The 57671-nt window shown below is 36.4% G+C and carries 39 protein-coding genes (2 of these 39 cut by a window edge); 21 read left to right on the top strand and 18 right to left on the bottom strand.

Annotation, left to right across the window (positions count from 1 at the left end):
* The 14 genes from A8L32_RS10955 to A8L32_RS10890 all read left to right on the top strand — a co-directional run.
* Window positions 1-683: the 3' portion of an SUMF1/EgtB/PvdO family nonheme iron enzyme gene (locus tag A8L32_RS10955; RefSeq protein WP_075590563.1), read on the top strand. 847 nt of this gene lie to the left of the window's left edge; the window shows 683 of its 1530 coding nt (coding positions 848-1530); the start codon falls outside the window, past its left edge; the stop codon is at window positions 681-683.
* A 74-nt stretch (window positions 684-757) separates the two neighbouring features.
* Window positions 758-2098 carry a Gfo/Idh/MocA family protein gene (locus A8L32_RS10950; RefSeq protein WP_075590562.1) on the top strand — a complete coding sequence of 447 codons (1341 nt, stop codon included), beginning with the start codon at window positions 758-760 and terminating at the stop codon, window positions 2096-2098.
* 123 nt (window positions 2099-2221) lie between these two features.
* Window positions 2222-3574 (top strand): Gfo/Idh/MocA family protein, encoded by a 1353-nt coding sequence (locus A8L32_RS10945; RefSeq protein WP_075590561.1) that lies wholly within the window; start codon window positions 2222-2224, stop codon window positions 3572-3574.
* 37 nt (window positions 3575-3611) lie between these two features.
* Window positions 3612-4823 (top strand): ThuA domain-containing protein, encoded by a 1212-nt coding sequence (locus A8L32_RS10940; RefSeq protein ID WP_075590560.1) that lies wholly within the window; start codon window positions 3612-3614, stop codon window positions 4821-4823.
* Between the two features lie 90 nt (window positions 4824-4913).
* A complete protein-coding gene (locus A8L32_RS10935; protein WP_075590559.1) occupies window positions 4914-5735 on the top strand; it encodes a sugar phosphate isomerase/epimerase family protein in 822 nt (273 codons plus the stop codon).
* Between the two features lie 2 nt (window positions 5736-5737).
* Entirely contained in the window at window positions 5738-6493 is a 756-nt protein-coding gene (locus A8L32_RS10930; RefSeq protein WP_075590558.1) for a 3-keto-disaccharide hydrolase, read from the top strand.
* 50 nt (window positions 6494-6543) lie between these two features.
* Window positions 6544-7950: a Gfo/Idh/MocA family oxidoreductase gene (locus A8L32_RS10925; RefSeq protein ID WP_075590557.1), complete on the top strand. Its 1407-nt coding sequence runs from the start codon at window positions 6544-6546 to the stop codon at window positions 7948-7950.
* A gap of 256 nt (window positions 7951-8206) precedes the next feature.
* Entirely contained in the window at window positions 8207-9208 is a 1002-nt protein-coding gene (locus A8L32_RS10920) for a sugar phosphate isomerase/epimerase family protein (protein ID WP_075590556.1), read from the top strand.
* Between the two features lie 78 nt (window positions 9209-9286).
* Window positions 9287-10621 carry an MFS transporter gene (locus A8L32_RS10915; protein ID WP_075590555.1) on the top strand — a complete coding sequence of 445 codons (1335 nt, stop codon included), beginning with the start codon at window positions 9287-9289 and terminating at the stop codon, window positions 10619-10621.
* A gap of 177 nt (window positions 10622-10798) precedes the next feature.
* Window positions 10799-12226: a sulfatase family protein gene (locus A8L32_RS10910; protein WP_083631273.1), complete on the top strand. Its 1428-nt coding sequence runs from the start codon at window positions 10799-10801 to the stop codon at window positions 12224-12226.
* An 86-nt stretch (window positions 12227-12312) separates the two neighbouring features.
* Window positions 12313-13443 (top strand): Gfo/Idh/MocA family protein, encoded by a 1131-nt coding sequence (locus tag A8L32_RS10905; protein ID WP_075590554.1) that lies wholly within the window; start codon window positions 12313-12315, stop codon window positions 13441-13443.
* A gap of 78 nt (window positions 13444-13521) precedes the next feature.
* On the top strand, window positions 13522-14439 hold the full coding sequence (locus A8L32_RS10900) for a glycosyltransferase family 2 protein (protein ID WP_075590553.1): 918 nt from the start codon (window positions 13522-13524) through the stop codon (window positions 14437-14439).
* A 6-nt stretch (window positions 14440-14445) separates the two neighbouring features.
* The gene (locus A8L32_RS10895) at window positions 14446-16458 is read left to right on the top strand and encodes a tetratricopeptide repeat protein (protein ID WP_075590552.1); all 2013 of its coding nucleotides are present in this window, start codon (window positions 14446-14448) and stop codon (window positions 16456-16458) included.
* A gap of 25 nt (window positions 16459-16483) precedes the next feature.
* On the top strand, window positions 16484-16729 hold the full coding sequence (locus A8L32_RS10890) for an LPXTG cell wall anchor domain-containing protein (RefSeq protein WP_075590551.1): 246 nt from the start codon (window positions 16484-16486) through the stop codon (window positions 16727-16729).
* 380 nt (window positions 16730-17109) lie between these two features.
* Here the strand turns inward: A8L32_RS10890 and A8L32_RS10885 are convergent, their stop codons facing one another.
* The 14 genes from A8L32_RS10885 to A8L32_RS10820 all read right to left on the bottom strand — a co-directional run bounded on the left by A8L32_RS10885 (window position 17110) and on the right by A8L32_RS10820 (window position 41739).
* Window positions 17110-18612, bottom strand: coding sequence for a methyl-accepting chemotaxis protein (locus A8L32_RS10885; protein WP_075590550.1), 1503 nt, complete (start codon window positions 18610-18612; stop codon window positions 17110-17112).
* A gap of 90 nt (window positions 18613-18702) precedes the next feature.
* Window positions 18703-19128 carry a hypothetical protein gene (locus A8L32_RS10880; protein WP_075590549.1) on the bottom strand — a complete coding sequence of 142 codons (426 nt, stop codon included), beginning with the start codon at window positions 19126-19128 and terminating at the stop codon, window positions 18703-18705.
* 50 nt (window positions 19129-19178) lie between these two features.
* Window positions 19179-20264, bottom strand: coding sequence for a hypothetical protein (locus A8L32_RS10875; RefSeq protein WP_075590548.1), 1086 nt, complete (start codon window positions 20262-20264; stop codon window positions 19179-19181).
* Window positions 20265-20293: 29 nt separating this feature from the next.
* Window positions 20294-20695 (bottom strand): response regulator, encoded by a 402-nt coding sequence (locus A8L32_RS10870; RefSeq protein ID WP_075590547.1) that lies wholly within the window; start codon window positions 20693-20695, stop codon window positions 20294-20296.
* Window positions 20696-20979: 284 nt separating this feature from the next.
* A complete protein-coding gene (locus A8L32_RS10865) occupies window positions 20980-21615 on the bottom strand; it encodes a response regulator (protein WP_075590546.1) in 636 nt (211 codons plus the stop codon).
* The gene (locus A8L32_RS10860) at window positions 21612-23660 is read right to left on the bottom strand and encodes a PAS domain-containing sensor histidine kinase (RefSeq protein ID WP_075590545.1); all 2049 of its coding nucleotides are present in this window, start codon (window positions 23658-23660) and stop codon (window positions 21612-21614) included. Before A8L32_RS10860 ends, A8L32_RS10865 begins: the two co-directional genes overlap by 4 nt.
* Window positions 23661-23995: 335 nt before the next feature.
* A complete protein-coding gene (locus tag A8L32_RS10855; protein ID WP_143525073.1) occupies window positions 23996-25642 on the bottom strand; it encodes a hypothetical protein in 1647 nt (548 codons plus the stop codon).
* 87 nt (window positions 25643-25729) lie between these two features.
* Complete coding sequence (locus A8L32_RS10850; protein ID WP_075590543.1) at window positions 25730-27493, bottom strand: RagB/SusD family nutrient uptake outer membrane protein; 1764 nt, start codon at window positions 27491-27493, stop codon at window positions 25730-25732.
* Between the two features lie 20 nt (window positions 27494-27513).
* A complete protein-coding gene (locus tag A8L32_RS10845) occupies window positions 27514-30588 on the bottom strand; it encodes a SusC/RagA family TonB-linked outer membrane protein (protein WP_158027227.1) in 3075 nt (1024 codons plus the stop codon).
* Between the two features lie 333 nt (window positions 30589-30921).
* The gene (locus tag A8L32_RS10840) at window positions 30922-32502 is read right to left on the bottom strand and encodes a sulfatase family protein (protein ID WP_075590542.1); all 1581 of its coding nucleotides are present in this window, start codon (window positions 32500-32502) and stop codon (window positions 30922-30924) included.
* A gap of 139 nt (window positions 32503-32641) precedes the next feature.
* Entirely contained in the window at window positions 32642-36799 is a 4158-nt protein-coding gene (locus A8L32_RS10835; protein WP_075590541.1) for a hybrid sensor histidine kinase/response regulator transcription factor, read from the bottom strand.
* A gap of 471 nt (window positions 36800-37270) precedes the next feature.
* The gene (locus tag A8L32_RS10830; RefSeq protein WP_075590540.1) at window positions 37271-37972 is read right to left on the bottom strand and encodes a T9SS type A sorting domain-containing protein; all 702 of its coding nucleotides are present in this window, start codon (window positions 37970-37972) and stop codon (window positions 37271-37273) included.
* Window positions 37973-38164: 192 nt separating this feature from the next.
* Window positions 38165-40090 (bottom strand): FAD-dependent oxidoreductase, encoded by a 1926-nt coding sequence (locus A8L32_RS10825; protein WP_075590539.1) that lies wholly within the window; start codon window positions 40088-40090, stop codon window positions 38165-38167.
* A 32-nt stretch (window positions 40091-40122) separates the two neighbouring features.
* On the bottom strand, window positions 40123-41739 hold the full coding sequence (locus tag A8L32_RS10820) for a sulfatase (protein ID WP_075590538.1): 1617 nt from the start codon (window positions 41737-41739) through the stop codon (window positions 40123-40125).
* Window positions 41740-41941: 202 nt separating this feature from the next.
* Between A8L32_RS10820 and A8L32_RS10815 the strand changes: the two genes are divergently transcribed.
* Both A8L32_RS10815 and A8L32_RS10810 read left to right on the top strand, forming a co-directional pair.
* Entirely contained in the window at window positions 41942-43564 is a 1623-nt protein-coding gene (locus A8L32_RS10815) for a hypothetical protein (RefSeq protein ID WP_143525072.1), read from the top strand.
* Window positions 43565-43662: 98 nt separating this feature from the next.
* The gene (locus tag A8L32_RS10810) at window positions 43663-44262 is read left to right on the top strand and encodes a hypothetical protein (RefSeq protein WP_075590536.1); all 600 of its coding nucleotides are present in this window, start codon (window positions 43663-43665) and stop codon (window positions 44260-44262) included.
* Between the two features lie 237 nt (window positions 44263-44499).
* Here A8L32_RS10810 and A8L32_RS10805 read toward each other — a convergent pair whose 3' ends face one another.
* The 3 genes from A8L32_RS10805 to A8L32_RS10795 all read right to left on the bottom strand — a co-directional run bounded on the left by A8L32_RS10805 (window position 44500) and on the right by A8L32_RS10795 (window position 51028).
* Window positions 44500-45945 carry a hypothetical protein gene (locus tag A8L32_RS10805; RefSeq protein WP_075590535.1) on the bottom strand — a complete coding sequence of 482 codons (1446 nt, stop codon included), beginning with the start codon at window positions 45943-45945 and terminating at the stop codon, window positions 44500-44502.
* Between the two features lie 35 nt (window positions 45946-45980).
* On the bottom strand, window positions 45981-47693 hold the full coding sequence (locus A8L32_RS10800; RefSeq protein ID WP_075590534.1) for a RagB/SusD family nutrient uptake outer membrane protein: 1713 nt from the start codon (window positions 47691-47693) through the stop codon (window positions 45981-45983).
* Window positions 47694-47800: 107 nt separating this feature from the next.
* Complete coding sequence (locus A8L32_RS10795; RefSeq protein ID WP_075590533.1) at window positions 47801-51028, bottom strand: SusC/RagA family TonB-linked outer membrane protein; 3228 nt, start codon at window positions 51026-51028, stop codon at window positions 47801-47803.
* A gap of 649 nt (window positions 51029-51677) precedes the next feature.
* Here A8L32_RS10795 and A8L32_RS10790 point away from each other — a divergent pair.
* From A8L32_RS10790 to A8L32_RS10780, 3 genes are all read left to right on the top strand, one after another.
* Window positions 51678-52232: a hypothetical protein gene (locus tag A8L32_RS10790; protein WP_075590532.1), complete on the top strand. Its 555-nt coding sequence runs from the start codon at window positions 51678-51680 to the stop codon at window positions 52230-52232.
* A 158-nt stretch (window positions 52233-52390) separates the two neighbouring features.
* Entirely contained in the window at window positions 52391-52906 is a 516-nt protein-coding gene (locus A8L32_RS10785; protein WP_075590531.1) for a hypothetical protein, read from the top strand.
* Window positions 52907-53617: 711 nt separating this feature from the next.
* On the top strand, window positions 53618-54358 hold the full coding sequence (locus A8L32_RS10780) for a DUF6261 family protein (protein WP_075590530.1): 741 nt from the start codon (window positions 53618-53620) through the stop codon (window positions 54356-54358).
* Window positions 54359-54838: 480 nt separating this feature from the next.
* Here A8L32_RS10780 and A8L32_RS10775 read toward each other — a convergent pair whose 3' ends face one another.
* Window positions 54839-55486 carry a hypothetical protein gene (locus A8L32_RS10775; protein WP_075590529.1) on the bottom strand — a complete coding sequence of 216 codons (648 nt, stop codon included), beginning with the start codon at window positions 55484-55486 and terminating at the stop codon, window positions 54839-54841.
* A 553-nt stretch (window positions 55487-56039) separates the two neighbouring features.
* Here A8L32_RS10775 and A8L32_RS10770 point away from each other — a divergent pair.
* Complete coding sequence (locus A8L32_RS10770) at window positions 56040-57242, top strand: saccharopine dehydrogenase family protein (protein ID WP_075590528.1); 1203 nt, start codon at window positions 56040-56042, stop codon at window positions 57240-57242.
* On the top strand, window positions 57221-57671 hold the start of the coding sequence (nspC, locus tag A8L32_RS10765) for a carboxynorspermidine decarboxylase (protein ID WP_075590527.1). 719 nt of this gene lie beyond the right edge of the window; the window shows 451 of its 1170 coding nt (coding positions 1-451); it begins with the start codon at window positions 57221-57223; its stop codon lies off the right edge, out of view. The genes A8L32_RS10770 and nspC overlap by 22 nt, the downstream gene beginning before the upstream one ends.

Genomic DNA, 57671 nt, shown 5'->3' with positions numbered 1-57671 from the left:
AAGTGAAAGATGATTCTGAAGTAGATGCTATTTCAGGAGCAACTCCACCATGGGGAGCACCTGACCAAGGATGGGGGAAAGGACAACGTCCTGCCATTACTATGAGCCACCATGCGGCAGTAACTTATTGTAGATGGCTATCGCAAGTAACAGGTAAAAAATATCGTTTACCCACCGAAGCTGAGTGGGAATATGCTGCACGTGCAGGAAGCCAAAGTGCGTACTTCTTTGAAGGTGAGCCTTCCGATTACTCTAAAAAAGGAACCTGGAATAAGATATTTGGCGTTGATACCGCGACCATTGCATCGTACGTTATATATGATGCTAACAGCCAAGGGAAAACGCATGAGCCTAGCTTGGTTATGGCCAATCCATTCGGTCTTAAAAATATGTTAGGTAATGTATATGAATTCTGTTCTGATTATTACCATCCACAAGCTTATGCACAATATAAAAACGAAGTAGTGGTGGATCCCAAAGGCCCTGCTAAAGGTAGAGAACACGTGGTACGTGGTGGTTCTTTTAAATCAGATGCCAGTGATGTTAGAAGTGCCGCTCGTAGAACTACAGAAACTAAAAAATGGCTGCAAACAGACCCGCAAATGCCTAAAAGTATTTGGTGGTATTCTGACTGTATAGATGTTGGTTTTCGCGTAGTTTGTGAAGTGGAAATAGAGCAATAAAGTGAACAGTAAACAGAAAATTAACCTCATTGCACAGTTATATCGTGTGATAACAATACAGAAAAGTCAGTACCATGAAAAATAAAGAGTCAAGAAGAAGTTTTCTTAAAAAATCAACCGCAGCAACTGCTGTTAGTGCCATCGGATTATCATCTATTCTATCATCGTGTAGCAGCGGTAAAACAAATGCAGAATTAGGCTTACCTCCTTTGTTGGATCGTGCGCCTAATGGTAAAAAACTAAAAGCAGGTTTAGTAGGTTGTGGACATAGAGGAACAGGTGCTTTACTTAACTTTTTAAGTACAGGCCCCGGCGTAGAAGTAGGTGCTTTAGCAGATGTTTTCCCAGATAAGGTTGAAGCTTGTAGAGACAGACTCAAAAAATACAAATTAGAAGTTCCTGAAGAAAACTGTTTTGTTGGTTTAGATGCTTACGAAAAGCTGATTAAATCAGATGTTGATGTGGTTTTATTGGTAACTCCACCTCACTTCCGTCCGCAACATTTTAAAACAGCTGTAGAACACAACAAACATGTGTTTATGGAAAAACCAGTAGCTGTTGATCCGGTTGGAATTAGATCGGTGATTGCTACCAGTAAAAAGGCCAAAGTAAAAGGTTTAAATGTGGTAACCGGTACGCAACGTCGTCATCAAAGAGATTATATTGAAACGTACAAACAAGTAACCAATGGCGCTATTGGAGAAATAGTAGGTGCCAAAGCATTCTGGAACCAAGAACACGTTTGGTTTAGAAGAAGACAAGAGGGTTGGACAGATATGGAATATATGTTACGTAACTGGAACAATTTCTGTTGGTTATGTGGTGACCATATTCTGGATACACACATCCACAATATTGATATCATTAACTGGTTTACCGGAAAATATCCTAAAAGTGCAGTAGGTTATGGCGGCAGACACCGAAGAGTAACAGGAGACCAATACGATTTCTTTAGTATCGATTTTGATTACGGAAATGGTTTATTCTCACACAGTATGAGTCGCCAAATTGATAACTGTGCCAACGGAACGGGTGAGGTTATAGTAGGGACAAAAGGATATACCAACTGTAAAAACACCATTTATAATTTAGACGGTACAGTAAAATGGAAGTATGATTACCCTAAAGATAAAGATGGAAAATCAACCAATGTGGTCAAAATTCCTCCTTATATTCAAGAACACATTCACTTGGTAACAGCCATCAGAACAAATCAGTATGTAAATGAAGCTGAGCGAACTGCTTTATCTAACTTAACGGCTATCATGGGGCGCGAGTCTGCATACACGGGTAAAAAAATTACCTGGGAGGAAATCATGAAGTCAGACATGAGGTTAGGTCCTAAAGAATATCACATGGGTAATGTGGATATGGAATTCCCAATACCTGTTCCAGGATCCGCCATAAAATCATAAATAGTTTGTGTATTAGTTGTCATGTGGGAATGGATAAATCAGTGTGGATATTGAGTCCATTCCCCATTAACACGAAAACAAAATCTTACAATAAAAAATCACCCTTATAATCAGAAATCTACAATGGTAAAAAAATCACAAAGTCGAAGAAGTTTTCTTAAAAAGAGTGCTGCTACCGTAATTGGAGCAACTATCTTCCCTAGTATTGTTCCTGCGTCTGCATTGGGCAGAGGTGGTTTTGTAGCGCCTAGTGATCGCCTTGAGATGGCCTTAATTGGCTGTGGCGGCATGGGTAGAGCTAACATGAAAAACCTTTTAAAGCTAAAAAACAAACAAGTTGAATTGGTTGGATTGTGTGATGTTGATATCAAACAGTTAGCAACAGCTCAAAAATTAATTACTGATATAAGAGGCAAATCTGACGCACGAGAATACGGTGATTTTAGAGATTTACTTGAAACTGAAAAATTGGATGCAGCCATTTTAGCTTTACCCGATCATTGGCATTCTATTATGGCAACAAATGTGGCTAATAAAGGCATACATATTTATGGCGAAAAACCTTTAGCACGAAGTATTAAAGAAGGTAGAGCTATTGTAGATGCCGTTAATGCGAACAAAGTAACATGGCAAACAGGTAGTTGGCAACGATCAGTCTCAAATTTCCATAGAGCTGCAGAGTTAGTGCGCAATGGTGTAATCGGTAAAGTAACGCACGTGGAGGTTGGCTTGCCTGATGGTAGAAAACCGATTGGTACACCTGCTGTTCAAACACCACCAGAGGGTGTTAATTGGGATATGTGGCTTGGGCCAGCACCAAAAGTACCGTTTAGAGGTGTAATGCACTTTCATTGGAGATGGATCATGGACTATTCGGGGGGACAGTTAACTGATTGGGCTGGCCACCATGTAGATATTGCCCATTGGGGTTTAGGTTATGATGACAAACAACCTATTGAGGTTGAAGGTAAAGGTGTTTATCCCGTTGAAGGTATTTATGATGTTCCTGTAGCTTACGATTTTACCTGTAAGTACGACACTGGTGTAACCGTTCGCGTGGCTAATGCTAGTGCTTATCCGGATAGAAAAGGACAAGGTACTGACGTAAATCGAAAAAGATGGGGAATGGGAACCGTATGGTATGGCGAAAAAGGATGGATTCATGTTAATAGAAATGGTTTTTGGGCGAGCGAACAGAGCATTTTAGATACTCCTGATGCTGAAATCAAAAATCCAATTTACAAAAGTGATAGTCATTGGGCCAACTTTGTAGATTGTATTAAATCAGGCAAAGAAACCATTACTCCGGCACATGTAGCTCACAATTCTATTTCGGTTGGTTTACTAGGTGAGATAGCCATGCTTACCAATGAAAAACTGAAATGGGATGGTTCTAATGAGGTATTTACCAACAGCGAAAGAGCAAACCGACTTTTAAGTCGTCCATTCCGTGCTCCTTGGCAGTTGCCACAGTAAATCAAAGTCTATAATCAATTATTGAAAAATTCGCAAAATGAAAAAAATACATATATACCCACTCCTGCTAGTTCTTACTCTTATATTAGCATCTTGTGGAACAAAAAAGTACGATGCCTTAATTGTTACGGGTCAAAGTAATAATTCGCATAATTGGAAAGCTTCCCATACGACAGTCAAGCAAATCATTGAAAACACAGATCTGTTTACGGTGGATGTAGCTATCAGCCCAGAGCAAGGTGGAGACATGTCTACCTTTTCTCCAAATTTTAAATCATACGATGTAGTTATTGTCGATTATGATGGAGATTCGTGGTCGGATGAAACAAAGGCTAACTTCGAGTCTTACGTTAAAAACGGTGGTGGCGTAGTTGTTTTCCATGGTGCCAATAACAGTTTTCCTGAATGGAAAGAATTTAATAAAATGACTGCCCTTGGTGGTTGGAAAGGAAGAACGGAAAAGGATGGTCCTTATGTGTACTGGAGTAATGACAAAATTATTAAAGACACCAAGCCAGGCAAAGGCGGATCGCACGGAAAGAAAAATGCGTTTGTGATAGATACACGCCAAGCTGAGCATCCTATTATGCAAGGATTGCCATTAAAAAGCATGCATACTACCGATGAATTATATGGTAAATTAAGGGGCCCTGCTGAAAATATGACCGTTTTAGCAACCGCCTATTCTAATCCTAAAACCAATGGAACAGGAAAACATGAACCAGTTTTATTTACCATTGATTACGGTAAGGGAAGAATCTTTCATAATGTGTTAGGACACGTGGATAAAAGCGAAGATATGATTGCTTATAAAAGTGCATATTTCATTTACACCATGCAAAGAGGTACCGAATGGGCTGCAACAGGTAAGGTAACGCAAGTAGTTCCTGAGGATTTACCTAACTTATCTACCCCGCTTGTTTTACCTGCTTATAAACAATTTACCCTTGAAGGACTATTTAAGAATGCTCGTAAATACAAAGTAGGTCAATCAAAAAAGTATTTAAACTTAATTTCTCAGCGCATTAAAAACCATAGCTCAAATGCCGAATACATGGCAAACATTGAGGGTAAAATGATTCAACTACTTAGCGCTGATGATTGCACTGCTGATGCAAAAAATTATATCTGTCGCGAAATTAGCTGGATGGGTTCTGATAAAGCCTTGGCTGTTTTAAAAACGCTTTCTTCTCAAGAAGAAACAAGTGAAATGGCTAAATATGCCATTGATCGATTAACGCAAAAATAAATATTGATAATACATCCATGAAAAAATCTCTCCCTTCGGAGATTGATTATATCTTGGGAGTTAGGTGCAACCAAATAAAAATATAAACGCATGAAACGAATACTATTAGTTATGATGATTATTTCATCGGGCATATTAGCAAATACTGCACAAGCTGGCAATTGGGAAATAGCTGCTCAAGCATGGACCTTTCATAAGTTTACATTGACCGAAACATTGGAGAAAATGGAACAACTTGACATTAGATATATTGAGTTATTTCCCAAGCAAAAATTCTCTCCTACCGATGATAGAACAACTCACTTTAGCATGTCGGAAGAGCAACGTGAGTACTTAAAAACGCTGCTTAAAAAGCACAAAATTAAAGTAACAAGTTACGGTGTTATTTCTCCTCAAAAGGAAGAAGAATGGAAACAGCTTTTTGAGTTTGCCAAAGCCATGGGGATAAAAACTATTGTTTCGGAACCAAAGCAGGAGTTACTTCCAATGATTGATAAATTATGTGTTAAGTACAAAATTAGAGTAGCTCTTCATAATCATCCAGACCCAACCAGATACTGGGATCCTGAAATTGTTTTAAAAGCACTGGAAGGGAGAAGCGAATATATGGGAGCATGTACTGATGTTGGTCATTGGACTCGTTCTGGTTTGGATGCCACTGAATGCTTAAAAAAACTAGAGGGTAAAATCTTCGAAATTCATATGAAAGATGTGAATAAAACCACCACAGAAGGTCATGCAGTTGTTTGGGGCGAAGGAGTGATTGATTGGACTAAAGTATTTGGTGAATTAAAACGCCAAAACTTCAAAGGAAAGTTTGTAATTGAACATGAGTACAACTGGACAAAACCTGTTCCTGATTTAAAAAAGAATCTTGAATTTTTCTCAACAGCAACTAAAGCTATCAAATAATAATGAAAAATATAATTAAAACAACTGCCATTATATTGTGTTTTATCGCGCAAAGTATACAGGCACAAGATAATAAGATTGACCCTAAAAAAACCGAGGATTGGGGACGAAAACCAGCCGAAGTAATTCCTGGTAAAAATAATGCTGCTCCTTCTGATGCCTTGGTATTATTCAATGGTAAAAATCTGGATAATTGGGTAAAAGCAGGAACCACAGAACCTGCCGGCTGGAAGGTAAAAGGAAAAACTGTAACAGTAGTGCCTAAAGCGGGAGCTATTGAAACGAAGCAGCATTTTGGCGATTGCCAATTACACATTGAATGGAGATCTCCAAAACAAGATGTAAAAGCTGGTAAAAAGGGACAAGGCAACGGTAACAGTGGCATCTTTTTAATGGGTAGATACGAGGTTCAAGTATTGAATTCATATAATAATGAAACGTATTACAATGGCATGGCTTCCAGTATTTACAAGCAACATATTCCATTGGTAAACCCAGCTGTTGCTGCTGGAAAATGGCAAAGCTATGACATCATCTTTACAGCACCTAGATTCAACGCCGACAAATCATTAAAGTCTCCTGCATATGCCACCGTTATTTTCAACGGAGTTATTGTTCAAAACCATGTTGAGATACAAGGCCCAACGGTATATAGAGGGAAACCGTCTTATTCGTTCCATGAAGCTAAGGCACCTATTAAATTACAGGATCATAGTAATGAAGTAAGCTACAGAAACATCTGGATTAGAGAACTATAAAAACACGATCTCTTTAGTATTAAAATTACATTTATCTACACATAACAAGAATGAAAAATATATCACGAAGAAATTTTTTACGCACCTCTGGAGCTATTGCGGCTGGAGCTGTTGTTTTGCCCAACTTAGTCAGTTGTAAAACAAACATAGACATTGTTAACCTCGCCGTTATTGGTGTAGGAGGAAGAGGCTTTGCAAACTGGCAAGGGCTAATCACCGAATCTTACAATAAAGAGACAAAAGAAAGAGTGCTCAACCCTAAGGTAAGAATAGTTGCTTTATGCGATGTTGATGAAAACATATTAGCTAAGGCGAGCAAAAGTTTCCCTGATGCTCCTACTTATACCGATTTTAGAGTTATGTTGAATGCCATGCATAAAGACATTGATGCTGTGGTAGTTTCTACACCTGATCACACTCACTTTGCAGCATGTATGGCTTCTATGGAATTAGGTAAGCACATATATGTTGAGAAACCAATGGCGCATAACATATGGCAACTTAGAACTTTAGCTAAAGCAGCTAAGCACTATGGTGTTGTAAATATTCTGGGTAACCAAGGACATGCATCTGATGGAATTAGAAATGTAAAAGAATGGTACGATTCAGGAATTTTAGGTGAGGTAAAAGAAGTGCACGCCTGGTTTAATGGACCTGATTTTAAGGGAAGATACTTTTCAAAACCAGACCAATATCCACCCCAAGCACAAGCTGTACCTGAAGGTTTAGATTGGGATTTATGGTTAGGACCGGCGCAAAACAGACCGTTTAATGAATGCTATGTACCACGTAGATGGAGAAGTTGGTACGAATTGGGTAATGCAGAATTAGGTGATTGGTGCTGCCATACCTTGGATGCACCATACTGGTCTCTTGATCTAGGCTCACCACAAGTAGTAAGCCCATTACATTCTGTTAGAAACACAGGTATGCCTGATAAAATAGTAACGGATTCATCGGTATTGAAGTTTGAATTCGGAAAAAGAGGCAACAAAGCACCGGTTAATTTATTCTGGTACGAAGGTGGAAAAAAACCTGAAAACAGACCTGAATGGTTAACACCAAAACTTGGAGGTAACGGTATGGTAATGGTAGGAGAAAAAATGTCGGTAATGACAGGTGGTAGACCTAACGATGCCCGATTGATTATGCCTAAAGAAGAATGGAAAGCATTCAAGGCAAAAGGCTGGGAGCAAACCATTCCTCGTGTACCGGAACAAAACCAATACAAAGAATTTATTAATGCCATTAGAGGTACTGGACCAATGCCAGGCTCAACCTTTGAGTATGGTGCTGGATTAACAGAAATGGCCCTAGTAGGTGTTATGGCACAACGTTTTGACACACGTATTGAGTTTGATGCTGCCAACATGAAAGTTACCAATCATCCTGAATTAAATACCTATATTAAGGAGCCCGTTAGAAAAGGGTGGTCATATGGTGAAAACCTTTGGTAGATATAGTACTAAGTTAGCAGCATGCAGTAATGTACATGTTGCTTAATGTTGGAGTAAAAAAACGATATAAGGCCAAAAGCCTTTTAACAATAGCCTCAGACATCGCCTTAGGTAAAAAACAAAAATAAAAGGCGCAACAACTTTACACGGATAATGTGTAAAGTTGTTTTGCGCCAAACCCATAAACATATTAAATTAATAACAACACGAATGTAAAGAGTCTTGCGACTTGATACTTGTGTCTAATAAAAAATCTATGAGCAGAAAAGTCACCTTATTTACTGGTCAATGGGCCGATCTTGATTTTGAAACCATCTGTAAAAAAGCCAAAAGTTTTGGTTACGATGGTCTAGAGCTTGCATGCTGGGGAGATCATTTTGAAGTAGACAAAGCAGACCAAGCTTATTGCGATGCTAAATTGGCCACGCTAAAAAAATACGATTTAGAAGTATATGCTATCTCAACACACTTGGTAGGTCAAGCTGTTTGCGATAGAATTGATGAACGACATAAAGCTATATTGCCTGCGTACATTTGGGGCGATGGCGAACCTGAAGGTGTGCGTCAAAGAGCAGCCGAAGAAGTGATTAAAACAGCCGAAGCCGCAAAACGATTAGGTGTTAAAATTGTGAATGGTTTCACCGGGAGTTCTATCTGGCATATGTTATACTCCTTCCCTCCCGCTTCGCAAGAAATGATTGAGGCTGGCTTTAAAGACTTTGCCGATAGATGGACACCTATTATGGATGCATTCCAAAAGTTAGATATTAAATTTGGTTTAGAGGTTCATCCTACAGAAATAGCTTTTGATATAGCTTCTGCAGAACGCGCACTTGAAGCAATTAACTACCATCCTTGTTTTGGATTCAATTACGACCCAAGTCACCTGGGTTATCAAGGTGTTGACTATGTGAAATTCATCGATAAGTTCGCCAAGCAGATTGTACATGTACATATGAAAGATGCTGGTTGGAGCGATGTACCTGTTGAAGCAGGTGTATTTGGTGGTCATACTGATTTTGGTGATGCTCGCCGTTTCTGGGATTTTAGAAGCATGGGAAGAGGAAATATCAACTTCGAGAAAATCATTCGCTCTTTAAACCGCATGGGATATAACGGACCACTTTCTGTTGAGTGGGAAGATGGAGCCATGGACAGAGAGCAAGGAGCTATAGAATCATGTGCTTTTGTAAAGCAAGTAGATTTCACTCCTTCTAACTTGGCATTTGATGCTGCCTTTGATAAAGAAAATCAATAATACAAATCCTTAAATACAAGTGGGTATATAAAAGTATCCACTTTCATCTTTGAAAAAATAAATTTTAATCTACACAAAATGGAAAAAAACTATAACAAATTCAGATTATTTGTAGGTAGTTGCTTGGCTTTGCTAGTTACCTCACTCACCTTTGCCATGCGTGCAAAAATTGAAGAAGTTTTTGGACCTGTTAGCGATGGTGGTATTTTTGGTTTAAGCAAAGAAGCTATTGGCTGGGCTTTTGGTCCTGCTTTTTGGGGATTTACAGTTGCTATGGTAGCTGGTGGATTCTTAATAGACATTGTAAAAACAAAGTCGGTTGTTTGGGCTGCTTTTTTCTTACACCTTATTGGTGCAGTGGCCTTTATCATGGCTAAGGACAAAGAGACTTTATTTTTAGCTAATATTTTTATTGGATTAGGAAATGGATGTGTTGAGGCTGCCTTTAACCCACTAATTGCGACTATCTATAAAGACAATAAAACCACCATGCTTAACCGTTTTCATGTTTGGTTTCCTGGAGGAATTGTGTTGGGTAGTTTATTAGCCTATTTAATGATGGATACCATGGGAATCAATTGGCAAATTTACATTGGTATCTTATTTATTCCATTGGCTATTTATGGTTTCTTATTTATGGGTCAAAAAATTCCAGAAACGGAACGTGTTTCGAGCGGAATTACTTATAAAGGAATGCTAGATGCTACTGGTGCTCCCGTTACCTTAATTGCTTCTATGACACTGATGTTATTGTTGGCTATTAATGTAGTTAAATTTCCAGAAGGCTGGATGTATTTAGCTGTAATTGGAGCAGTCGTTGTAGTTTCTGCAGTAGAAGCACTACTCATTCGTAAAACAAGTATGATATTTCCTATCATGTTTACCTTTATGTTATTAACAGCCTCTACCGAGTTAGTTACAACGCAATGGGTAAATGCATTGTTATCGCAAGCTGGAGTTAGTCCAATGTTAATGCTGGCTCTAATTACAGGAATTATGGCCGTAGGTCGTTTCTTTGCAGGAGGTTTGGTTCATCGTTTAAACCCTGTTGGAGTACTTTTACTATCCTCCGTTTTTTCAGCACTAGGAATATATGCCTTAAGTATGGTGAATGCGCCAGCAATGGTAATTGTTTCATCGGTAATATTTGCTGTTGGGGTAACTTATTTTTGGCCTACTATGTTAGGTTTTGTAGCTGAATACATCCCTAAAAGTGGAGCCCTAGGTTTATCTCTTTTAGGCGGTGCAGGAATGGTTTCGGTAGCTATGTTCTTACCTGTTATGGGTCGTATTATGGAAGAAAACAACGAACAAGTTGCACTGCAAAGTATTGGTGCCTTACCTGTGATATTAATTATTGGCTTTGCCATTCTTTATTCTGTTTACAGAAAAAGGAAACCTGAAAGTTTGTAATTAATAGTTAGCAGAAAGCAGTTTACTGTAATCAGCAGAAAATAGGCTGAAAGCCTGAAATATAATAACCTAGGGCAACGCCCTAGGCATAATTAACAATCAAACCGACGCATCACACAATTACTTTGTATGCTAATTTATTTGCGTCGGAAATTGTAAAAAGCTAAAAATTATCGAATGACATTATTTAATTTCAGATATTTTATTGCTATTCTATTTTTTTGCTTGGCAACTACCGAAATCGGGCTTGCTAAATCAAAAGTCAATCAAAAACCCAATGTAATTATCATTTTTACAGATGACCTGGGGTACGGAGATGTTGGGTGCTATGGCGCCCAAGGTTTTCAAACACCTGCTATTGATAAAATGGCTGATCAGGGTATGAAATTCACTGATTTTACAGTAGGTCACTGTATTTGTACACCTTCAAGAGCTTCAATATTAACAGGTCGTCATCCCGAAAGGTGGGGTTATAAAGGAGGTGTATATTTTCCTAAGGATAATGATGGCATGCCAAGCAGTGAAATAACCATTGCCGAAGTTTTAAAAGAACAAGGATATAACACTGGTATAATTGGCAAATGGCATCTGGGTCATAAAAAAGAATTCTTGCCACTTAATCAGGGTTTTGATTTCTACTTCGGAATCCCATACAGTAATGATATGTGGCAGGATGGCAGAGAAGCTGTTTCTAACAACATCATATTTAACGAAGGGATGACTATAACGGACTATAAAAGCTACCAAGGCGTTAACGATAAAGAGATTATTAATAAGTACAGAAACAAGGTGCCTTTAATGCGTGGAAATGATATTATTGAATGGCCTGTTGACCAAAGAACCATCACTAAACGTTATACAGAGGAAGCTCAACAATTCATAAAATCGAATACTGATAAGCCATTTTTTCTGTATCTGGCGCATTCAATGCCGCATATTCCTTTATATGTTTCTGAAAAATTTAAGAACAAAACCAAGAGAGGCCTATATGGTGATGTGATTGAAGAAATTGATTGGTCCGTTGGTGAAGTTATCAAAACACTTAAAGAAAGTGGTTTGGATGAAAATACTTTGGTGATTTTCACATCGGATAACGGCCCTTGGTTAAGCAAAAAACAAAATGGTGGCTCCGCTGGAGAATTAAGAGGTGGAAAATTCACCACGTATGAAGGAGGTCAGCGTGTACCTTGTGTAATGTGGTGGCCACAAACTATTCCTGCTGGAAAAGTTTGCCAACAGCATATATCTGCTTTCGACTTATTACCTACCATTGCAGAATTAAGTGATGCTGCACTTCCTGAACATCAATTGGATGGAATTGATGTAGGAAACATTATTAAAGGAAAAACACAAAAATCGCCCAAACGTGACTTTTATATTTACGGATTTGGTGATGCCATTAGAATAGGCGACTGGAAATACAGAAAAAGTGATGTTGCTGCAATTCCTAAATGGAAAGAAGAAAAAACTATTGAAGTACAGTTATTCAACTTAAAAGAAGACCCAAACGAAAAAAATAATCTAGCTAAGCAATATCCTGAAAAGGTAACAGAAATGGCTAAACGATTAGAAATTGAGTATGGAAAAATAGTAAAGAGTAATTAATTAAAAATCGTCAAAGATCATTTGTCATTGACTTTTGATCATTACATAAAAATGATCTTTTTACTTTAATCGAAAAACTAAATAAAATGCAAAAAATAAAATTAGGAATGATAGGTGGTGGTATCGGGGCCTTTATTGGCGATACCCATAGAAGAGCTGCCCGCATCAGCAATCAGTTTGAGTTGGTGGGTGGTGTTTTTGATGTAGATTTTGAAAAGGCAAAAGAATTTGCAGACCAACAAGCCATTTCTTTAGATCGTACGTATCCTGATATTGATACGATGATTGAAAAAGAAAAGGCTCTTCCTGAAGCAGAGCGAATTCAAGTTGTCTCCATCGTAACACCAAACTTTTTACACTATCCTTTTGCGAAACAATTACTTGAAAATGGTTTTCACGTGGTTTGTGAAAAACCAATGACCATGAGCGTTGAAGAAGCAGAAGACTTAAAAAAAGTGGTTGAAAAATCAGGACTAACTTTTGTTTTAACACACACCTATACTGGTTACCCAATGGTTCGCCAAATGCGCGAGTTTATTAAAGAAGGTAAGCTGGGACAAATTCAACGTGTAGATGCACAATACTATCAGGGATGGGTAAATGGCATAATGCACAGCGAAGATGATAGCTTAGGTGTTTGGCGCTTTGATCCTAAAGTAGCCGGAATGTCGAGCTGTATGGGAGATATTGGCGTACATGCATTTAATCTCATTGAATACACAACAGGCAAAAAGGTAACAAAAGTATTGGCCGATCTTAATAACGTAGTTGAGAAAGCTAAACTTGACTTAGACGGAACAGTAATGCTACGTTTTGATGAGCCATTTTTAGGTTTGGTACGCTCTAGTCAAATGGCTACTGGCGAAGAAAATAACATCAACATTGCGGTATATGGTTCTAAGGGATGTTTAAAGTGGAATCAGGAAGATCCAAATTATCTGCACTTTATTCCTGCAGATCAACCTCGTGTTGTTTACAAACCTGGTAACCCTTATAACACAGCATTTGCTGAAAACAGTCACACCATGCCATTTGGTCACCCCGAAGGTATTTACGAAGCATTTGCCAACTTGTATGCTGGTGCTGCTAAATCTATTCGCGGTGAAGAGCTACAAGATGGCGAATTTACCAATGTAGATGATGGTGTAAGAGGAATGAAGTTTATTACTCAGGTTGTTGCTTCTAATAAAGATGGCAATGTTTGGAAAGAATTATAATTAAGTTTTAGTTGTTTATGGGGAAGTCGCTAGGTTGTTGGCTTTTGCTGCACCTAGCGACTTTATAAAAAGTATAGAATGATTTCATTGGTAATTCCAATATTTAACGAAGAATCTTTGATAGCTGAACTGGTGGAGCGTAGCATTGCTTCACTTGAAAAAACGCATCAAGATTTTGAAATATTATTTATTGACGATGGTTCAACAGATAATAGCATGGAATTACTGCGCCAAGCTCAAAGAGCTGACGAGAGAATAAAAATCATTGCCTTATCCCGAAACTTTGGACACCAAGCGGCATACACAGCTGGCATTGATTATGCTCAAGGAGACTATTTAGTATTAATGGATGGTGACCTGCAAGACCCGCCAGAGTTGATTCCTGAAATGTTGGATATTTTATCTAAAGATGAATTTGATGTAGTTAACGGATACCGTAAGGCGAATACTTCTACAAAATCAAAGAACCTTTTCTCTAAAATATTTCATAAAGTATTTAATCGCATATCCGATTTGGATGATGTAGAGCACATCGGAAATTTTTCGATGATGAACAGCAGTGCCATAAAAGCATTAAGGTCATTAAAGGAAAAAACAAGGTATTTACCAGGATTACGTCATTTCATAGGCTTCAGAAAAACCACGCTTCATTACGAACGTGAAGAACGCGAATCAGGCAATTCGATGAGTACGCGAAAGTTGATTAGTCTGGCTTTCGATGCGATTTTTTCTTTCTCAAAACTACCTATCAAATTTTGTTTATTCATGGGGATAATAGGCATATGCACTTCATTTTTGGCTGGCGTATACATTATCCTATCTAAAACATTAAATTTATCACCCATAGGTTGGTCATCTACACTAACCAGCATATTCTTTTTAGGCTCCATACAGCTTGTTTTTTTAGGTATCCTGGGTGAATATGTTTTTCGTATTTATCGTGAATCTCAAAACCGTCCCATCTATTTTGTGCGGGAATTTTATTCTAAAAAATAAGTTGAAATGAAGGGATTGATAGATAAGTATATATTATTTTTTCTGATGGCATGTTTGTTAATCATCATGCCTATTTTAAGTCTTGACGCGGGAATTTCGGGAGATGAAGAAGTTCATTACAAACAAGCTGAAATGGTGATTGATTATTTTAGCAGCTTTGGAAAGGACCGTTCTGCCATCAACACCCCTGTTACTAATCTAAAATATTACGGACAATCCTTCGATAATATAACAACCCTACTAGCTAAAATCCTTAACATTAAAGATATTTATACCTTTCGCCATATATGTAATTCTATTATAGGTTGGTTGTGTATTCTTTTTTCAGCATTAATTGCCATTCGCTTAAGCGGATATAAAACGGCTATTTTTGTCGTTGTTATTTTGGCCGCATCACCACGTTTTATCGGACACTCGCTCAATAATTTAAAGGACATTCCTTTTGCGTTAGGCTACATTGCATCCATTTATTACATGCTTAATGTATTGGATGATATTAAAAAGATAAAAAATAGAGATGCCATTGATTTAACCTTATCTATGGCATTTATACTAAGTATCAGACCAGGTGGACTTTTAGTTTTCTGTTATTTTGGTTTATTCTCACTCATTGCGTTTATATATAATTACAAGCAAATCACTACGAATCAGTTTTGGAAGATTACACTTAAGTTACTTCTTATATTATTTGGTGCTTATTTTATTGGATTACTATTTTGGCCATACGCATTAGAAAATCCAATTGTAAATCCGATTAAATCGCTAATAATCATGTCGGATTACCCAGTTATACTTCGCCAATTGTTCGAAGGTAAAGTATACTGGTCGGACCAATTGCCTTGGTATTATCTGATAAAATATGTGCTTATTTCAATACCTCTGGTGGTTATTCCATTAAGCCTTATCTATGTTTCTTATTTTATCAAGAACGTAAAAAAAGGTCATCATATAGTAGCACAAAGCCTCCTACTATTTTCGGTGGTTTTTCCGTTTGTCTACACCATTGTTTTTGGCTCAAATGTATATGGAGCATGGCGTCATTTACTTTTTACTTATCTGCCATTGGTGGTTATAGCATCTAGCGGACTAAGCAGAATTATTGCCATTATTAAATATCCTAAGCTTAAAGTAGCCATGCTTGGTGTTTTCATTTTAACTCTGCTACCTTCGTTTAACTATATCATTAAAAACCCAAGCTTATCCTACACCTATTTTAATCGTTTGGCAGGTAATGCAGAAAAAGTAGGACAAAACTACGAGCTTGATTATTATTATCACAGTGTACGAGAAGCTTCATTATGGTTGACCGATCATTTAAAAGAGGATAAAAGTGATCAAATAAAAATAGCATCAAATTACGGAATTGGTGATTATTTTAAGCTTTCAGATAAAAACATAAACTATAAATATACACCCTATTACGAGCGAGGCAATAGAGATTGGGATTACGGTATTTTTTATAGAACAACCATAGCACCTAGTCAAACGAGTGAAAAACTATGGCCGCCTGTAGGTACTTTAAAATGTATATATGCAGGAGAAACACCGGTTTGTGTTATTGTAAAGCGACAAACCAAAACCGATTATTTCGGAAAACTGGCTTACGAAAAAGGAGAATACAATAAGGCTATTGACCTGCTAAATGAAGCTACTCAATTAGACCCTGTTAATGAAATAGCTTGGATTAATTTAGGAAAATCCCACTTAAGACTCAACCAATTACAAAGCGCAAAAAAGGCTTTTAAGCAATGCCTTAAAATAATTCCTGATTATGAGCCTAGCATCTATTATCTTGCCGAAGTTGAGAACCAATTAGGCAATACTGATAAAAGCAGGGTGTATTATCAGAAAATAATTAATAATAACAATAAGAGTTTTAAAACGTATTTAGCTTACGCCAAACTCGAAAAGGATTTAAACAAAGATGAGCATGCCGTTGAGTTATTAGATATGTGTTTAAAAATAAATCCGACCTACAAACCTGCCATTTTATTAAAGGAAGAAATCCATAAAAAATAAATATTTACAATTAAAGATTACGATTATGAAAAAGTTAGTTTTAAGATTATTATTAGTGAGTTTTTTAGCAACAAGCATAAGTGCGTTTGCACAAGATCATGATGCAGTTACTGATTCATTATCTATTGATGATATGGCTCCTGTATTATATGACGAAGATGCTTACGAAGAAGAAGAGCAAAGCTCAAACGGAGTAGTTATTGCCATTGTTATTGGGGTGGTTGTTGTAGCAGGAATTGGCGTTGTTGTGGCTAAAAAGAAAAAGAAATAAGTTAGTTCTTTTTTAAATACAACAAAGCCGCACCAAAATTATTAGGTGCGGCTTTGTTTGTTTATATCCTTGTCTATCAACATTACAAATAAAATTTCACTAAGCCTCCTGCACCGTGCAGGACAATTTATTGAATTCCTGAAAGCTTCCTGCACCGTGCAGGACGATTTTTCGAACAGCTGAAACCTCCCTGCACCATGCAGGACGTTTTTTTAAACAGCTGAAACCTCCCTGCACGGTGCAGGACGGTTTGTTGGATTTTCTAGAGCTCCATGCAGAGTGCAGGGCGATGTGATTGTATATTTTTTTGTTGCTGCCCTCTGCATGGAGCCAAAAATTATAAATTACTATTTCTATTGTTGTGTAAACAAAATTGAGATCTACCCTTTTAGTTTAAAGTAACCAATTAAACCGGTTAGCTTATCTGCTTGCTGCGTTAAGCCCGCTGCTGCTGATGCCATTTCTTCGGAGACAACTGCATTTTGCTGCGCAATTTGGTTTAATTGCTGAACACTCTCGTTCACTTGCCCTACCCCATTCTTTTGTTCTACACTTGCCGTTGAAATCTCATGAATCCACTCCGAAGTCTTTTCAATTTCTGGAATCACATTTAAGGTCATTTCATTCGAGTTCTTGGTATTATCCACACTTAACTGTGCAAAACCAACAATCTCATCAGCAGCATTTTTACTTCTTTCAGCCAGCTTCCTTACTTCTGCCGCCACAACAGAAAAACCACGTCCGTGCTCACCTGCTCGGGCTGCCTCTACAGCTGCATTTAACGCCAAAATATTAGTTTGAAATGCAATATCGGTAATGATATGAATTTTATCTGCAATAGAAGTTACAGAATCTAAGCTTTCAACTGCAGCATCACTAATGGACTGCATATGCTCTACAGAAGACGAAGCTACTTTTTCGGTTTTTATAGAATAATCCGCTGTTGAATCAATATTCGCTGATATCTCTTCCATGGTTGATGAAATTTCTTCAACAGAAGCTGCTTGTTCGTTAGATCCTCCAGCTATTTGCTCCGACGTTTGACTTAAGTGAGAACTGATACTTCCTATTTGGTTAGCTTCTTTTTTAACACCACTAATTACTTCTGTTAATTTGGTAACCAAAGTATTTAACGCACGGGAAATATTACCAATTTCATCCTTTCCTTCCAAATAACGTTCCTCAATGATAATATTTAGATTCCCCTGCGATAATAAATCAATATTTTTAGTCGTACTTTTTAAAGCATTTACAATAATCTTAGATAAGAAAAATGAGATGGTAATAAATACACCCAAACAAATAAACAAAACCACTTGAATTAAAAGTGCTAACCTTTTAGATTGATCGGTTGCATTTTCAAAGGCCTCATCCATTTTAAATTTAGCATTTTCCGACACTTCATTTAACAGCCTTTTTAAAGTGGTTAATTCCGTAATCATGGCTTGCATATTATTACTCACTTCGTCTGAAAACTCCTCATTAATCATGCTAGTAGAGGTAGAAACTGCCAATGGATAGTATTTATTAAAAACAATAATGGTACTATCTATTTTTGTTACATCTGCATTCCCCAATAACGTTTTTGCGCTATCAGCAATATGCTTAAACTCCTCTGCCATAGCTTGAGTTGCATCAATTAAATCAATATCCTGCGCAGCTACTCCATCCTGAAATCCCTTCTGCAATCCAGTTTGAATTATTTTCAGGCTTTGACTAAGCTCGCTGTAAGGAATATATCCTTCTTTAATTGAATCTAATTGTTCCTTACTATTACTATTACTTCGTTGAGTGAGCAAAAAAATTGCAGCTACAACAATAATAAATAATGCAGGAAACATTAAGATCTTAGTTCTTATCTTTAGATTATGTAATACTTTCATCGGTTTAAATTTACTTTCATTTAAAAGAAACTTGCCTGTTTAATGATCCTTCTGCTTGAGAAGTATTACAATCGGCTAGTTCATATTCTTTTAGTCGCTAATTTTAATTTCTTTTACGCCTTGTATATTAGCTCCTGCTGAAACATACCCCACTGCTCCTGGATTAGCTTTAACGTAATCAATAACTTCCTTATCACTCCCTTTTTCTGCTGGTGCTGTTGCAACTCCAGAGAAGATGGCTTGCTGCCAGTAACTACGTATCGATGACACTTTCTTTTTGTGTACTTTTACAGTAAATGCCTCTCTAACCGGAGAACTAGTTTTCTGATCAACAGGTTTTACTGTAGTACCATTCGACCACTTTTTCTTTTTCTTAAGTAAATAAGATGATAAATCTTTGCTAGATATAGTAGTGGTGTTGTTTGCATTGTTTACAACTACTTTAAACGATTGAGCTACGGCTCCTGACATCGTAAAAAGAGAAAATATGATGGCTATTAATATTTTATTTTTCATGATTCTAAATTTTAATGATTAGTAGTTTAAGTGTATCCTATGTTTATTAACTAGAATGAATAAATAAAGGATAACACTACTCCATCAATATCCTGAACCTCATGAGCGTAATGGATATATTCTAATTTGAACCCTGTTTCGAACATTGGTTGATAAAGTAATCCTCCTGTGTAACGTTGAAACTCGATGTCATTTGTTGTTTGATCTTCATATCTCACAAATGGAGTTACTTTACCTAATGCCTGACTAAGCTGAATAAACGATCCTTTAAGATCAATATCAGTGCCTCCCACATTAAAATCTGAATTCCAGACTTCCCCTATTAGTTGAGTATTGTTAAGCTTTAGTTTAAAGTTAACACCATAAGTAAATTTTTTAGCCTCTTCATTTTGAACAATATCATAAGCTGGTACATATAATTGCATTGTTTCATCTTTCGGTTTAAAAGCACTAAACCCAACATGAGCAATATCTGTATATGATAGCCCTACACTACCTCCAGCCGCAACATTATAAGTGTTATTATAAGATTGATCAATAGTATAAGGACTATTAATTAATTGTTTATAATAAGCAACCTCGTCACCAAAAAAGCCAACAGCTCCAGTTTTCATCCAAGTTGTATTTCTGTATCCCCCAGCAAATACATCATAGCTTACTTTAAAATCCTCCCCTGCAGAACCATTTATAGAAAGTGCATCCATCGTTAATGGAAAGAACTCATGATTTGAGACTAATACAGGCAAAGTTGCACTGGTATTTACAGGTGCGTAGTAGTAAGTATTCATAGGACTTAGAGGTGTTAAAAAGCGCCCTACTTTAAAATTTACATTATCAGAAGCCTTATATTCCAAGTTGGCTTCATTTAACATTTGATTAAACGAGAAATCTGGTCTGTATACAAATACAGCTTTAAATGTAAGATTTTCGGTTGGTTGATAGCTTGTTAGAATTCCTGCTTCGGACAGCGCAACTCCATACTCATTTTGGTAACCTTCTAATTTATTGAAGTAATTAAATTCGGTTGCAATATAACCTGTAATTCTTTTTTGCGGCTCCCAATCACTTTGAGCTTTTACAGTATCTACTTTTGCTAATAGCATTAAAATAGCTGTTACAAGTACAATTCTTTTCATCCTTTTGATTATTGAGTTATAAAATTTTATTATTTGATATTGAAATATAATTCGCCGTTAATAACATTATCCACGGCACTTTTAAGTTCTTTATAAACATCACGTTTTAAAACACATGCACTAAAATTAGCTTCAATTAAGGTAGGTTTATGATATTCGCTAGAATACATGGTTAGCGCTATTACCTTTACATTAGGATCTTTTATATTTTCAAAAAACCTGGAAGTAGTTTCTACCCCGTTCATACCAGGCATATTTATATCCATAAAAACAATGTTGGGTAACTCTTCTTTTTTCTCTTTTAAAAATTCCATACCAGAGCTATGTTCGCATAGTATATCCCAGTTAGTTTGGGTTTCAATATAAAACCGAAGCCCATCCCTGAAATACTGATTATCATCTACTATACAAACTTTTAATCGCTCACTCATGCTTGACTAATTTTAACATGACAAAGTTGCGAACTTGCAGAAAACCTTAAAAGAGGGGGAATATGTATATGAGCTAGGAGAAATACTATATTACGCTAAGGGAAAACCCTTAGTGACAATCTAAAGAATAGGCTATATACCTAATTTACAACACATATTACAAAAGTGTATTGTATTATTGAAATGAAAAACATTGAATTATTTAGATAATCTGTGATAGGGTAACGGATGCTGTGCATAGGCAACTACACCAGCATTTAAATAACGCTTACTGTACTTAGAATTTATCCCAACGAAATATGATTATTCTTGAGTGCCCAAATAACTAATTGAGCAATGTTTTTTTGATCGGTTTTACGAAGCAAGTTAGATCGGTGCACTTCTATTGTTTTAGGACTAAGAAATAACTCTTCTGATATTTCTTTTGAAGATAAACCTTTACATATCAACTTTAATACCTCCACTTCGCGTGGAGAAAGTGCTTTTTCTTTTTCCACCTCTTTATTAATAGCTTTAAAAGCCATCTTTTTTAATATCTCTTGCGAAAAGAAATTACCACCACTATTAACTTCGGTAACTGCTTGCATTAATTCATACTTGCCAGCCTTTTTAAGCACAAAGCCATGTGCTCCGGCATTTATCATTTGCAGGTAATACGAATCTTCTACAAACATGGTAACGGCAATAACTTTTATATCTGGTTTTATTTCTTTTAGCTTTATGGTGGTTTCGATGCCATTTAAACCCTCCATTTTAATGTCCATTAAAACAACATCCACTTCGAGAGGATCAATCTGTTTTAAAAACTCATCACCGGAGTTATAATCGGCTACAATATTAAAATTATCTACCTGACCTAAAACTAGCACTAAGCCTTCTCTAAACAATTCGTGGTCATCAACAATTACAATATTTATCATATATCTTGTTTTGGGATTTTAATATTTACGATAACACCTTTCCCAAGGTTACTTTTCATAACAAATAAACCATTAAAGGATTCTATTCTACTTTTTAAATTACCTAAGCCCATGCCTTTCTTGCTTAGCATAGCTTTCTCCAAATCAAAGCCTTTACCATTATCGGCGTAGTGTAAAATAATATCTTTATCGTTTTCAAATATTTTAAATATCACTTCGCTGGCCTCTGCATGCTTTAAAGTATTATTTATTAATTCTGTAAAAAGCCTATAAATGGTAATTTCTTTATTCTCGCTAAAGCGATTAATATCGGTATGTTTAAATTCTATATTTATTCTCTCGTCAATATTAAACTTTTCTATAAATGAATTAACTGCGGCAACAATACCATAATTAAGCAGAATATGTGGGCTAATATTAAAGGATATTTCGCTAATACTGTTCACTGCTTCCTCTATTAAATCAACCAATTTAGATTTAATCAGGTTCTGCCTTTCCTTATCCTGAGTATCAAGTAAGCCTTCTGTATAAAGTTTTATGGTTGTCAACAAAGGACCTATACCATCATGTAGATCTGAAGAAATCCTTTTGCGCTCATTTTCCTCTGTTGAAATAATAGAGTTCAATACCATATTATTATTCATCTTACGCGCAGTGATATCCTTTTCAACTACCATGTAATAATGCTCTCCCAGTAATTTTATATCCTGAATATTTACCAAAGTATAAGTTGGTTTCTCATTACCATAAGTATGCAACCATTCAAATATTTGCGCTTGTCCGTTTAATGCCTTTTGTATCACTTTTGCCAAGTGAATAGAAGCATTAGGCTCTTCAAATTCCTGATTTGGGTTACAATACGGTGGCAGTAATATTTCACCTTCATTTGTATCAGCATAAAGTTTTTGGGCAACACTATTATACTCTACCAACTGATTACCATTCATAATTATAATAGCATCATGGGTTTGCTCAAAAAGAGTTCGGTACAATTCCTCATTCTTCGATAATTCCTCAGCTGCCCTAGTTTGTTTTGTAACATCTTTTAGAACAACTAAAAATTTATAATCAAACGAGCCCTGCACTACTACCATTTGTGTTTGCAACACTAAACGTTCGCCTCCTTTTGATTTAACTTCAACTGTTAAATCAGGAACCTCCTCTCCTCCAAGTATCTTTTCTCTTCTTTTGTTTAAAATTTCTACGTAATGATCTCCCAAAAAGAATAGGCAACTCACCCCAACTATTTCTTCTCTACTAAAACCTGATACATTTAAACCCGCCTGATTAACATCCTGAATGATATAATCACTTGAAAGCAACATGTACCCATCGTAGCTATTATTAAATAACGTGAGGTAGTTATGCGCATGTTCAATGGCTAAGTTTTGTGCCGTTTCTTTATCGTCCATTTCTTGCTTTAAGCTTTCATTAAGAAGCCTTGCCTCGTCAACCTTCTTTTCAAGCAGTGTTATATTAGTCCTATTATTTATAAATACTACTGCAATTAAAGCAGCCATAAATAAAACACCTAATAGAGATTGCCCAATTCGGATAACCACCATATTAACATCTTCATGAAATACAATAGGGTCATAATAAAATGAGATGATCTTATAGTTTTGTAAAAATGGGTAACTGATATAAATGGCTACAGTTGCAATAACGACAAATAGGCTAACTTTTTTGGGGGAAGTTAACAAAGTGTAACTAATCAAGATTGTTAGGATACTTGTGATAAATTCAATATTACCCATTAAGAAAGCCTTTACACCAAAAAAAATGAGTACTATAAAAATAAGTACTCTTTTAACCATGTAAGGAATCCGATTGAAATAGAAGCTAACTAAAACTAATAAGACCATTAAGCCCATGTTGGAAGCGGCAGTAATAGGATGGAATTCCGAAGACTTACCACTAAAAAAATGTACATAAATGATTAATGGAACAATCAGAACAATTAAAGAAACAATAACTGCATTTGTTATTTTATGATTAAAATTAATCTCCTCGCCTTTCAACTTAAATACATCAAATATTTTCATGAGCTACTTTATCTTTTCTTATCCTGATTACTTACTGAAATTTACACCGGAGTATTAAATTAATAATAAATCTTTGATGCATAGATGATGGTAATAACCTACACTAAATTACTTTGTTTTAAAAATGACATATAGAATACTCCCCCTTTTTAAATATACCAATTTTAACATTTAACACAAAGTCTGATAATTGGGGATCTCTTTAAAATCTGTATCAAACCAAGTTCTCATACATCATACATACCTTAAGAGAACAAGGTTACTATTTAGAACAAGAAAGCCCCAATCATTATCGATTGAGGCCTTGTACTATTACAATATATACTTTTCAATAATTATGGTCGAGCTTCAAGTGGTATTAACTCCATATCATCGAAATAAATTAATTGCGTACCTGTTACTCCAGGATTATCTGCGTCATTGATTCTAACACCATAATTTTTAGTAGGCTGACCGGTAATTTCAACTTTTTTAGTTAGTGTTACCCAAGTGCCTTTTTCAATTTCTGAGATATCCCATGCATTGGTATATGCAGGTGTAGTCATATATGTTCTAAAAACTTTTAGCGTTGTATTTTCATCTACATAAACTTTTATCTTTTCAATATATGGCCCTGCTGGTGCCACTGCTCCGTTAGCAAGGAAAGCGGCAGCGGCAGCTTTAAATGTTGTTCCACTACCGTCAAATGTACAACTCATACTGGCCACTCCTTTGGCTGCAAGATCTTCAGTACGTGCAAATACCACAGGATTTTGGTTTCCTACCCACCAACCATCGGCAAAACCTTTTTTAAAGTTGGCGCTTGGTGTTTCAAAACCCATCTTAGTTGAATTTGTGACTGCTCCACCAATCTCCATGCTTACAAGTTTATCTTCGAATGCTTGAAGTTCTCTTTCGTCTAAAGATTGAATATTACCTCCTGCGTAGGTGATCCATACACTATCAGTATTGTATACTTCATCTGCCAAAGTAAGCTCTATCATGGTAGCATCGGTGCTACTTACTTTGGCTCCACTTACTTCTATCGTTTCATCAAAACCAATATTTTTTGCACGAACTGTAAAGTTAGCTTCCTCTCCAAAGAAATCGGCTACTTCTCCTGTTACATTAAAACCAATTAGCTTATCGCCAATTTCCTGAGCCTTACCTGTATATTCAAACGGCTGAGATGACTGCACTACTTTTACAATAAGTGGAATTAACTTTGATGTAGAGCCCTGTGGTAAATCTCCTGCCCTAGAAACATTAACGCTACCTGTGGCTACTCCCATTTTGTAATAAGCAATATTAGCTGAAGAATCGTTGGATGTAGCTGGTACTCCACCATCCATCATCCAAGTCCTTCTATTAGGTCGGCCAATGGTGGTTAAATCTACATAAGTTAACTCTTGTCCTACCTCAACGGTTACGGTATCCCATGTAGGTCTGTCCTCTTCGCTTGGAATATCTGTAGCTAATACTTCCTTTACCAATGTTTCACCAAAGTATACTTTAAATGCAGGTTCAATATGAGCATACACATCAACTAAAAAAGTGGTGTCAATCACCCACTCATCACCCATTCGAACAGTGGGAATAGTATCATCTTCGGCAGAAATAAACGCCGCTGAATCGGGATAGGTGTTATACAAATGCACCTCTTTTATTCCTGACTTGGCAAATAATATATGCGCTCTTGCTTCACTACTCATATTTCCTACTGACTGGTCGATAAAATCAGTATAAACCGTATCGCTTTTACTAAACTCTGGACGTAGAAAGTAACATCCTTCATCAATAGTCCATTGATGACTAGAGGCTCCTTGCGATAAATCCACAAAAGAAATATAATCATCTTGTGCTAATGCAAACATGGTATCCAATGGAGTTTCACTCATCTTCCATTCTACATCAGTAAAAAAATAGGGCGCTTCATAATCCTCGTCGCAAGCAAGCGTCATGAGGATTAGCGCTATGATTGATAATATTTTTATATTTTTCATTGTCTTCGATTGTTAGATAAGCACTTTAAGTTTTGCTGAATTTATTGCTTAAAGCCCTTATTATAATTAACCTGAATTCTAATAAGTTTAGTTAGATACAAACGGATTATTCAGTGTCTCATCCGTTGGTAGTGGAAAATACTCATGTACACTTGGCTTGTAATTTTCAGCCGCTAGTGTATATTCAATATACTCCAATCCAACTTTTGCAGGTTCCTCTTTATATAGGTAACACTTAGGTTTTGTTTTTTCAACTTCGGTAATTGGGTCGATATAAGTAAAGTCACCAATGTACCAGGTTTGCTTAGCCAAGTCTTCAAAACGAGATTTTGTGATACCCCATCGTCTCATATCAATAAAACGCATGGCATGACCTTCGATAGAACATTCTAATGGTTTTTCGATATACATATATCGTTGCCATAATGAATCTGCATCCGCCACATAATTGTAATCGTCATATCTACCACTACCATCATCAGTACCTAATAACTGTAAAGCCCAACGCTCACGAACATCGTTAATATAATCTAAAGCTCCTTGCGTATTACCTGTTTTCATTAAACATTCTGCCATCATCATGTAAACCTCACCTAATCGGTTTACCACAACATTTTTACCTGATTTCCAACTTGTACCACCAGCTAAATTTTCTTCGTCATCAATGCTACTGTGGTTGGTATATTGCTTAAAATATCCCACACTAAACTTTCCAAAAATCTTATTGATACCATTATTTCCTTCTTCATCGGTATATACCGCATAAGGTCTCATATAATATTCAGTATCTAAATCCTTGGCTAAACACATCATGGCAGAAGCTCGTAACGGTACTGTTCTTAAACGTGTATTTCCGTTTTTATCTGTAATCTCGTTTCTTGGGTCAGTTGCATCCATTACTTCTCTTTCGTACTCCCAAGCTAACCAAGCCGATGGAACGAATTCTGATGCTCCAGTAGGACTGGAATAACGAGATAATTTTTGAACCATGGATTCCTCTTGCCATTGTGTATATTCTAGGTTAAAATCTAATGTATAAGAGATTTCTAAAATAGATTCACGATTGAACTCTCCTGCGTTTGTAAATAACAAATTCATATCGCGAACCAACTCGTATCCATATAAAGGATTGCTGATGACATCATCAAAATAAACCATGGCCTCGTTATACTCTTCTTGATATAGATGACTCGTTCCTAATATTGTTGCAGCTGCTCCTTTGGTTACTTTTCCTTTTGTTTCGTAGGCAAAATCAAGATGATCGTATGCATAAACCAAATCCTTGCGGAAGAATTCAATAACCTCTTCGGAGCTAGAAACTGGCTTATATAAATCATCTATTGATGCAGCGTATTTATCATGAATTAGTACTTTACCCTGGTTATAAGTAGAATGTACATAAAAATGAAATAATCCTCTGAAAAAACGAGCTTGAGCCATTTGCTCTGTCCATCTTTCTTCATCCACTTTTCCTTCTAACCTAGATAAACCTTCAATAACCTGATTGGCTCTAAAAATACCTCTATAACAATACGCCCATTTATCATTTACATATTGCTCCGATTCGTTATACAAGTGTGTATACCAGGTTAACATTTTACTTAATGGTCTGTCTCGTTGACCTGGAAAAGCCATATCCGTACGATATGATTCTCGTTGTATTAGTAATAAATTCTGATCCATTAATGAAGCGTACACTCCATTTAAGGTAGCTTGTGTTTCATCTAAATTAGACCAGTAAATATCGGTATTTGGTCCATTCGGATTCGTTTGTTCTAAATAGTCTTCGCAAGATGTCAGCGCTAAAAACAATGCCATCACTGAAGCCATATATAATGTTATTCGTTTCATTCTTTTGTTGTTTTAGCTAATTAAAAATCAAGTTTTACACCCACCGAGTACGAAGAACTTACTGGATAATTTCCTTTATCAACACCTCTATTAGAAATGTTTCCTCCTACCTCTGGATCGTATCCTTCGTAATTAGTAAAGGTTAATGGATTTTGTGCCGTTACATAAACTCTACAGTTGCTAATGCCAATATTAGAAATCATGGTTTTTGGCACGGTATAACCCAAGGTTATATTTCGTAATCTCACATAACTTCCATCCTCTAACCAAAAATCGGTATAACCTCTATAGTTATCATGACTTTTACTGTCTCCTCTGTAAATAGGAATATCTGAATGATCATTAGCTGTCGTCCACATATACATTAAGTCAGGGTGAGTTTCGTAACTATACGCGGCCGCTTTAGAACCATTCATGATATCTCCACCTATGGCAGCATACCATTGCATAGAGAAATCGAATCCTTGGTAATCGACTGTCATATTTAAGCCTAATTCGTAATCAGGTAAACCGCTACCACTATATTCTCTATCCTCCGACGAAATGGAACCATCCTTGTTAGTATCTACATACATTAAGTCTCCCATTTTAGCCGTTGGGTTTAGCTTTTGATATTCTACCAGCTGCTCTTCGGTTTTAATAACTCCGTTAGTTGGGTTTAGGAAAAATGCACCCGCTTCGCGACCTAGCATAATGGCAGTAACAGTAGAAGCGCCATCTCCACTAATTAAGGCACTGTTTGAATTAACAATCACCGTTGAGTTACCCGACATTTGGGTAATTTCGTTTTCGTTTTTACTGAAAGTACCACCTAAGCTCCATTTCCATTTACCAATTTGGTTACGATATAACATCGATAATTCCATACCTTGATTACTCATATCACCCACATTTAATATTACATTGGCAGCCGATTTTCTTAAAGCTCCTGCAGATGCTGGAAGCTTAACTGGGAATAACATATCTTCCTTTTTTGTTTGGTAATAATCAGCATTGAAAGTCAATTTATTCTGAAAGAATCCTAAATCGATACCTACGTTAAACTGTTTGGATGTTTCCCATTGCACATCAGTATTGGCATATGTTTTTTGAGCTGTTCCTAAGGCCAACATATCCATTGAACCGTTAGAATAAGCATAATCTACATTTTGCGATAATACCGAAGAATATAAGTAGTTGCCAATGCGCTCGTTACCTGTAGTACCGTAACTTGCTCTAACTTTGAAACCGTTTACAACATCAGCAACAGGTTGCCAAAAATTTTCATCTGCTACATTCCATCCTGCCGAAACAGAAGGAAACAGTCCCCAACGATTCTTTTCAGAGAATTTAGAAGAACCATCTCTACGTGCACTGGCACTAAATAAATAACGTCCTTTGTAATCGTATTGTAATCTACCTAATGTTCCTAATAGAGTTGATTTATAATTGTTACCCGAATAAATAGTTGGGTTTATTGTACCACCATTAATTACTTTAATGTTATTGTTAGTAATACCTTCTTTTCTTCCATATACATTATCGTATGTTCTTTCTTCTGCAGAGAAGTTAACTAAGGCAGTAATCTTATGGTTGTTGATTTTCTTTACATAGTTTAATGCTGCCTCTGCGCTAAATAAAGTAGCACGATCTGTTGACATGCCACTATAACTTTTGGTAGGATCTATTTCCGCTACACCATCATCAATAACCGCATAAGCTGGAACAAATGTTTTACCATTATTATTAGTAATTCCTGCACCTATTTTTGTAAAAAACTTTAAACCTTTAGCTAGCTCATAATCCAAATTAACATTGGCATTTAAGCGATCGCGTTTATTATAGTCTTCCTTTTTAATGGCTTGAAGTACATAATCCATTTTGGTTCTATCTCCACCAGTAGCTTCAACCGCTTCTGTATCCGAATCTACATCTGGATAATAAGGTAAAAAACGATATGCTTGAGTAAGTAAGTTACCAACCGGCTTCTGTCTATCTTCTATAGAAAAGTTAATGCTGGTATTTACAGTTAATCTATTCTTATGAAATCTGGAATTAATCCTACCATTGAATCTTTCGAAATGAGAGTTAATAATAACCCCTTCTTGATTGTAGTATCCAAAAACAGCACTTGTTGTGAGATTTTTGCTACCTCCAGAAAAAGTAACATTATAATTTTGTGTTACAGCATTATCATTCTGCACTAAATCAATAATACTTGTTTCGTTGGTTAGCCATGAAGGATTTCTACTGGCAATATCGGTAGGGTACTGTGGCTCTGCATATCTGGCCTCAATAGCTTCGTAGTACATTTGTTCTTCGGTTGTCATTTTAGGCGTTCCCGAAGTAATATGCTGTATACCATACATACCATCCACGCTCACTCTCAACTCACCCGCTTCTCCTCTTTTGGTAGTAATTAAAATTACACCAGCTGCACCACGAGTTCCGTATACCGCACAAGAAGCTGCATCTTTTAGGATATCAATAGTTTCAATTTCGTTTGAACTTAATCTTGGATCACCATCCTGCGGAATTCCATCCACCACAAATAATGGTGTGTTTGAACCTCCAATAGAAGTTACCCCACGAATTTGAATACTTGCTGCAGCACCTGGTTCACCAGAAGCAGCCACAACGTTTACACCCGCTACTTGACCTTGCAGTGCCGTAGCTAAATCGGGCGTAACATGTTTACTTATTTGCTCCGATTTTACCTGCGTAACGGCACCAGTAACTTCTTTTTTCTTTTGTACACCATAACCAATCGCCACCACTTCATCTAAACCGATAAAGTCGTTTTCCATTTTTACATCAATCTTTTTTCCACTAATTACAACTTCTTGGTTTTTCATACCAACGAAACTAAATAGTAAGGTCTGTCCATTTTCCGCTTTTATGGAGTAATTTCCATCAAAATCAGAAATGGTTCCAACAGTAGTACCTTTAATTACTACACTAACGCCAGGAATTGGCATTCCATCTTCGCTACTGCTAATTACACCAGTTACTAAAATTTCTTGCGCATGCATTTCAACAGCGAAGAACATAATAGCACAAAGGATGGTTAGCACATAATGCCTCATCCGTGATCTGCTACTCATTAATCTCATCATCTTCATAGGATTTATTAAATACAAATTGAGTTTTTCTTGTAAAGAAATCTTAGTGTAAATTTTCATTTTTTAACAGAGTGATGAGTTCTTGGAAGTAATAGTCATGTTCTTCGGAGTTATTGAACTCGTAAGAACAAGGTTGAAAGAATAAGAACATGGCCTTATCCCTTATATGAAGAGGAATACAGGAATATTTTCCTCTATGTTGCAAACCCCATTAAATAATGAGTAACTAAACCCTTAAGTACGAAAAAAAAGCCTCTGCATTAAATTTTAACATTTATGCAAAGGCTCTAACTAACTATAACAAACTAATAATTGAATGACGCTCGTTTATTCCATACTTAATTGTTTATCCTTAAAATTAATCCATCCTGTTTTAACAATTTCGCCATTGAACTGACGGTTGTAATAATTATAGGCATTTCCGGCATATTTATAAACATCGAATATATCACCCTTACCCAAAACTCTTGGATCTTGCTGCTCAATAAGTCGCTTCTGCAACTCATCGTGCAGTAACTGCTTTACTTCTTCATACTCTTTATTCATAGCCAAGTTTTCCATACAATAAGGGTCTTTTTTAATGTTATATAATTCCTCCGCTTCTCTTTTTCCAAAGTTCAAACTCCATAAGGCATGTTCCTGTTCTTTATGATTTAAGATATATGATTTGGTTGGACTCCCATCTGTATTGGAATAACCTGTCTCTGGATTTCCTGCAGGCCATCGGTCATTTTTATAATTACATAAGTAAAGAAACTCATGTTTAACTATACCTCTAACGGGGTATCCCTGATCATTGGGTCGGCCTACATCATGACGCTCCTTACCGACTAACACAAAATCTCGATGTGATTCTACCTGCCCCTCCTTATCCGACTTAAGAATAGTCATTAAACTTTTCCCTGTAATGGATTTCATGCCAACTAGAGAATCATTTAATTGAGCTAACTCTAAAAAAGTAGGTGCGAAATCTGTAAAACTCACCATATCCGTTACAACTCTTCCCTTTGCTTTAATTCCATCAGGCCACATAATTGCCAAAGGTAAATGATTGGAATATTCGTATACCTGCCCTTTTACTCTTGGAAATGGCATGCCATTATCAGATGTAACCACAACCAGTGTATTGGCTAACTCTCCTATTTCCTCCAAGTAATTTAACATCTTCTGCAGGTGACTATCAAAGTATTCTATTTCAAATGCATAATCTAACATGTCTGTTCTTACCGTATCATTATCAGGCCAAAAAGATGGTACCTGAGTGATTTCTTCTAGGTTTTTACCACCTCTATTTATAGCAGACTTAAACTCATATTTACGATGTGGTTCCTTGGAGCCAAACCAGCAGTAGAATGGAGCATCTTTGGGTTTCGCTTTTAAAAAGTTTTTAAAATTCTCGGCATAGTCTATTTTACTGATGCCCTTAGTTGGTGGTGTAGTTTTAACAGAGTTAAAAGCGGGTCCTGTTAATTGACGAGGAACTCCATTTACACTACCTGCATTTCCGGGTGACCACCCCTTACCTATATACCCCGTCCAATAACCGTGCTGTTTGAGCGCCTCAGGAAAAGTTTTAAATTGCTTTGGGAAATATGGATTGTGGTTGGCGGCTTCCTCTAGTTGCCAACTGTTTCTGCCCGTTAAAACAACAGAACGCGAGGGAGAACATTTAGCGTTAGGTGTATACGCATTGCTAAATAAAACCCCTTCGTTAGCTACTCTATCAAATGCCGGAGTTTTTACCCAAGCGCAACCGTATGCACTAAAATGCTCCCACGAAGCATCGTCTGCTATACAAAATAGAATATTCGTCTTTTTCTGCTGCTTATCTAAATTATTGCATGCAACCGTTAACAACAAAATTCCTCCCAAAAGGAGTTTCCATTTTTTTAAATAAGAATAGGCCATTTGTTACTACTTTAATCCTCCTCTTCAACTTGAAAAGGTTAGAAACAAATGAACTGAAAACTATAAAATGAATGATTCGTGGACGTATTTCTGTTGTGCTTGTGTGTTCACAATACTAGTTTTATTGGATGAACCAAAGCTATTCCTCAGTTTCATTAAAATCTTTTAGTGCCTCCGCCGCAAATTTTCCCGGAGTAACATGGTATTTTTCTTTAAATAATTTGGTAAAATGCGAGCGACTCTTAAATCCTGTCATTATAAATACTTCGTTCACCGATAAATTATCTTTTGACAAAAACTCAGCAGCCTTGGTAATACGATACATCCTAATCAGCTCAAATGGCGTTTGATTAGTAATGGCTTTTACTTTCTGATAAAAATGTGTTCTGTTTAAATATAATTGGCGCGCCATTTCATTAAAATCAACTTGCTGATTATCCAAATTCTCATCCATTAACTGATATAGCTTTTCAACAAAAACAGAATCCTCATTATCGTCTTTCGTTTTATTTAAATTTAAAGGAATTTCAATTTGAAAACGTTCTCTCAGTTGTTTCCTGTTTTTAAGAACAGCTTCTATATTGGATATTAAATGAAGTGCATTAAATGGCTTTTTAATATATGCATCAGCCCCTGTCGCTAAGCCTTGTATTTGCTCATCTATAGCAGTACAAGCTGTTAGAAGTACAACTGGAATATGACTTGTTTTAATATCCGTTTTTATACTTTTACACACTTCAAATCCATTTACTTCAGGCATTAGTACGTCACTCAATACCAAATCGGGCCATTCCTCTTTCATGGCTTTTTGCAATTCTAAACCATTTTCAAAAGATTTCACTTCAAAGAATTTGGATAAGATATTACTCACAAACATGCGCATATCTGTATTGTCTTCAGCAAAGAAAATACGCGAATTCATAATATCCTCATCCAGATTAATTTGCGAAATATCTATTTCTTCCTCTCGTACTACTTCCTTACTATCATACCTTTTATCCTCAGCAATAACCTGTTGCTCTATCTCTACCTGTTTTTCAGAAACCTCTTTAATGATAGGTAAGCTGATGATAAACTCAGTTCCTACTCCTTTTTCACTATTTGCACTAATGCTTCCGTAATGCATTTCAACCAAGCGTTTAGAAAAAGCCAAACCAATACCCGAACCTCCCGTGTAGGCGCTATGCTTATGTTGAGATTGATAGAAACGTTCGAAAATATGTGGTAAATCTGATAAATCAATTCCCTTACCAGTATCTTTTACAACAACCTCTAGTTTATCCCCTTCCTCCTTGTATTCTATAGTAATTAAGTCCTTGCCTGCGGTAAACTTAAAGGCATTGTTTAACAAATTATTAAAAACCTTTTCCAACTTATCTTTATCGGCATATACTGAAACTTGTTTATCGCAGGCTTTAATTTTCATTTCCTTATCATCCGTATTGGCTAAAAACTTAAAGTCAACTACCAGTTCATTTATAAAATCATCAAAACTAAACTGAGAATAATTCATGTCCAATAACTTAGCTTCTGAACGCTGGAAATCGTGCACCTGATCAATTAATCGAGATATTTTTTTGGACTGCCTTTGTACTAAACTCAGTTTATCAGCAATTTCTTGGTTTCCCTTATATCGTTCAATAAGTAAGTTAATTGGTCCAGATATTAAGGTAAGTGGGGTTTTAATTTCGTGAGAAATATTTGAAAAGAACCTCAATTTAGCATCATTTACATTCTTCTCATTATTTTTTTCAAGATGCTCTATTTCTAAATCATGTTTTAAGGTATTCACCTTCTGAAAGAATAAAAACATAGCATAGGTAACCAAAGCCAACAAGATGACATATAACAAAATAGCATACCAAGTTTTCCAAATGGGTGGATGAATAATAATCTTAAGCTCTTTGGGTTCTGTCCATTGATTAAACGAATTGGAAGCTGTCATCCGAAGTGTGTATTCTCCAGCTGGCAATCCGTTGTAATACACAAAGCGCTGCTCTGCGGGCACTTCAATCCACTCTTCATTTATCGGTAATAACTGATACTTTAAAAAGTGGTTTTCGTGCGCCGAAAAATGCAAGGATTTTAACTCAATCGAAAATACATTTTCTTGAGCCTTTAATTCAATCTTATTTAATTCCTCCAATCGTTTAGGTAGCAATACCCTACTATTTAAGGTATCTCCTGGCATAACCGTTTTATTAAACAGCTTCAATTCACCAAACTCTACCTGAGGTAAGCTTTCGCCATCGGGTAAATCATCAGGATTAAAATAGGTAAAGCTTTTGATTCCTCCTAAAATGATAACACCATTCTTCAACAGGCCTTTGGAATACCAAAAATCTTCAAATGGCAAGCCATCGGACTTACCATATTTCATGAATCTATTTTCTGTAGGGTTAAACTTGTTTAGTCCAATATTGGTGGTTATCCAAAAACTATTATCTGCACCTAAAACTATATTTTTCACCACATTATTAGATAAACCATCCTTCTCGGTGTAAGGAATAAAGTGAGCATCGCCTGCACTGTTGATGACCTTACAAACACCTCCGCCCTCGGTACCAATCCATAATTCATCATTGGGCAAACGAAGCGCTGATGTAATTGAATTACTCGAAATGGATTTATCATCGTTAGCCCTATTCACAAACTGCGTAACAGGAGCATCCTCCATATTATTTACTTGCGACATATCCAATCTAAAAAGTCCCTCATCGGCACTACCCAACCAAACCAATTTCTCTTTAGCATCCGCATACACGCTGCGGTACATATAAAGTCTCTTATTTTTAAAAAACGGATTATTACTGAGTTGCTCTAAACGGCTTATTTTGTTACTCGATTGTACCACAACTCTATAAATAGAACGTGCAGTAGCCATCCATATATTACCTTGCTCATCTTCCGAAAAACTCCTTATCGTATTCGCATTAAAGGTTTTATCGAAAGTGATATTGGCTCGTTTAATTTCTTTTGTACCCACAGCTACTCTATAAATACCTGTTTTAGCTCTAAAGCCTAACCAAATATTCTTTCGTTTATCTACATAAATAGCCTTTACCTTTTCTCGCTCCTGTTCTGATACTCTAAAGGGAATCTCTTCAAATTGATGTGTAACGGTATTAAAAAAGTAAAGCCCTGTGGTACGAGAAACTACAAACACCCTATCATTATCATACACACTCATATCTAAAACCTCTTCCGAGTTCATTCCATACTTTTGAGCTTTATCAATATCGTAGAAATTAAAAGGGTTGGGTTTACTGTTATACCAATAAATACCCTTATTAAAAGTACCCATCCAAGTACCTTTTGTACCCACACTGAAAAAGTAACTGATGCGAGCTATACCAATACTTTTATCCAATTCAAAAATTTGATTGTAATTCGGATTTAATATTGAATCGACATGATTTACTTTAATACCTTCTCCCGTTTTTGAAGAACCCAACCATAGTTCACCGTTTTTATTAAGCTGAGAGCATGAAAAGATATATTCCTGAAATCGGCTTCCTAAAACATTAAAAGTGTACGATTGAGCTGTTTTTTGATAGGATAAAATACTTATCCCATTTTGTCCGCATACTAACAATCGATTATTACCTAGCTTTTGAATAGATAGACTATTCGTTATTTTTTTTCTTAGAAAACGCTTAAACTTTTTCGTCTCTAAATTGAAGGTGATTAAACCTATGGTAGTTGAAAATAGCACATGCTCTTTATCTAAAATTACGCCATTATAAAAGGATAGCGTTCTGGGGTCTTTTGAAATATTACTTGGAGGTATATGCGGAGAATCAAAGGTATAGTCATCATTAAAAACTAATATTCCACCATTTTCGGTAGGACAAATAACAATACCATTATCTTTATCTTCGATTATTTGTCTTATTTCAGGACGATTAGTTGCATATTCACGTTCAATTCCTTTTAAAGAGATAATTTTAAAGCTCTCTTGCTCGTAGTTATATACAGAAACTCCCTCATCGGCACCAAACCAAATATTACCATTTTTATCCTCCATCATACATCGAATACGGTTGGAGCTAAAGTATTTTTGACTTAGCGTATTACGGTAGGTTTTAAAACTATATCCATCGTACCTATTAACACCATCATAAGTGCTCACCCAAATATAACCTTTTGAGTCTTCCAAAATACCAGTTACCCCATTATGGGCAAGTCCATCCGAGATATTAAAGTTTTTAGCAAACTCTAGTTCCTTATCAGATGCATGAATATTTAGGAAGGAAAATATGGTTATATAAAAGAGAAATAGATATCGTTCCAACATATAGCTTTCTTTTTTTATGGGATGTAGCATTACTTTGTTAAAAATAGCATTTTATTATATCTGATAATAATCCGATAAGGTTTAATTTTCTTAAATAAAGCTATACCTGAGGTGATTTAAGCATGTGGTTTATATGTAGAAATAGATAAACAGAAATAGGGAGACTAAAATGTCTCCCCCATCTCCAATAAATAATAGTCAATGATTTCCTTTTATTCCACTCAGTTTTGCTAAAGTGAAAAACTGGAACAAAAAACCCGAAGTTACCAATAAAAGTATATGTGTATTTAGAGTTGTAATTACACATGTACCCTTTCTTAAATCATTGACAAATTAAGTGAATCATATTAAAAAGTAAGTACTTAAAATTACCTTGAAATAAGATTATATTACCTTGTTTGGCTTCTATAGCTAACTTAAAAAAGGGAACTCAATAGAATCCCCTTTTTAAAAATATATGTTATTGAGTAATTATTTAACCAATACCTTTTTTACAGCTGTTTCTCCATCTGCAGTAACTTTAACCAAGTACATTCCTTTTACAAAATCAGAAACTGGTACATTAGTTACTGTTTCTGTTGCTATAAATGATTTTACCACAGCCCCTGCCACATTGCAAATTTCAACCTGAGCACCGGATGGAGCTTCTACATTTAAACTTGAAATTGCTGGATTAGGGTATGTTTTAAAACCGCTTAATATACTTGCAGTAACATCTGTTGATCCTGTTTCCCAAGTAACATCTACTGCTACTTCTGTTGATTCGATACTCACCCATTTGCCAGAGCTTTTATCTTGAATAACAAAATTAATTGTTCCTCCTCCTCCTACTACCATAACAGCACCTTCATTTTTTACTGATGTTACCGATGTGAAAGTTCCATTAATAGTTACATCAGTTTCTCCTGCCCCATTCGGAAAGACTCTGGTTGGGTCAGTATAAATCCAACTCACATTACCTCCTGTTTCCTTTACACTATATTGACTAACTTGTATACGGTATTGACCAGCAGGAACACTATACGTATAACTAAAATTTACCGCATCTCCTAAAATGATAGGTCCTGGTGCTTCTGTAACACTAACGTTAGACAAAGTTTGAGCATTGGATAAAGAACCAATTCCAACAAGCATGATTGCAACAAATAACACTCTAAGTAAAGCTTTTTTCATAATATCTAGTTTTAAAAATTCTTTACACAAATATTAGATAATAAAAAACCGGGATTGTGTTTGGGAGTAATTTCAATGTTCGATAGCGTTAAAGCCCACATTTTAAACGTAAAGCAGACATAACAAAAAAGCTGGCTCCAATCATTGAAACCAGCTTTTAGCATTAATACAGTCCGTATTTATTCATTTAAATTACGATTCATAACATCTTAGCTCAAATAATTTCACATAGTCCTTTCCATAAGTTTCTGTCATTTTAATTCGGATGGCAGAAGTTTTTATGCTTTCAAATTTAAACTTGATTAAACGTGTTTGGTTTTTATCTAAAGACCCCAGGTTAATCCACTTACCTTTAACTCGTGCTTCAAGTTGCAATGACTTTAATAACTCATGTGGCACATCATTCCAAAAGTTAAAAGTTACCTTAGACTCCTTAGTCATCATGATATTCCTTTTAACATTAGTATCACATTTAATTTCAACCTTAGATAGTGAAATAGGCTTTTTCCATTCAAGCTGTAATTCTGCAGGCAAATTTTCCGATTGCCAGTGATGTATTTCCCCCTCAAAATCTCGAGATACACCATCCGTTAATAAATTAACATCGCCACTAGCCGTAGAAGAGGCCATAATTTGGTCTGCTGTTTTAGCGAGGTTTTCTTTATCCGCAGCAGGAACTCGTGGAATAAAGGCATCATCTCTTAACAGTTGTTCTTGCAATTCGTGTATATGCTTTTTAGCAATAACTCTTGGGGTAACGCCTTTTTTAACACACATTGAAGCAGCCGTACCTACTGCCATTCCCATGGTGGCACAGGTTGCCATTAAACGGGTAGAAGACAATGCAATATGGCTTTGACTAATATTTCTGCCTGCAAAAGATAAGTTGATAATATTGCGTGAATACAAACTACGATATGGTATTTGGTACACCTTTCTGAAATGGTAATGGAAAAAACTTGCTGGGTCTTCATAATTTTCAATACCTCCTGGGCAATGTTCATCTAACGACCATCCTCCATATCCAACCGCATCCTTAAAATAACGAGTCTCCATCAAATCTTTTTCAGATAGGATAAAGTCCCCCATAAACCTGCGCGACTCTCTACGACCTGGCAAGGACTGCACCCAATCCAAGGCCATATTTTCGGCTTCCGGAAATTCTCCAGAATTTTTAATGTAATCCCATACACCATATAACCAGCCCATTAATTTATGCCTGATTATTTCCTGATTGGCAATTATATCATCATCATCACCTACCTCAATCCACCAAACACCATTTGCATAATTCTTTAATTTCCGTTCTTTTTTATATTTATCGGCCTCAAACTTAATCGCAAATGGAGGCGCTTCAAATGGCATTGGTTTACCCATATCTTTAGCAGACATTAGTAAGGTACTTCCCATTTGCCAGCCATCAGCTTCATCCGGCGCATATTGCTCGTTAAACTCCGCTTTCCCTTCTCTACCGGTACGATATTCTGCACCCGCCGTAGCAGCCAACAAGCCGTCTCCCGAACAATCAATAAATTGCTGGGCAGAAATGGTATACTCTGTTTCGGTAGTTAGTTGCCAACATTTTGCCGCCTTTATTCTTGAACCGCCCATAATGGCTTCCGTAGCTTGGGTATTAAGCATTAATTCAATATTAGGCTCGCGTGTTACAAACTCGTACATCACATGGTCAAAAACAGGAAACGATTCTTGCTTATTTCTAAAACGATTGAGCAATAACATTTCCTCAATTACACCCGTTTCACGTTCGGCAAAGCCATCTGGTTTAAGATGATTTACTCCATTTAAATGCACACGCATTTCACTGGAAGCATTTCCACCCAACACTGGTCTATCTTGCACCAATACTACTTTTGCACCATTACGTGCGGCCGAAACAGCTGCACAGATACCTGCCACACCGCCTCCTAAAACAGCCACATCGTAGGATACATCTTTATTTCTTTCGGGTATCCGAGTTTCCCCTTTTCCCATCTGTTTCCATTTATCGGTATCTCTGCTAGGATTATTATTATCCAGCCCAACTCCAGACGTAAGAGGAATTATGCTTGCTGCAACTGCTCCTTTTGCTCCCTTTTTAAAAAAATCTCTTCTTTTCATCTTTTGTAGATTTCAGTATTTAACACTCAACCCTATGGTCTATTACCTTTCCAACCTTGTTTAAATTGCACCAATAATTCTTTCACTAATTCAGGCTTATCTTTAGCTATATTTTTGGTTTCCGAAGGATCGGTTTTATGATCATATAATTCGTAATACAAAGGAGCTGCGTCCGCGTGTTTACCGTCTTTCCATAATATAAAACGATATCTATCTGTTCTCATAGCATATCCCAGTAAATCATTTTCGAAAAGATCCCTATTCCACTTTTCTTTTTGCTGCACTTTAATACGTCCTTCCACCTCTTCAATCAACGGTCCAAAATATGTTTCGCGCATAGCCGGACGAAGTGGATAAGCACCCCATTCTCGTAATGCAGGTGTTGGAAAAGTACTAAACACAGCAGATTTCCACTCCATATCAGGATCTTTTAATAATGGTTTAAAGCTTGTTCCTTCTAAATGTTCGGGTAAGGATAAACCAGCCATATCGCATAAGGTAGGATACATATCCACCAACTCCACCAAGGCTTCACTCGTTTTTCCTCTGCTGCCTTTAGGCATATCAGATGTCCAAATCATTAATGGTACACGTGTTGCTATTTCGTAATTGGTCGCTTTACCCCAAATTCCCATATCGCCTAGGTGCCAACCATGATCGCTCCAAACAATAATGATCGTGTTATCGCGCACTCCAGCTTCTTCCAAAGCATTTATCATACGACCAATCTGCGTATCAATATAACTTACACAAGCCAGGTAGGCATGTTTTAAAGTTCTGGATAATTCAGGGTCAATATTTCCTTTTTTAGGAATGCCAGAGCGCACTCTCAATTCAAAGGAAGGATGTAATCCCATTTCTGCACCATCTATTGGAGCAAGCGTATCTTGTGCCATTGGAATAGCTTCCCTGTCATATAAATCCCAGTATTTTTTGGGTGCCGTCCAATTTAAATGTGGTTTATGCATTCCTAAGCCCAAGAAAAATGGTTTACCATCTTTCTCACTCACCATTTGTTTTAAAGCTTCAATAGCCAAATCTGTATTATATCCATCTCTATAAGCATTATCTGGCACATCTGCACATTCGTATGCAGGCCCACTGGCCAAGCCATATTTTGCTACCTGACCGTATTTAGCAAACATCTCTTTTTTGGTGTCTTCCTTAATTTTGATATTCTCCTTTAAATGAAAACCTTTAGGCTTTGGCGCATTGGGGTGAACATGCAACTGCTCCCTATTCCACGAAATTTCGTCTTCATCTCCATGATGAAATATTTTACCATAATAGGTGGTTTGGTAACCATTATTTGAAAAGTGCTGTGCCAAGGTTAAGGCATTCGGGTTTTGATCTCTAAACCGCAAATAATTATGCGTTATACCACTATTCTCAGGTCTAATACCAGTCATAATACTAGCTCGAGAAGGGCCGCAAATAGCTTGCTGACAGTATGCCCTATTAAATAAGAGTCCTTCTGAAGCTAACTTATCTAAACTGGGACTAATGGCAATTTCCGAACCATAACACCCCAGTTCTGGCCGTAAATCATCTACGGCTATAAATAAAATATTAGGTTTTCGATTTTGTTTTTTTGAAGATTGGCAAGCTACTGTTGCAAAAATTAAACAAAGGATAAGAAGTTTGTTCATCGTATTTTTTAGAATTTAGTGAATTTTACCCAAGGTGTATTCCACCCATTAATTACTTGAATAAAATTACACTCAAACGCCTAATAAACACTCGAAATACTATATACAAAATATTAACATTTCATTTTATTGCAATTACAACATGTTAACTCAGCTTTGAATACTTACATTTGTATTATATCATATAAATATGTATTACAACATGTTGACACGTTTATTACATCTTACTACAAGGTTTAGCCTTTTGCTCTGTATTAACTTTTGCCTTATAAATATATTACAAGCACAACAATTTAATCATTACATTCCCGAAGGGATTCATCCTTATGAAAAAAGCAAAGAAAACATTCAAAAGGAGCTTCATACTTCTTATCAATTGGCGATAAAAAGTAAGGATACTTCCCAAATTATTCAATCTCGACTTCTACAAAGTACCATGTCGAGGGTTTATCTTGATTATGGATCGGCATTTAATCATGTAGGTGAAGCTCTTTTTTTAGCCGAAGATTATAAGGATACACTTTTAATGGCCAAAGCACATGAGGAATTCGGCGTACTTAACTACCTATTTAGACAAGATGGACAGGCGTTTCAGCATTTTAGTAAATCTTTAAAGTATTATAAAAAAGCCTACCAAAAACAACACATCTTATCCAAGGAGCTTTATCGTCCTTATTATAATATGATTTTATACCATCAGCGTATACAAACGGATGAAATGACTTTAGCTTATATTGATACCTGTGAATCTTTAGCTGATACTAGTGGGCTAAATGAGAACATTGATATTTTTTTGAATGAGAAAAAAGCACACTTATTATATAGGGCGGATAAATATGAAGACGCATCTAAATTCTTAATTGAGAGTATCGACTTTATTGAAAAACTCAGGGGAAGCCAAGCAAATATAGCCAAATACAAAAGCTATCTTATTATATTATATACCATGCTTGCCAACTGTTATATAGAAATGAATAAAAATGAAACTGCCAAAGCGTATTACCAAAAGGCCATTGATTTAAAAGACCTGTATGGCGAGCATACATTTTATCGTCCGTATATATACACCAAATATGCATGGGTATTGAACACTGAGGGTAATTACAAAAAAGCTTATGCCTTGCTTTTTACCGCCAATAGAATAAACGATAATTATTTAAATCCTAGAAATAAGAACAACCAAAATTTTATCTCTATAAAAGATAAGTATTCGGAAGAGTTAAGTAAGAAAAATAAAGAATTACAGTTAAAAAATCTTGAACTTGCGCAGAATAAACAGGAGATATTACGTTTTAGAATTATTCTATTTGTAAGCATACTAACTTTTGTAATTGTTCTATTAGTTTTTAGGTCGCGTACACAACATTTGAAACATCAAAAAGAAAATGAGTTAAACGAAAAAAAGCAACAAGAAACGCAAGAGGTAATTGACCATAAAAACAAAGAATTGACCACTACCATGCTACAGCTAATAGAAAAAGAGGAAATTATAAAATCGTTGAGTGAGCGATTATCCAAAGACCCGAGCAACAAAAGCCTATTGTCCTCCATTGAAAAACGATCGGTAAGTTTATGGGATGCCTTTAACAGCCGTTTTGTTGCATTAAACGCTGACTTTTACGAACGTTTGAAAAAGCGCGTACCAGACTTAAGCTCTGCTGATTTAAAAATTTGTGCCCTGATAAAACTCAATTTCTCTGGAAAAGAAATGGCTTATCTACTCGGTATTTCTGCCGGTAGTGTAAATGTAGCTCGTCATCGTTTACGTAAAAAAATGAATATTGAGAGGGATACTAATCTCACGCAGTTTATTAATTCTATATAGTAGTTTGTCTATAAGTCAACTACTTTATTTATTGACGGGCTCCATATAGTTCGTTTAACCCCTCACTTTAAAAGTTAACAACGCAGCAATTTCACAGTATGCAAACATTCGACTATACCAACCAAAATCACATTATATTTTTACTCCTCGCTATTATTATTCTGGCTTTGGCATTCTTTATTATCAAATATAAACTGACCGAATACTTTAAAGCCCAAAAGGTAAAGAAGCGTTTTGAGCGAGGCAATCAACTGGAGTTAGATGCTAAAAAGTTTTTAAAGAGTAAAGGGTACTCTATCGTGGATTATCAAAGCACTTACGAACATAAATACATGGTGGATGGCACCCCTGAATATGCAGAAATTCAACCCGATTACATTGTAAAAAAGAAAGGCAAAAAATATATAGTTGAAGTTAAAAGTGGGACTTCTGCAATTAGTGCTCGAAATAGAAATACACGCCGACAACTATTAGAGTATGATTATGTAGTAGAGAATGATGGCGTTTTTTTGTTGAATATGGAGAACCGTGATTTAAAGCTGATCCAGTTTAAATCGAAAGCAGAGAAACGGTCTAGAAAATTGATAAAAGCAGTTATTATTATTGGAATAGTAGGAATAGCTATTCCGTATTGGGAGGTTAAAGTAGCTATTGGTTTAGTATTGGCACTTGTTTTTGCTTTAGCAAATAGGTATTAAAAATCAACACTCTGCAACATCTTTAATGCACTATTACTTTTTTATACCATAATAAAAAACGCTTGCCTATTCACCTCAAAAGCTAAAAATAACCGTTATACAATTGTCCTTTAAAACGTAAAAAGAGGCGAGAATAAATCCCGCCTCTTAACCGCATATTTAAATATAAGCTTAATATATATGAAGACTGTATTAATCTTCATATATATTAAATTTTAAAACCCATTTTAGTTTTTACTATGGACGTGGAGCTACATCGACTTTCCTTAATCCCATATCATCAAGGTAGAAAGTTTGATCTCCAGTAACGCCTGTGTTATGACTTGCTTCTACAAAATAAGAATATCTCATTTTTTCAGTAGGATCAATACTATTAATATCCACTGGAATATTAATTACTTGCTTAAGGGTAACCCACTCGCCACGAGCAATATTTTCAACATCCCATACAGCAGCTACATCAGTTGCCCAACCATTCGATTTTCTGGCAATTTCAGTACGAATAGTTTTTAGATCTGAACCTGCTTCAATATAAATTTCGTGCGTTATCTCAAAGGCACCAGCTTTAATATCTACGTTATTTCCAAAGGCCATACCATATAAAGTATTCACATCAAACGCACCCGAAAATTGCATACTAGCCACGCCCGAAGCGAACATATCTGTAGTACGTGCCCATGGTAGTCCACCATTGCCAACCCAATAGCCAGCAGCTCCACCAGAATCAGCTCCAGCTTCACCTTCGAAACCACCCCATGAGTTACCAACCAAAAGATCATCGCCAGCAACAGGGATTGATACTTTTTGCATATCAAATGATTTTAAAGGCTGCTCATCTGTTGAAAGTATAGTATTACCTTCTTGATTATAAACAATGGTAATCATATCATCAGCATAAATCTCTTTTGCTAATGTTAATACAATTGTACTTGCATTAGCAGGATCGAACGTTACATCCGTAATATCAAAATCCTGATCTACAAATTTTCCAGCATGCTTAACATGAACCGTAAAACCAGTTGCTGGATTACCACCCAAACTACCCACTGCGCCTTTAATATCAAAAGCTATAGTTTGAGCACCTGTCCACATGGCACTATTATCAATAATACTTAATGGCACAACATCTCTAACATTAATTAAAACGGTTTTTGATGTTGGTTGGTGCGTTGGAACAGATGGTGTAAAATCAACTTTTAATTCTTGATTTTCGCCCAATGACAATATCGTACCTAAAGCAGGTGTATAAACAAAAGTACCCTCTACATCTGCGGTAGCATTTAATTGCTCTTCTGTTAAAGGCTCCCCTTCTGGAAGAACTGCCGGATTTTCCCAAGTAATAACAGGCACATATTTCTCTACAATATTAATGGCTACTGTTTTACTCATTTTTGAATAATTCTTAGTATCCCTAGGTGTAAACTCCACCTTTAATTCCTGGTTATCGCCAAGCGGTAAAACCGTTTCTAAACTTGGAGTAAACACCATCGTTCCCGGAACGTTAGCTGTTGCATTAAGCTGCTCCTTGGTTAATGGCAATCCAGTTACCAATTCCGCTGGGTCTTCCCAGGTTAACACTACTTCCTGTATCAACAATACTTCATCATCTTTACAACTATTAAATGTTGTAGCAAATAAACCAAGGATGAATATATGTAGGAATAATATATTTATTTTCTTCATTTTCTTTGTGATTTTTTAGTTTACAGATGTCTCCATTAATATCCAAAATTCTGAAGCATATTAGGTGCTTTCTCCACTTCGGTTTGTGGTATAGGCAAGTAATAATGCTTATCCCACCAAGGACGTGTAACTACTGTATACTCTTCAAAGCTTACATCTCCATTGACCGCTTTAGTCCACTTTAATCCCTGAACATCAAACCCTAAGTGATCCGTTTCCATCCAACGTCTTTCATCAAAGAAATTATGTCCCTCGAAACAAAGCTCCACTCTACGCTCACGTTTAATCGCTTCTAACAAGGCATCACCACTGGCCGTAATTTCTGGCTGTAAGGCACGCATAGATACTTTATTTAAAAACTTCCTTGCTTCGTCTTCATTATCTAATTGATATTGAGCTTCGGCATAGTTCAAATAAATCTCTGCTAAACGATACAAAATATATGGTCTTTCTGATGAAATCTCTGTTAAATCACCCAAGCTTTCATCTTGAAACTTACGAATATTATAACCTGTTTTTGAAGAATGCAGTGGATTACCTTGCCCTTGAGGAGAATCTAAACCATGCGGGTTTGCAGCAGGGTTTTCTGACAAATAATATTGTACATCTCTACCTCTAAATTGTGAGCCATTATAGTTTAAAGTAGCATAATAACGCATTTCTCGCCCGTCATTCGGGTTTGAAGGGTCAAAGCTTGCCTCTGATGTAGATGTTCCATCCGCCATGTTGTATTGTAAAGCAAAATTATGTGTAGGTGAGGATAAAGCCCAACCACCATAACCGTTAGGAGACATGGTCATGTCCCACAATGAGTTTACATCTGTTCCATAATCGTAATACTCGGAGCTAAAAGGACGTGCAAATAAAATATCTTCATTTGGTGACAAAAACATATTCTGATAAGCTTCAGCATCTGCTACAGCTATTAAATCGCGCTCACTTACAACAGTTATTACTTCCTTGGCAGCATCTGAAGCATCTTGCCATTTAGTGGCTTTTGAGTAAGCATATAACTCACTATTTTCTGAAGGTACATTAGCCGGATCGTGCAATTTACTTGCGGCATATAATAAAGTGCGAGACTTAACCGCCATAGCTGCTAAACTGGTAGCTCTACCAAACTCAGCATCCGGACGAGTTGCTGGTAAAACAGCTATTACTTCATCAAGTTCTTTTACAATAAAGTTAACGCATTCCTCGTAGCTATTACGTGTTAAATTAAAATCGTCATCTAAACCAAGAGCACGCTCCAAAATAGGCACACCTCCGTAATACTTAATTAGTTTAGCATATAAATTCGCTCTTAAAAACTTCATTTCTGCTTTATAAACGGCTACCTTTTCTGGGTTTGATACCATGGCAGGACTTTCATCAATTTTATCTAAGAACTCGTTACATAAGCGAATATAGTCCCAGTAGTTATTCCATTTTTGAGCAAATACCCCAACGTTACTTGGTGTCCAACCAGCTCTCACTCTGAATAAGTCTAAATCTTTAAAGTTAAATTTAGCCTCAAAGGAAGCTCCCTCAATATTAAATCGGCGCGACCACCACTGAAAACGATTCATCCCCCAGCTTTCTGTGCTGTTATAAACCGTAAACAATAATCTTTCTACCTGGTCTGGATCACTGTAAATCAAGTCCTCTGCAAAAGCACTTTTATCCTCTGTTTCCAATATATCTGAACACCCAACCAGGCTAAGACACATTACGGAAATAAAGAGATATATGATATGTATATTTTTCATGCGTTTAAAATTTTAATTGTTCCATGATACCCCCATGAAAATTATATTTTTCATGCGCGTTTCATTTATTTTAATTTTAAATATTCTAATTCTGTTATCTATCTACTTTAGAATGTAAAGTTTACACCTAGCGTATAAGTTTTTAAAGATGGGTAAGTACTACCACGGAAGTTATCATAACCTGCAGCTTCAGGATCTAAACCTAATTTATGAACATCAGAGAATAAGGTTAATAAGTTGAACCCTCTTACAAATACTTTAAGATCTCCAATTTTAATTTGCTCTTTATTAAAGGTATAACCTAGGTCTAATTGCTTAAGTCGTAAATAAGATGCATCATGTAACCAAAAATCTGCTCCTTGAAAGTTGTCTGAGTTTCCACTTTGGTTACTGCTATATTTATCACCCTGAGCAAAAGCTCGTGGATATCTGGCTCCTCGGTTTTCTGTTGTCCAACGCTCTGTAAATACATGCTCTGGTTTAGCTCCAGCCTGATCAAAAAATACTAACATTTCGGCTTTTGCTTGTCCCTGAAATAAGAAATTTAAATCCCATCCTTTGTACTGAACACCTCCATAAAAACCATACTGAATTTCAGGAACGTTAGATGTATACTTACGGATTCTATCATTGGCATCAATCATACCATCTCCGTTTACATCCATATAATGTGGCTCCCCTTCAACTGTACCTTCTAACTTTGCTGTTGTATTTTCAACTTGCTCTTGATCGCGGAAGATGCCGAACGTTGGATATACCACATATGAATCTAATGGATGTCCTTCGCGTTTCATGGCTTCTGGCACGTCAGCAGCTTCATCCATATAAACTACTTTGTTTTTAGCATTGGTAAAAGTAGCGCCTAAATTATAGCCCACTTCTCCTACTTTATCGCTCCAGTCTAATTGAAATTCCCATCCAAAGTTATCCACTTCTCCCAGGTTTTCATCTGGTAGTTGTAAACCCGCTGCATCAGGAATAGACGCTGAACGTTGAATTAAAATATCCTTACGTTTTTGATAGAAGTAGTTCGCATCTGCCGTTAATCTTCTGTCCAGTACAGTAAAATTGATTCCAATATTTTTAGTGTCTGCTGTTTCCCACGTTACATCTGGGTTTGGAACATTGTTACTTCTATAACCATTTAACATGGTTCCTGTAGTTCCAAAAATGTAAGAATTGGGTTGAGTCCACTGCTTCACACCTTGGTTATTGTAAGGCCCACCGTAATCGTAACGTGTTAAGTGCTGAAAAGCAGCAATACGGTCATTACCCATAACAGCCCAAGAAGATCTGATTTTAAAGGTATTTAACCAGCTATCCGTAAAGTCCATAAATCCTTCATCCGCTAAAGACCAAGAAACGGCTACTCCGGGGAATGTACCAAATCGTTTTCCATCGGCAAAGTTACTTGAACCATCATGGCGTAGAGTAAGATCGATGAAGTACTTCTTTTTATAATCGTAAGCTACAGATCCAAAGAAATTTAAACGTGCCCACTCATTAGAAACACCGGATGATTGTTGTCCTTCATCGCTACCTGCAAATAAATCGGAATGGTCAGGACTTGGAAAGCCTCTTCTTTCGGCCCAAAATGTACGGCTTGTTGAAGTCATTTGCTCAAAACCTCCAAAAGCTCTAACGGTATGTGTATCGTTAAATGTATTGTTATAATGAACCGTTGCATTTAACATCGTTTCATCATATTTCCAAAAGCTTTCGCGAAGAATTCTTTCGTTACCTCTTTGCGAAAAACCATTTACTGGAACATACTCTTCTGACCCTTGCTGATACTGATAAACCGTCCATGGCGTATACCACGATTTAATATCATTACTCTGCTTTCTGATACCCACAAAACCTTTGGCACTTAATCCTTTTACCCATTTATTCATATCCCAATTAAACGAGAATTTACTACGTAGGTCGTTATCATGCTGATTTACATTACCCGATGCAGCACTTGACATTACAGCAGGGTTGGCACCATTTTCTCCACCCCATCCTGGTAATCCGTTTGGATAAACTCCTACGTCTGTTGGCGAGTTAGTATAGATGTGTTTATAAATATATGACGCATTAACACCGGGTTGGTTTCTTTCGCCAAAACGCCCTGTTAAATCAACACCTATCTTAAAGTTTTCCCAAACCTTAATATCTAAGTTAGAACGTACTTGGTATTGCTTAAAATTTAAATCGCCCGACTCATACATACCTGTTTGGTCAATGTAGTCACCACTTACAAAGTAGTTTACTTTTTCTGAACCTCCAGAAATAGATAACGACGATCTTAATTCTGGTGAATAATCAGCAAAAGTTAAATCAGACCAATTGGTATTGGGATAGTTAATAGGATCTTCGCCCGAAGCATACTTGGCAATATCCTCTTGACTGTAAGGCATTGAGGTGCCATTTCTTTCTGCAATTTCGTTTTCGTAAATAGCATATTGCTCCGAAGTCATTTGATCGGGCATAGCCGAAAACGACGACATATTATACGTAGAAGAGAAATTGATGGTTGGCTTTCCTTGCTTACCGCGTTTAGTAGTAATTAATATTACACCATTGGCCGCACGTGCTCCGTAAATAGCTGCTGCACCATCTTTAAGTACGGTTAACGACTCAATATCTTGAGGAGCTAAATGCGAAAACGAAGCAGCTGTAATTCCATCAATTAATATTAATGGACTATTGTTACCCAAGGTAGATTTACCACGAATTAAAATACTGGTATTTCCAGATTCTCCAGGATATCCTCCACGGTCCGACACAATTAAACCAGGCACTTTACCCGTTAATGATTTGGCTATATCATTACTAGATGTATTGGCAATTTCTTCGGACTTAATAGTACTGATTGAACCTGTTACCTCACCTTTTTTACGTGTGGTATAACCGATAGCCACAACCTCTTCCAGTCCAATGGCATCATCCTCTAATACTACGTTAATATTGCTTTGTTCCGATACAACAAATTCTTGGGTTTTCATTCCTACAAACGAAACCTCTATAATAGCACCTACTGCTACTCCTGGTAAAGTAAAGTTACCATCAATATCTGTGATGGTTCCTTGGGTAGTTCCTTTAATAACAACAGCTACACCAGGCAACGCTTCGCCTGTTTTATCTTTAACTACTCCTGTAATTGTTTTTTCTTGATTAGTTACTTCTGATGAAATTAATTCTGCCGCATTAGGTTCTGCTGCTGTGGTTTCAATAATCAATGCGCATAAACAAAACATGGTTAATTGAGCCATTCGGGAGATCCGATTTTGCACCATTTTTTCCAGTAAAGGAAATGCACGTAACACATGCAAATCTTGCTTTTTTTTCATAAGTTTGTGTAATTAGAGTGAAATAATAATCTTAGGTTATCGCTCTTTTAAATTTAATACAGGGAAGTGGTCGCACACTTTCCTGTTTTTTTTCATATCCTATTTATCTGTTTTAATATCTGATAAATTCCTTTGAACTTTTCATACATTAAAAACAAGAACTGAGTTGAGAATTAAGCTATTTTAAGCTCGGGCACATTTATTACATATCTGTTGTTTTGTTTTTCTGGGATTAAGTTTCGTTTAAATTAGTTTCCTCTATCATCCTCCTTTTTCTTTTTTAGTCTTCTTTTTGAAGTAATAATTTCACTTTACAAAGTTAGATATTCACCACTCACTCAAATAACATTTTTTAACCATTGATTACACTATTTTACCCTAAAAACAAATAGACAAAGATCTTGCGAATTACTCATAAAACCTCAACTACTGAGCATTGCACTATATTAACATCGTGTTAACAGGGATAATATACGACCTATACTCAGGTAGAAATGTGAAATTATTTTAACATCGCACATAAATGAATTTACTATGATGGCTAGCCACGTTTTACTTATTAAACTCCTATAATTTTATTTGTTTGTTATATTTAAGCTCGAAAATATGATTGTAGAATCAGCAAATAATTAACCATTAGAAATCTAACATGATGAAATTGAGAATTAAATCAACACCAACTACCATAATATCCATTGCCATATATCAAATACTTGGAGGACTCGTTGGCTTGGGTTTAGTTTCTTGGCTCCTTGTCAGAACCCAAGAGTTAAATGGAGTATTGTTATTCATATTTCTAATTTCTATAGGGCTCTTTTGCTTATCCATAAAAGCAGGCTCAGCTTTAATAAACAAGCAATACAAAAAAGGATTAATTTATTCTATTATATGTCAAATATTTCAGGTGGTTGCCTTTGCTGTTGGTGGATATAAATACGATTTCTTTTCTGGGGGCAGGTTTTCAGCAGGTTTTAACTTCACCGATGGCTTTACGCTTAAGTTCGACTTTGCTTTAATGTCTTCCTTTAATATGTCGTACAACTCTGGTACTGAATATTACATGTACATCAATTTTGTTGCCATCTTTTTAATATATGTATTACTTGATATTTATGATGAAATGTATGGTAAAAAGAAGAGCAGCATTCATGATAATAACCTTAACCATTTGGAAGCAAGCCAAAATGGATCCTATGAGATTTAAACTCTAATCAGCTCGCGCGGATTTAGCAAAGCGAAATCCGTGAAAACTGTTGTTCTTGGCCGTATGCGATGTATTGCGCATCTTTGGGATTATGATGCAATGCGAATAAATATTACTGGTGTTTTTTACGGTTGTTGTATGTAATTAAAAATGAAACTATGGAAGTTTTAAAACTAGCAATAGAATGGGCAAAAGCCGAAGTATTCTCAACACGTTTCTTTATTTTCTTCGCAATTGGATTTTTAATTGCAAGTGTTGGATTTTGGCAATTAGGAAAAACAGATTTAGCAAAGGCTTATATCATTCCAACCTTAGTAGCAGGTATATTACTATTAATAATTGGCAGCGGTACTAACTACGCCAATATGCAAAGAGTTAAACAATTTGAAAAGGATTTTAACACCGATAAAACAGCCTTTTATCAGTCCGAAATTGAACGTTCTGAAAGCACTATAAAGCAATTTACATTTGTATTTAAATTGGTTCCAATATTAATTATCGTAGCAGCATTATTAATTCTATTTATCAATACACCCACCTGGAGAGCAATTAGTGTTACAAGCATTTCAATTTTAATTGTCATTTTATTAATTGACGGAAATGCACAATCAAGAATTGAGAACTACCACAAAGAATTGAAATTGTTGGACTTTAAAAATGAAATAAAAAAATAACTCCACTAGTCGAGTAGAAAAAGGGAAATGTAGCCCAAATATTAATACAAGCATATTCCAACAATAAACCTGTATAATAAATTAGTTTTTTTAATCAATATAAATTAAATTAGTAGGTATAATCATTTAACCACCAGACTATACCAACTTTGAGATCTACTAATACATATCCCCCTCGCCATAGCAAAACGCCTTATTTCTGTAGGCATACAAGCACAATTACAAGCCTTGTTAAACGTTTTGAGCCATACTTAAATACATTACAACACTGCAGCAGCCATTCTGATCATCGGGAGGCAGCTCGCAACACTACGTGGTTCAAAAATTGCTTTGCTTTTGCACCAAACAATACTGCGACATGCAAAACGAACGTATGGTTTAAACCAAACAGCATTGCGAGAAGTAAAAGGCACCTAGCTTTTGCACTTTACAACACTGCGGCATGCAAAATGAACATGAGTTTTGAGGCTGCAGCATCTGTTTACTGCAAAAGCTACGTTGACCAAGCATCGCGCAGCTCTGTTAAGCCTTTGGTTTACCATACCAAAACACCTGCAACTATAACGATACCTCTCAGGCACTTCAACTATTTACACCAACATATATGCATGCTGAAACATAACGATAAGGATGCATACAAGCATTATTACCCTTCATATAAAAGCCCTATAAACAATCCATCATATCAGTTTTAACTAAATTTTAAAAACCATGGAACGAAAACAAATTACACCTCTACTAGTCAGTTATGTAGAGATGGACGAAGTAAACGACTTATGCGCTACGGTGCAGAGTCAAACAGAGCAGTTTATAGCAGACAATGCAAATGCCGATGCTCATTTTGTGGCATTTATAGATGTTTTAAATACCCAGAATGCTTTATTAACAAAATCCTTAAATCTGGAACGTAGATTAAACGATACGGTTAAGGTAAAAAAGGGCGATTCCAATCGCGATGCCTATAGCACAACTTTGTTTGGCATAGCCAGTGCTTGCGCAGGTTCGCCCATAGCCGAACAGGCCGAAGCGGGTGAGTTGATTTATCGTATTTTTAAAAATCATGGTGGTAATCCATCGCGTTTTTCCTACGAAAAACAAAGTTCTGCCATGGAGTCTATTTTTGCTAACATTGATGCTACAGGTTTAGCAGCCATTAAAACCTTAAAGCAAATGCCGCTTTACGAAGGTATGGTACAGGCGCAAAAGCAGTTTAAAGAATCGGAGCAGGCACGCAATGCCGATAAGGCCCTTAAGCAAAATACAGAGTCGGCAAGCGAAGTGCTCAAAAGAGTACTAATGGCTTACGCCGATGTAGAGGACTTTTTAAACCTTATGGTGCGCATTGCGCCCGATACCTATACAAGTATTGTGGAGGTATTGGATTCTGTGGTACAGGGCATAAATACTAAAGCCCGTGCCCGTAATACCCATAAAAAACAAGAAGTAGAATAATTGATTGTTGGGCTGAATATAAAAGAGCGTAGTAAGGTGATATCCTTGCTGCGCTCTTTTTTGGTTTAAAAAATGGGGAAAGAGAGGGGGAAAGGGGAAATGGTGAAGGGTTATTAGATTAAGAGATACCAGCAAACTCTCGCTGGTGCGCGTGTCCTCACGCGTACCTTATTTATCACACGAGAGGACTCGTGCGATAGCGGAGGGGAAACTTTTATATTAAAAGCCTATCTGTTACTAAAGAAGTTTCTGCTGAAAACATGATGAAGGATTGTAATCCGTTTAATGTAAAATGCCTTTATCAAAACGGGTTACAAACCCTTACTTTTACCTCAATAGCTAATCTGCTTTTAACTGTAAGCTCTTAACGCATTACTTAATGCTTATTGCTCTCGCTGGTGCGCGTGTCCTCACGCGTACCTATGTACAACTTCTTATTTATCACACGAGAGGACTCGTGCAATAGCGGAGCGAGGATATTTACAAAGGTTCTAAATAATCTCTTATATTAAACCCATCAATACTAATACCATTTGTAACATTTTGAAAAATATGAGGGCTAGGTAATTTAGGACGCATGGGTTCTGGAGGTTCTGGAAAGTCCCATTTTTGCTTTTGACTTAAATACCAATTGTTTTTACTTTTACAATAAGTAAAGAAAAATTTATACCCTGCTTCTTCATTTATTGCAAACCCTACTTCAATCACTCCTTCTTTAAATTCGATCAAATCATCATTAACATAAATGTACCAATATAAATCATCCGCATTACTACAGTTTTCCTTAAGCCAATCATAATCGAAACTTGAAACTCTTGGCGTATTAATGTTTGATATGGTTTTTACATACTTATAGGATGAATCTGCTTTTAGAAAAAACAAATCATAAAATACGGTATCCCCGCACACGAATCCTTTTTTGTTATATTGAATAACCCTATCATTCAGTCCGTCACAATTTAAGTCTACATCTTGCACATCTACTACCCAAAATCCAACAGGCATACAAAAGTCTTGAGGTAACAGCTTTGTTTCCTTTTTAAATGCGACCGACTTATTACACTTTTTTATTTGAGCGGAAACTAAAAAGTTAAAGCTAATTAGAAAAGAAATTATTATATACTTCATATTTTTCTTATTTACATTTTAATATATTCCCTCGCTCAGCGAAGCGTCTCGCTTCGTTGTTCTTATCAGGCCTCTGACCTATTTACTAAACAGTCTTCCATGTGGTGGTAATTATTGATACATTTAATAGGATTGGTTCCCAGCTCCCACGAATATAGCGCAGCGCAATCCGTGAAACTTTAACAATCGTAAATATCTCAAATTATCTTAATTTAAAACAGTATAACTCTACTAAATAGTTGTTAGGATTGTCATCCGGCCATAAAATATATGGCCATTGAATCTTCACCTGCTTCTATTCATGTCTTTCATTCCTCGTGTAGTAAAAAAATGAAAATAATTTCAAAAAAACTGCCCCATAATCAATATTTGATACCATCGAATCGAATAAAAATATATATTTGCGAGCTTTTTTCTTGAAACAGAAACTAACAAAGTAAAGTACTGTTAAGTAGAAGATTGCAAAGCGTTCTTAAAACAGTGTGTATTTTTTAGTTTTGGCTCTAATGAGAGTCATTACATTTTTTAAACAATTAGTTTTTGTCATAAAAAAATGAACAAAGTCCTGATTATTGGTGCCGGAGGCGTAAGCAATGTAGTAGTACATAAATGCGCAGCAGTTCCGGAAGTTTTTGGTGAGATTGTATTGGCATCTCGTACCAAAAGTAAATGCGATAAAATCGCAGCAGACGTTAAACAGCGTTTGAACCGTGAAATTATTACCGAAGCATTAGATGCTGATAAGGTAGAAGAAACGGTTGCTCTAATCAAAAAGCACCAGCCTAAGTTGGTGATTAATGTGGCCCTGCCCTATCAGGATTTGGCCATTATGGATGCATGTCTGGAAACAGGTGTCGATTATCTTGACACGGCCAACTACGAGCCTAAAGATGAGGCTAAATTTGAGTACAAATGGCAGTGGGCTTATCAGTATAAATACAAAGATGCTGGTTTAATGGCTCTGCTTGGTTCTGGTTTCGACCCAGGTGTTACCAATATGTTTTGTGCTTATGCGCAAAAGCATTTGTTCGATGAGATTCATCAAATAGACATTGTAGACTGCAATGGCGGTGACCATGGACAAGCATTTGCTACTAATTTCAATCCTGAAATTAACATTCGCGAAATTACTGCCGATGGCCGCTATTGGGAACAAGGCGAATGGCTTACCACTGCCCCATTATCTGTAAAACAAGATTTTGAATTTCCGGGTGTAGGTACACGTAAAATGTATTTGATGTATCACGAGGAAATGGAATCGCTATGCCTAAATATTAAAGGCCTGAAGCGCATTCGCTTTTGGATGACCTTTGGCGAAGAGTATTTAACGCACTTGCGAGTGATTCAAAATTTAGGTTTAGATCGTATCGACGAGGTAGATTACAAGGGTCAAAAGGTAGTGCCGCTTGAGTTTCTGAAACGTCTGTTGCCTGACCCTGGCTCTTTGGCCGAGAATTACACGGGTAAAACATCCATTGGTTGTGTTATTGAGGGTATTAAAGACGGCAAAAAGTCGCGCAAATTCATCTATAACATTTGCGACCATGCCGAAACCTATAAGGAAGTAGGTTCACAGGCTGTTTCGTACACCACAGGTGTTCCTGCCATGATTGGCGCCAAAATGATATTGACTGGCAAATGGAAGCAAGCTGGTGTGTACAATATGGAGCAATTAGATCCGGATCCTTTTATGGACGATTTAAATGCTTATGGTTTACCTTGGCAGGTTGAAGAATGGAACAGTTCGGTGGAATAAAGCTTTCGGAGCAGCAGCTAAATGAGTTAAAAACACCGTGTTATATTGTTAACGAAAGTAAGTTGGAGGAAAACCTCAAGCTGCTTAAATATGTGCAAGATAACACGGGTGCTAAAATCCTTTTGGCCTTTAAAGGCTTTGCTATGTGGAGCATGGCAAAGCTTGTTCGTAAATATTTACCCGGTACTTCAGCTAGTTCGGTTAGCGAGGCTATGCTTGGTCGTAATGAGTTTGGCGGCGAGTTGCATTGTTATGCCCCAGCCTATTCTCAGGCTGATATGGATGCGCATGTAAAATTGGCCAATCATATTGTATTCAATTCGCTTGGGCAGTGGAACAGGTTCAAGGAGCAGTTAAAGCAGCATCCGCATATTCAAACGGCCATTAGAGTGAACCCTGAACATTCAGAAACCGATACGGCTATTTACG

It is taken from the genome of Labilibacter marinus (assembly GCF_001659685.2).
Taxonomy (GTDB): domain Bacteria; phylum Bacteroidota; class Bacteroidia; order Bacteroidales; family Marinilabiliaceae; genus Saccharicrinis; species Saccharicrinis marinus.
Note: the sequence above shows the minus strand (reverse complement) of the source record. Positions and strands in the feature narration are given on the sequence as shown.

Excerpts from the sequence above, each read along its gene's own strand:
- A8L32_RS10820 (WP_075590538.1), bottom strand. The coding sequence starts at position 41,739 with ATGAACAAACTTCTTATCCTTTGTTTAATTTTTGCAACAGTAGCTTGC.
- A8L32_RS10930 (WP_075590558.1), top strand. The coding sequence starts at position 5,738 with ATGAAAAATATAATTAAAACAACTGCCATTATATTGTGTTTTATCGCG.
- A8L32_RS10920 (WP_075590556.1), top strand. The coding sequence starts at position 8,207 with ATGAGCAGAAAAGTCACCTTATTTACTGGTCAATGGGCCGATCTTGAT.
- A8L32_RS10935 (WP_075590559.1), top strand. The coding sequence starts at position 4,914 with ATGAAACGAATACTATTAGTTATGATGATTATTTCATCGGGCATATTA.
- A8L32_RS10800 (WP_075590534.1), bottom strand. The coding sequence starts at position 47,693 with ATGAAAAATATACATATCATATATCTCTTTATTTCCGTAATGTGTCTT.
- A8L32_RS10855 (WP_143525073.1), bottom strand. The coding sequence starts at position 25,642 with ATGAAAAATATAAAAATATTATCAATCATAGCGCTAATCCTCATGACG.
- A8L32_RS10915 (WP_075590555.1), top strand. The coding sequence starts at position 9,287 with ATGGAAAAAAACTATAACAAATTCAGATTATTTGTAGGTAGTTGCTTG.
- A8L32_RS10870 (WP_075590547.1), bottom strand. The coding sequence starts at position 20,695 with ATGAGTGAGCGATTAAAAGTTTGTATAGTAGATGATAATCAGTATTTC.
- A8L32_RS10865 (WP_075590546.1), bottom strand. The coding sequence starts at position 21,615 with ATGATAAATATTGTAATTGTTGATGACCACGAATTGTTTAGAGAAGGC.
- A8L32_RS10900 (WP_075590553.1), top strand. The coding sequence starts at position 13,522 with ATGATTTCATTGGTAATTCCAATATTTAACGAAGAATCTTTGATAGCT.
- A8L32_RS10905 (WP_075590554.1), top strand. The coding sequence starts at position 12,313 with ATGCAAAAAATAAAATTAGGAATGATAGGTGGTGGTATCGGGGCCTTT.
- A8L32_RS10925 (WP_075590557.1), top strand. The coding sequence starts at position 6,544 with ATGAAAAATATATCACGAAGAAATTTTTTACGCACCTCTGGAGCTATT.
- A8L32_RS10880 (WP_075590549.1), bottom strand. The coding sequence starts at position 19,128 with ATGAAAAATAAAATATTAATAGCCATCATATTTTCTCTTTTTACGATG.
- A8L32_RS10785 (WP_075590531.1), top strand. The coding sequence starts at position 52,391 with ATGGAAGTTTTAAAACTAGCAATAGAATGGGCAAAAGCCGAAGTATTC.
- A8L32_RS10950 (WP_075590562.1), top strand. The coding sequence starts at position 758 with ATGAAAAATAAAGAGTCAAGAAGAAGTTTTCTTAAAAAATCAACCGCA.
- A8L32_RS10835 (WP_075590541.1), bottom strand. The coding sequence starts at position 36,799 with ATGTTGGAACGATATCTATTTCTCTTTTATATAACCATATTTTCCTTC.
- A8L32_RS10780 (WP_075590530.1), top strand. The coding sequence starts at position 53,618 with ATGGAACGAAAACAAATTACACCTCTACTAGTCAGTTATGTAGAGATG.
- A8L32_RS10790 (WP_075590532.1), top strand. The coding sequence starts at position 51,678 with ATGATGAAATTGAGAATTAAATCAACACCAACTACCATAATATCCATT.
- A8L32_RS10895 (WP_075590552.1), top strand. The coding sequence starts at position 14,446 with ATGAAGGGATTGATAGATAAGTATATATTATTTTTTCTGATGGCATGT.
- A8L32_RS10875 (WP_075590548.1), bottom strand. The coding sequence starts at position 20,264 with ATGAAAAGAATTGTACTTGTAACAGCTATTTTAATGCTATTAGCAAAA.
- A8L32_RS10810 (WP_075590536.1), top strand. The coding sequence starts at position 43,663 with ATGCAAACATTCGACTATACCAACCAAAATCACATTATATTTTTACTC.
- A8L32_RS10845 (WP_158027227.1), bottom strand. The coding sequence starts at position 30,588 with ATGATGAGATTAATGAGTAGCAGATCACGGATGAGGCATTATGTGCTA.
- A8L32_RS10795 (WP_075590533.1), bottom strand. The coding sequence starts at position 51,028 with ATGAAAAAAAAGCAAGATTTGCATGTGTTACGTGCATTTCCTTTACTG.
- A8L32_RS10850 (WP_075590543.1), bottom strand. The coding sequence starts at position 27,493 with ATGAAACGAATAACATTATATATGGCTTCAGTGATGGCATTGTTTTTA.
- A8L32_RS10825 (WP_075590539.1), bottom strand. The coding sequence starts at position 40,090 with ATGAAAAGAAGAGATTTTTTTAAAAAGGGAGCAAAAGGAGCAGTTGCA.
- A8L32_RS10815 (WP_143525072.1), top strand. The coding sequence starts at position 41,942 with ATGTTGACACGTTTATTACATCTTACTACAAGGTTTAGCCTTTTGCTC.
- A8L32_RS10775 (WP_075590529.1), bottom strand. The coding sequence starts at position 55,486 with ATGAAGTATATAATAATTTCTTTTCTAATTAGCTTTAACTTTTTAGTT.
- A8L32_RS10830 (WP_075590540.1), bottom strand. The coding sequence starts at position 37,972 with ATGAAAAAAGCTTTACTTAGAGTGTTATTTGTTGCAATCATGCTTGTT.
- A8L32_RS10860 (WP_075590545.1), bottom strand. The coding sequence starts at position 23,660 with ATGAAAATATTTGATGTATTTAAGTTGAAAGGCGAGGAGATTAATTTT.
- A8L32_RS10805 (WP_075590535.1), bottom strand. The coding sequence starts at position 45,945 with ATGAAGAAAATAAATATATTATTCCTACATATATTCATCCTTGGTTTA.
- A8L32_RS10945 (WP_075590561.1), top strand. The coding sequence starts at position 2,222 with ATGGTAAAAAAATCACAAAGTCGAAGAAGTTTTCTTAAAAAGAGTGCT.
- A8L32_RS10890 (WP_075590551.1), top strand. The coding sequence starts at position 16,484 with ATGAAAAAGTTAGTTTTAAGATTATTATTAGTGAGTTTTTTAGCAACA.
- A8L32_RS10940 (WP_075590560.1), top strand. The coding sequence starts at position 3,612 with ATGAAAAAAATACATATATACCCACTCCTGCTAGTTCTTACTCTTATA.
- A8L32_RS10885 (WP_075590550.1), bottom strand. The coding sequence starts at position 18,612 with ATGAAAGTATTACATAATCTAAAGATAAGAACTAAGATCTTAATGTTT.
- A8L32_RS10770 (WP_075590528.1), top strand. The coding sequence starts at position 56,040 with ATGAACAAAGTCCTGATTATTGGTGCCGGAGGCGTAAGCAATGTAGTA.
- A8L32_RS10910 (WP_083631273.1), top strand. The coding sequence starts at position 10,799 with ATGACATTATTTAATTTCAGATATTTTATTGCTATTCTATTTTTTTGC.
- A8L32_RS10840 (WP_075590542.1), bottom strand. The coding sequence starts at position 32,502 with ATGGCCTATTCTTATTTAAAAAAATGGAAACTCCTTTTGGGAGGAATT.